Raw genomic sequence first — 57671 nt, 5'->3', positions numbered from 1 at the left:
CCACGGCGAAGGGGCGGGCGGCCGCCGGGCCGACGAGGTCCACATGCATCCGGTGACCGTCGGTGGCGGCCTTCACCGCTTCGGCGAGCGCCGGGTCACGTACGACGACATCCAGCAGACCGTGCAGGCTCATGAAGGGCTTCCGTCCGGGTAACGAGGGAGGTTCCGGCAGCCGGCTGCTGCCAGGGGGCAACGCGAAGGGCCCGACACGTATCACGGGCCGGGGGTTCCAGCGTACGACTCCCCTCCGACAGCCGCGCCCGCAATCCCGCTCAGCGGGCCGGATCCGGCCGCCGGCCACCGGTGGCCGCCAGCACGTCGTACCCGACGAAGGTGAACATGCATTCCCCGGGCGACAGCGGCTCGGGGCTCCGCGTGAAGCGGTGCGCCCCGGCCCCGAAACCGGCGTCCGGCGCGGACAGCCATCGCCGTTCGAACCCGCGGGCCTCCAGCCAGTCGCAGATCTGAGGCACCAGGTCCGGCGCCTTGCGGTGCCGGGTCCCGAGGAGAGTCCCGCCGTCGCGGCACAGCTGGGCGCAGTAGCCGATGGTGCGTTCGACGTCCTCGTCCGAGATGTTGCCGAAGACTCCGCAGACCAGGACGAGGTCCGCCGGGGCCAGGCCCACGTACGCGTCGGTGACCGCCGCGTCGCCCTGCACCACCTCGATCCGGTGCAGGCCCGCAGCCTCGGCGGCCGCCCGGGCTGCGGCCACGTTGGCGGCGTCCAGCTCCACCAGGCGTCCGATGACGTCGTCGCGGCGCGGGTGGTCCCGGAGCACTCCCAGCAGATCCCGGCCCTGCCCGGCGCAGACGCTGATCACCCGGACCGGTCCCGACGGACAGACGTCCAAGGCTGTACGGACCTGCTCCTGCACGGCCGACAGCCGCCGCCCGACGCTGGAGCCCGCCAGGTCGTACATGTCGTGCCGGCTGTTCCAGTCCGTGCGGCGGACCTTGGAGAAGCGGTTCACCGCTGCGCACCCGGTATTCGGGCAGCGCACGGGCAGTTGCACCGGGCGGGAACCGGTATGCGTCCGGCCCCGGGGTGTTTGGAGGAACACCCCGGGGCCGGATCAGTCATCCTACGTCGGCCTCCGCCATCGTCCTGCGACACACAGATCGGACAGGTCCGGCGCCGAAGCCCGTGGACCCTTTCGGTCCACGGGCTTCGTCACGCTGCCGGCACTACTCCGTCGCGATCGCGTTCAGCACGTTCATCCGACCCGCCCGGAATGCCGGAACCAGGGCGGCGAACAGACCGACGAAGGCCGAGCCGACGAAGACCGTGAGGATCGTCGGCCACGGGATCTCCAGAACGCCGAGGCCCTCCAGAGCCAGCAGCTTCTGGGCCGCCGTGCCCCAGCCCATGCCCAGGCCGAGGCCGAGCAGGGCGCCGAAGAGGGCGATGACCACCGACTCCAGGCGGATCATGCGGCGCAGCTGGCGGCGGGAGAGGCCGATGGCGCGCATCAGGCCGATCTCACGGGTCCGCTCGACCACCGACAGGGCCAGAGTGTTCACCACACCGAGCACCGCGACGATGATCGCGAGCGCCAGCAGACCGTAGACGATGTTCAGCAGCTGGCCGATCTGGTCCTTCAGGTCCTGCTTGAAATCGGCCTGGTTCTGCACGGTGTACTGCGGGTAGGCGACGAGGGCGTCCTTGAGGGCGGCGTACGCCTCCTTCTCCTTGCCGTCCTGCGCCTTGGCGAACATGATCATGTTCTTCGGCATCTTGTCGGCGGGGACGTACTTCTCGGCGGTCGTGATGTTGGTGTACATCGCGCCCTTGTCGACGTTCGTGTCGTCCGAGGTGATCGCGGCGACCTTCAGCTTCGCCGTCTCGCCGTCCTTGAACGCGACGGTGATCCGATCGCCGACCTTGACCTTGTGCCGGGTGGCGTACGCGTCGCCGACCGACATGGCGTCCTCGCCGTAGGCGTCGGCCAGGTTGCCGGAGACCGTCTCGCGGCGCAGGTCGTCCCTGTACGTCGGGTCCGCGGCGACGACGCCCTCGTCCTCGACCGCGCCGTCGGGGGCGGTGAGCTTGGCGCTGACGGCCTTGTAGTCGGTGAAGTGCTCGATGCCCGGGACGGCCTTCAGCGCCTTCGCGGCCTGCGGCACGATCGGCTGCGGGTTGCCGCTCGGCTGGACGATGAAGTCCGCGCCGACCGACCTGTCGAGCTCCTCGGTCGCCGAGGCGACCATCGACGAGCCGACGACGGAGAGGCAGGCAACCAGCGCGAGGCCGATCATCAGGGCCGCCCCGGTCGCTCCGGTACGCCGCGGGTTGCGCAGCGCGTTGCGCTCCGCCATCCGTCCGACCGGGCCGAACATCCGAAGCACCACAGTGCTGAGCACCCGGACCACGAAGCCGGCCAGCAGCGGGCCGATCACGATGAAGCCGATCAGGGTGAGGACCACGCCCACACCCAGGAAGAGCGATCCGTCGCTCGCCTCGCCGGCCTGCGTCGAGGTGTACAGGGCGGCGCCACCGGCGAGCGTGAGGACCAGGTCGATCAGGGCCCGTACCCGGCCGGCGCGGCCGTCCGCCGGGGTTCCGGCATCCCGCAGGGCGGCCATCGGGGAGATCTTTCCGGCCCGGCGTGCCGGGATGTACGCGGCGAAGACGGTGACGACGATGCCGAGCGTCAGCCCGAGCGCCGGGGTCGTCCACGCGACGGTCAGATCCTCGGTGGACAGGTTCATGCCCATGGCGTTCATGAGCTTCATCAGTCCGACCGCGACACCGATTCCGGCGCCGACGCCGAGGAGGGAACCGACGACGCCGAGGAACAGCGCCTCGATCAGGACCGACCGGTTGACCTGCTTGCGGCTGGAGCCGATGGCCCGCATCAGGCCGATCTCGCGGGTGCGCTGGGCCACCAGCATGGAGAAGGTGTTGACGATGAGGAAGATGCCGACGAGGAAGGCGATCCCGGCGAAGCCGAGCATCGCGTACTTCATCACGTCGAGGAATGAGCCCATGGAGTCCTTGTTGGCGTCCGCGGCCTCCTGCTGGGTCCGGAGCTTGTACGCGGCGCTGTCACCGAGGGCGGTGGCGACGTTCTTCTTCAACTGCGTATCACTGACACCGGGCTTGGCGGTGACGGAGATGTGGGTGAAGACATCGGGCTTGCCGAGCAGCTTGACCTGCGCGGTGGCGGTGTCGAGGTAGACGACGGCCGCGCCCGGATTGGTGACCTTGAAGGAGGCGATACCGCTGATCCTCGCCCTGATGTCGCCGGTGACGGCGATGGTGCGCAGCTCGTCACCGATCTTCAGGTGGTGCTTGTCCGCGGTGTCGGCGTCGACCATGACCTCGGTCGGACCGCGCGGTGCGTGGCCGGAGGTGATCTCCATCGAACGCAGATCGTTCTGCGTCCAGTTGCCCGCGATGGTCGGAGCGCCGGTCGAGGAGCCCATGTTCTTGTTGTGGCTGTCGACGACGGTGACGGACATGCTGGTGACCGCGCCCTCGGCGGTCTTCACCCCGTCCGCCTTCCCGGCCTGCTCGACGGCGGCGGCGGGTAGCGAAACGGGCTCGCCGTTCTCCGGCAGTTCGTCGGCGCCCTGCGCGGACCTGGGGCTGACGGTGACGTCGGCGGAGGTGGCGGCGAAGAGCTTGTCGAACGTCGTGTTCATCGTGTCGGTGAAGACGAGCGTGCCGCACACGAACGCCACCGACAGCAGGACCGCGACGGCGGAGAGCGCCATCCGCCCCTTGTGCGCAAGGAAGTTGCGCACCGAGGTCTTCCAGATGGTCATGACGTCCGCCCGCGCGCGTCGAAGTCCTTCATGCGGTCGAGGACCTGGTCGGCCGTCGGGTTGTGCATCTCGTCGACGATGCGTCCGTCCGCGAGATACAGCACCCGGTCCGCGTAGGAGGCGGCCACCGGGTCATGGGTGACCATGACGATGGTCTGTCCCAGCTCGTCGACGGACTTGCGCAGGAAGGTCAGCACCTCGGCGCCGGCCCGCGAGTCCAGGTTCCCGGTGGGCTCGTCACCGAAGATGATCTCCGGCCGGGCGGCGAGTGCCCGGGCGACCGCGACCCGCTGCTGCTGGCCGCCGGAGAGCTCGGTGGGCCGGTGCTTCAGCCGTTCGGCGAGACCGACCGTCTCCACGACCTGGCGCAGCCAGCCGGCATCGGGCTTGCGGCCCGCGATGTCCATCGGCAGCGTGATGTTCTCCAGGGCGTTGAGCGTCGGGAGCAGGTTGAACGCCTGGAAGATGAAGCCGATCCGGTCCCGGCGGAGCTGAGTGAGCTTCTTGTCCTTGAGCTGGGTGATCTCGGTTTCGTCGAGGTAGATCTCGCCCGAGCTCACGGTGTCCAGTCCGGCCAGGCAGTGCATCAGGGTCGACTTGCCGGAACCGGAGGGGCCCATGATCGCGGTGAACTGCCCACGGGCGATGTCCACATCGACATGGTCGAGCGCGACGACCCGGGTCTCCCCGGCGCCGTACGCCTTGACGACCTGCCGCGCCCGCGCAGCGACGGCCGTACGCCCTCCAGTGCCCCCGTGCCTGGGAATGGTTACAGCCGTTGTCACGGTGATTCTCCTAAGTCGGTGAAGACGTCATCGGCGACGACGTCATCGGTGAGGACGTCGGGTCGAGACGGGCGCCGCCCGCTGAACGGACGGCGCTGTGTACGTACTCAAGTCTCGTGTCCGGACGTGGTCCGGCGCGCTGGTGCCCAGCGCAGTCTTGCGGTGGGGTTTTCCCCACCTCACCCCCTGCGGTCACCCGCATTCGCGCTGTAGGAACACGTTAAGGAACGGGCCACCGGCCCGACGTCCTCCGCCGGGAGGAACCGCCCCTGGACCGAAGTAAGGAGCTACCCCTAGGGGTCTCAGCCCCCGGGTGGAGCCGGATCTCAGGGGCTCCATCCCCGGGTGGCGGCCGACCGGTCCCGGGGCCCTGCCCGGCAGCGGGTGAGACAGTGTCACCGGAAGATACGTGCATGGGGAAGGGATCTTTATGAGCGGCTCGGGCGGCGACACCGAAGCGAAATCGGGGTCCGGAGTGGACCCCGTCCTCTCCCCGCCCGCGCCCCGGGGCCGCGGCCCCGTCGTGGCCGCGCTGATGCTCGGCATGGCGCTGGCGGCCATCGACGGCACCATCGTCTCCACCGCCGTCCCGCAGATCGTCGGCGATCTCGGCGGCTTCGCCGTCTTCTCCTGGCTCTTCTCCGGCTATCTGCTGGCCGTCACCGTCACTCTGCCGGTCTACGGGAAGCTCTCCGACACGTTCGGCCGCAAACCGGTCCTGATCGCCGGCATCGTCCTCTTCCTGGTCGGCTCGGTCCTCTGCGCCGCCGCCTGGAACATGGCCGCGCTCATCGCCTTCCGGGTCGTCCAGGGACTCGGCGGCGGGGCTCTGCAGGGCACGGTGCAGACGATCGCCGCCGACCTCTACCCGCTGAAGGAACGCCCTCGGATCCAGGCCAAGTTGTCCACCGTCTGGGCCACGTCCGCCGTCGCCGGACCGGTGATCGGCGGGCTGCTCGCCGCGTACGCCGACTGGCGGTGGATCTTCCTGATCAATCTGCCGGTCGGGGCGCTCGCGCTCTGGCTGGTCGTGCGCCACCTCCACGAGCCGTCCCGCCCCCGCGGAGCCGGTGCGCCACGGCCACGGATCGACTGGGCGGGCGCCCTCGCCGTCTTCGCGACCGGCGCCCTGCTGCTGACCGCGCTCGTCCAGGGCGGGGTCGCCTGGCCCTGGCTCTCCGCGCCGTCGCTCGGCCTGCTGGCCGCGAGCGCGGTCCTCGCCGTGCTGACCGTCGTCATCGAGCGGCGCGCCGCCGACCCGATCATCCCGGGCTGGGTGTGGCGCAGGCGGACCATCGCCTCGGTCAATCTGGCCCTGGGTGCGATGGGGCTGCTAATGGTCGCCCCGACGGTCTTCCTGCCGACGTACGCCCAGTCGGTGCTCGGCCTCGGCCCGATCGCCGCCGGTTTCGTGCTCTCCGTGATGACGCTGAGCTGGCCGGTGTCGGCGGCCCTCTCCAACCGGGTCTACAACCGCATCGGCTTCCGCCGCACCGCGATCATCGGCATGGGCTGCGCCCTGTTGATCCTGCTCTCGTTCCCGCTGCTGCCGTACCCCGGTGAGCCCTGGCAGCCGGCCCTGATCATGCTGCTGCTGGGCGCGGCGCTGGGGCTGTTCCAACTGCCGCTGATCGTCGGGGTCCAGTCGACGGTCGGCTGGTCCGAACGCGGTACGACGACGGCTTCCGTACTGTTCTGCCGCCAGGTGGGCCAGAGTCTGGGCGCCGCGCTCTTCGGCGCCGTCGCCAACGGGGTCCTCGCCTCCCGGCTCGCCGGCGCGCCCGGCCCTGAGCTGCCGGGCGGCCTGGACGCGATCTCCCACGCACTGGACGACCCGGGCGCGCTCTCCGCCGCAGCGGCGGACCATCTGCGGCGGGCCGTCGACGCCGCTGTCGACCAGGTGTACGTCGGGGCCGCGGTGGCCGCGGCGGTGGCGCTGCTGGTGCTGGTCTTCGTGGCGCCGCGCCGCTTCCCGATCCTCACCGAGGACGCCGCAACCGGCTCCGCATCCATCGCCGGCAGCAACACCGAAGCACCACAGAATTAGCCAACTTCTTTTTCATGGAGGGCAGTTCCGGCCAACCACTCCCCCGTTGCCCTACCCGCGAGTAGTGTCGCGCTCCCAGCAGCGCTCACGCGCTCTCCCTTGCAGTCCGCCCCGGGACCCGAGCCGTGCAAGGAGCAGCATCCAGATGTCGTACGAGCCCTCGCACGTCGAACCGTCGCGCCGCCCACCGTACGACCCCGATCTCCTTCTCCCCTGGCAGAGTTCGCCGTCCGCGCCACCGCCCCGCCCTCCGACGCCGATACGCACGGCCCTGCCTGCTCCCGGACGGCACAGCGATCTGCGCCGGCTGCGCACCGCATACCGGGTGCTGCGGCGGGTCGCGACCCTGACCGCGCTCGGCTACTTCACGCTCTTCCTGGTGCTGTCCGGCTTCGCCCCCGAGCTGATGTCCCGCCCGGTCGGCGGCGGACTCAACGTCGGCCTGGCGCTCGGCCTTTGCCAGCTTCCGGTGACCCTGCTCGCGATCGCCCTGTACGAGCGGACCGCACGACGCACGGTCGACCCGCTCGCCGCCGCACTCCGGAGAACAGGAGCGGCCCGATGAACGGGATCGACGAGTCGGCGCAGGCGATGTCCCTCGTGGCGTTCATCGCGGTCGCCTCCATCACTCTGCTGCTCTGCGTGATGACCGGCCCCGACCACGACGACCTCGCCGAGTTCTACACCGGCTACCACTCGCTCTCCCCCGTCCGCAACGGCCTCGCCGTCGCGGGTGACTACCTCTCCGCGGCGACCGTCTTCGGCGCCAGCGGACTCGTCGCGCTCACCGGCTACGACGGGCTGGTGGTCGGTCTGAGCACCTCGCTCTCACTCGTCCTTCTGATGTTCCTGCTCGCCGAACCGCTGCGCAACGCCGGCCGGTTCACCATGGGCGACGTGTTCGCCCGCCGCGCCCCCGGCCGCGCGATCCGGATCACCACCTGCGGCGTCACCCTCGCCGCCCTGCTGCCACTGATGGTCGTTCAGCTCGCCAGCAGCGGCGATCTGATGGCCTTCATCCTGGGGTTCGACAGTTCCGGCTTCCGTACCGGTTCGATCATCGCCCTCGGGATCATGATGATCAGTTACGCGGCGATCGGCGGGATGAAGGGGACCGCCCTGATCCAGATCATCAAGACGGTCTTTCTCGTCGTCGCCTGTCTCACCATCTCCGCACTGGTCATGAACCACTTCGACTGGTCCGTCGCCACGCTGCTCGCGGCCGCCCAGCGGGGCAGCGGTGCCGGGGCCGCCTACCTGCAGTCGGGGCTCCAGTTCGGCGGCAGCGGCCTCGACATGGTCAGCTCCGAACTGACCCTGGTGCTCGGCGTCGCGGCACTGCCGCACGTCACCATGCGGATGACGGGCGCCCGCAGCGCGCAGGCCGTCCGCCGCTCGATGTCCTGGGCGGTCTCCGTGGTCGTCGGGATCTCTCTGCTGCTCACCGTGATCGGTTTCGGTGCGGCCGCGTTGGTCGGCCACGACCTCATCGTCGCCGCCGGGGCACAGGGCAACAGCTCGGTGCTCCAGGTCAGCGGTGTGGTCGCGGGCAGCGGGAAGATCGGTGCACTGGTGCTCACGGCGATGACGACGGCGATCTTCCTGACCTTGCTCGCCTCGGTCGCCGGAATGATCCTGGCCTGTGCGAACTCGCTGGCCCACGACCTGTTCGTCCACGGGATGCGTGACGGGAGCAGGCAGCAGGTCGCGGACCGGACCGAGATGGGCGCCGCGCAGGCCGCGGCGGTCGGCGTCGGGCTGCTCGCCATCGTCCTCGCCGTGGCGGCCCGGCACTGGAATCTCCAGGCGCTGGTGACGCTCTCCTTCTGTGTCGGGGCGTCGGCGCTCGCCCCGGCGCTCGTCTACAGCATGTTCTGGCGTCGCTTCACCCGAACCGGACTGCTCTGCACCCTCATCGGCGGCACCGTCGCCGTGCTGGTGCTGATCACCGGCACCAATCTGGTCTCGGGATCACCCGGGTCGGTCTTCCCCGGGCACGACTTCAACTGGTTCCCGTTCACCACGACCGGCCTCGTCTCGATCCCGGCCGGATTCCTGGCGGGCTGGCTGGGCACGGTGCTGCCCCGGCGGACCTCCGCCGAGGCGCGCCGGCGGTACGAGGTGGAGGAGCCTTGGATCCTCGCGGGCGCGCCGCCGGCCTCCCGCCGCTAAACATCGCCACCATCGGCCATGTCCGTCCCGGCGCCGACGTCATGCACGAGCCACAGCGGCGCCGGTGCCGTCGGCGACTGCTTCATCCGTCTGCGCCACGTCGCCCCTGGTGTCATCGGCCGGAGCCCAGCGCTGTGCCCCCGTCCTCGCGCCCCAGCCCTGCACAGTCCGCCGCAGCCCGCCGCAGAAGACGTCGGTGCGCACGAGGCCGGGCACATCCACGGACCGGGACACGTCGGTTCGGGACACGAGAACCTCGGCCAGGAAGACCGGCCCACCCCGCCGCCACGTCCCCGAAAGCCTTCGATGGCGCAGGACATGCCCGGGCCGGACACGGAGGGCGCCCCCGGCCCGGACGTCGAAACCGGATCCGTGTCCACGCGCGACGCCCAAGCCGCCCCGGCACCTGGCCTGGGCCTGGGGATGAGCCTGCCCGCTGAGTCCGGTGCAGGCGCCACCCAGGCAGGCCGCCCGAACTGCCGCCGCAGGTAACCGGATCAGTTCTCCGCGGGCGCCACACGCCCGGTGAGCGCCGCGAGCGAGTTGCGTACGTGCGTCATGTGCGCCTGCACCTCCTCGCGGCCCTCCTCGTGCTCCCGCAGGATCCGCTCGGTCTCCCGGATCACCCGCTCCTCGCGCACCCTGGCCGCCGCGATCAGCTCGGCGGCCTGCGCCTCGGCGTCCTCCTGGCCGTGCCGCGCCGCCTCCTCGGCCTCCGACAGGGCCCGGCGCGCCTCGGCCAGCCGGGCCTCCGCCCGGTCGGTCAGCTCGTCGTGCCGCGCGGCCTGGGCCGCTGCGGCAGCCGCCAGTTCGCGTTCGGCGGTCTTCCACCGCTCGATGTGCTCGTGCTTCTGGTTGGCCAGCACGCTCGCGGTACGGCGGCGGGTCTCCGCCATCGCGGCCTCGGCCTGGTCGCGTGCCTCACCGGCTTCCTTGCGGGCAGCGGCGAGCGTGGAGTCGGCGCTCTGCTGCGCCGCGGCCACCGTCTCGTCGGCGTGGGACCCGGCGGCCGTCCGGAGGGCGTCGGAGTCCGCCCGGGCGTGGCCGCGGAGTTTACGGGCCGCCGCGTCCGCCGCGTCCCGCAGCGCCTGCGCCTCCTCCTGCGCAGTGCTGCGTACGGCCTGCGCCTCCGCATAGGCGAGCGCCAGGATCTCCTGGGCCCGCTCGCCGAGCGAGGCGTACGTCGGCGGGGCGAGCGTGGCGACGACCTCGGCCAGCCGTGCCGACTCGGCCTCCAGCTCCTCCGCCAGCACGGTCAGCCGGGACACCCTCTCCCGCGCCCCGTCCCGCTCCGCCGACAGATCGGCCACTCTTCCGTCCACCTGCTCCGGGCGGTAGCCACGTCCTCGCACCACGACGAAGCCGTACGCGGACACCGGTGCAGCACTCATCCTTGAAGCCTCTCTCCGACTCTCCGACCACCAAGCAATACGTCAAGGATGCGGCAATTGGCAGAGAAGTCCGAATCCATTCGGTGGTTTCCCGAGGGAAGCGACAGGTGTCACATACAACAGAGCGCCCGGATCCCCTGATGGGGTCCGGGCGCCTCGTGCTCGGCAGATCGGGTCGGATCAGATCAGGCCGTCCCACATCTGCTCCAGCAGCACCGACCACCAGCTCTCCGGCGACGCGAGCGCCGCCGGGTCCAGTGCCACCAACTGCGCCTGGAAGTCGACCGTCCAGCGGCCGGCCTGCTCCGGGTTGAGACCGAAGCGGAGCCGCCACATCCGGCCGAGGAGCGCCATCGAGCGCGTGAACTCCGGCAGGCCGGTGTTCACGAACTGCGGCGGCACCGGCTGCCCGCCGGGACCGCCCTCCACCGGCACGGCCACGATGTTCGCCGTGCCGTACTGGACACAGATCGCCCGCCCGAAGTCGGACCCCATGACGAGATACGACCCCGCGTCGGTGGCCGGCTGGACCTGCCGTTGCGCGGCCAGTTCGGCCAGTGTCGGCACCACCGGCTGACCCGGCTGCGCCCAGAAGAACGGCCCGAAGTCTGCGGGCAGACCCGCCCACACGAGCGTCCGCGCCACGATCTCGGGAACGCCCTGGCGGGACACCGCACGCTGGTCGAAACGGAGCACGCCCTGCGGCCCGAAGGCCTGCAACAGCTCCTCCGCGATGGCCTCCGGCGGGATCGGCATCGCGGGCGGCATCTGCGGCAGCGGGGCCCGCACCGGCGCCGGGCGCGCCGGACCGTCCGCGACCTGGTGCAGCTCACCCTGATGGGTGAGCAGATGCTGCATGCCCTGCTGACGGCTGGCGTGGTCGGTGCCGTACGGGGCGACGCTGGTGATCCGTACCTGCGGCCAGGTCTCCCGGATCATCCGCGCACAGTAGCCACCGGGCAGCTCGCAGGACTCCAGCTCGGTGTGGAGCTCGATGACCTGCTGCGGTGGCACGTTCATGGCCCGCAGCTCGTGCAGCATCTGCCACTCGGGGTGCGGGGTGCCGGGCGCCGAGCGGCGGATCAGCTGCTGCTCGCTGCCGTCGGGCGCACGGAAGCGCAGCACGGCCTGGTAGCCGGGGCCGACGGTCGGCTGACCGGCCGGCGCCTGCGGATAGCCGTACGCCGGGGGCGGCGGGTTGTGCGGATTCGGCGGTACGGAACCGGGGACGCCACCCGGCGGCATGCCGGGGGCCCCGGGCGGACCGACCTGGGCAGGGCCCGCGAGCATCGTGGCGGCATGGTGCGCGCCACCACCGGGCGGGGGCGGAGTCGACCCGGGAGGTCCGGGCGGGGCGGGAGGCTGCGGGGCACCGGGGCCGGGGGGCCTGGGCGCGCTCGGGCCACCCATGCCCGGGTCGGCGAACATCGTCGCTGCCTGATGCACTCCGCCACCCGGCGGGGGCGGGGTGGATCCGGGAGGTCCGGGCGGGGCGGGAGGCTGCGGGGCACCGGGCGGGCCGGGGGGCCTGGGCGCGCTCGGGCCACCCATGCTCGGGTCGGCGAACATCGTCGCGGCGTGGTCGAAGCCGCCACCGGGTGGCGGCGTCGACCCAGGAGGTCCGGGAGGTGCGGGCTGTCCGGGAGGCCCGGGGGGCTGAGGTGCACCGGGCGGGCCGACCTGCGAGACGAGCTGCGTCGGCAGATAGCCGCCCGCGGGGGCGCCGGGCGCGCCCGGACCCGAGGGCGGCGGCACGGGCGCCCCCGGCCTGGCGCCCGGCGTACCGGGGGCTCCGGGCGGTGGCGGAGTGGTCGACCCGCCACCACGCGCACCGCGCGGCGGCACCGTGGCCTTACTGGTGGTGGCGTCGGCGATGTCACCGCTCCCGGGAACCCCGGGCGCACTCGGTCCGGGTGCGCCCGGACCCTGCGGGTCCAGGCCAGGGACGATCGCCGTCCGGGGCAGCCGGCTGCCGCCCGACATCAGCGCGGTCGGCGCATCCGCGGAGACCACCGGCGGCGGGGTGCCGTCGTCATCGGCGCCCGAGAGCGGCGGCGCGAACACGGTGGCCGGCAGCGCGACCGCCCCGTCGTCGGAGTCCGCGTTGGTGTCGGTCCCGGCCCACGGGGTGGCCCCGGTGGGCACGTTCGGCGAGGAGGCCGGAACGCCGTCGGGGGCGGTGGGCTCGTGCTCGTCCTGCGCACCGGCGCCCTGCCACGGCGGCCCGGAAGGGGCCGCCTGCGCGGGAACAGAAGGAGCGGAAGAAGCGGAAGGTGCAGGAGGAGAGGAAGGCGCAGGGGGAGGGTTCCCGTCGCGCTCCGCCCGCCGGTCCGGGATCCCGAGCTTGTCCGCCGCTTCCTGGAGCCACTCCGGCGGGCTCAGCAGGAATGACGTCTGATTCAGGTCGACGCGCGCCGACGGCGGCGCCGGGGCAGGGGCGGCGGCGACCGTGCCGTACTCCTCCTCGTACCGCCGGATCACCTCGCCCACCGGCAGTCCGGGCCAGAGCGTCGCCTCACCGCTGTCGCGGGCGATCACCAGCCGCTGCCGGCCACCGTCGGAGACGGGGCCCTCCGAACGGTCCTCGGCCCACACCACGAAGCCCAGCTCGAACTCGCGGACCCGCACCTCGCGGTGCTGGTACGCGGGCACGTCTCCGTTGACCCACTCGTCCGCGCGCTCCTGCGCCTGCGCAAAGGTCACCATTGCGCTCACCCCTCCACCGGGACGGCCCGCGCGAAGCCGCCGTCCACCATCAGGTTCGCCACGGTCTCCAGCTCCGGCGGGTTGCCCGCCAGCCGCTGCAGGAAGGCGTCGAAGTCTGCACCGCAGGGCAGCAGCAGCCGGTCCACGCGCTCCTGCACGCTCCAGCCGTCCTGGTCCCGGGCATCGTCGTACGCGCAGAACCAGACCGAGCCGACACCGTTGCCCCGGGCCTTCACCGCGAGGATGCCGCCCTGGACGAAGCCGACACCCAGGTAGTCCTTGGTGAGGTGGTCACGCAGGCACTTGTTGACGTACACCAGGTCGTTCACCGCGGCCTCTTCACGCACCGTGAAGAACGGCTGATCGACCAGGAGACCGAGCTCCGCGTCGAGCGCCGCACCGGCCGGGGCCGAGCCGCCGGCCGCCTTCAGGAAGGATCGGTACGCGCCCGGCAACCGGTAGCCGAGATCCTCCTCGACGCCCTGGATCTGCTGCTCGCTGACCGAGACCGCGCCCTTCGGGAGCCGGAAGTGCGCGGGCCGGGTCTCCTGCAGCGGACGCGTGCCCCGCTTGTTCTGGTCGACCGCGGTGGTCGCAAGACCACCGTGGTGCCGGAGCAGTGCCTTGACCTCGACCGGGACGAGCTCCATCCGCCGGCCGCCCGGCACGTGGTGCCAGGTCCAGCCGTGGGGGGTGGCGACCGCCGGGATCGTGTCCCACAGCTCGTGGCCGCTCGCCGCCAGCGCCGCATTGGCCGAGACGTAGTCGGTGAGCCGCAGCTCATCGACGCCGAAGCCCTGCGGAGGCTCGGCGATCTCGGCGGCGGCGCGTGCGTACGGCGCGAATACCGGGCAGCCGTTCTCGTCCACGCGCACACCTCTGGAGTGGCGGGACGCCCGGACCGGGTCCGGGAAGTGCACGACCTGCCCGGCATAGGCCGCGTTCGGTGGCGCGGCTTGCTGCCCGAGCCGACCTGTCGTCATGGCGGTTGCCCCCTGCTGCGTCTGTCTGGTGAGGACCGACCTGCCCATGGGGACGGTCCAGGCACAGCCTATGCGGTGGCGCAACAGGGGGTCCCGCCCCTCCGCTTCCCTTCCGGTTCTCTTCCGCCATCCCCTCCCCTTCGGTCACGAACCGTCACAACTGGGTGACGGACAAGCGTCGGTCAGGCCACTGTCCGCGACACGCAGACACGTTTCACCGACCCAGCTTCCCCACCGACTGGCACATTTGGCAGGCTGTCACCGCAACTCGGGGGGATTGCACGGGAGGGACATCCGCACCATGCACACAGCACAATCAGTCACATCCGGCGATCCGCGCCTCAACTGGAGCAGCACCGGGACGAGCAGCACGCCTCGTCTCCACCAACGCCGCGACGGCATCCTGCCGGCCGTGGCCGCAGCGCTGGCCGTCCGCGGTGAAACGTTGACCTGCACGGCGGGCAAGGGCGACCAGCCTCCCGTACTGCACCCGTTGGTCCAGGACTTCCTCGACACGCTCACCAGCGGGCAGCGCGAACGCTTCACCGGCCGCTGCCCCGAGGCGATCCTGCTCTCCCGGCAGCTCGCCGCCGCGGAGACCGACCGGTCCAAGCGGGCCCAGCGCAAGCCGCTGACCAGCGGGGAGGCGCGGCGCGCACTGAAGCACTCGCGGCTGACCGCGCGTCGGATCCGCGAGGACGGCGACCCGATGCACGGCAGCTACGCGCCACCGTGCCGCTCCTGTACGGCGATGCTCGCCCATTTCGGCGTCCGTCCCGTCGACCTCACCACCACCAGCGCGGCGACCACCGCCGAGAAGGGCTGATCGCGCGCCGATGCACGACCGAACCGACCTTCCCCAGCAGAGCGGGCGCGCGACCCATGCGGACCGCGCCGCCGCCACCCGCTTTCCCGTCGCCGTCGACGCCGCCCTGCGGACCGCGGGCTGGCAGCCGGGCCGTTGGGACATCCGGCAGGCGGAGGAGTGGGCGGACGCGCTGCGCGCCCACACGTCACCGGCCGGGCATCAGCACGCGGTGTTCCCGGCGGCGGTGGAGGCGTGGGCGGAGTTCGGCGGCCTGCACATCACGGCGTCCGCGCCGGGCCGGCAGATCGCACCGGCGTCGGTGCGGATCGATCCGCTGAGCGGACTGCACCTGGCCCGCACCCTCGGTGACCTCGGGCGGGCGCTGAAGACCGAGGTCAGCCCGCTGGGCGAGGAGGGGGACGGGCAGGCGGTCCTCGCGATCGACGCCGAGGGGCGCGTGTACAGCATCGACCACACCGGCGACTGGTTCCTGGGCGCGGACATCGACCAGGCCCTGGCGACGCTGGTCGGCGGGATCCAGCCGGAGCGTCTGACGTCGGGCTGAGAGCCTGTCGGGCCCGAGATGGGGGGCCGAGGCAGGCCGAGGGTGTCCAGGGACCGCTCTGTCCCCGATCGCCCGGACGGGCTTCACCTGCCGGCCCCCTCGGCCCGCACCCGTGACGAAGTGAACGCGCCGTCCGCGATCGCCGGACGGGCTCGAAAGGCCGGCCTGCACAGCCCGCAACCCTCTCGGGGTGAACCCCGCGTCCTCGTCGCCGGACGAGGCGAGACCGCAGGGGGTTACGCGGCCCCGTGGGCCGGGAGTACCGCCGATACCCGGAAGCCCCCCGCGTCCGTCGGGCCGGAGACGAATACCCCGCCCAGGCCCAGTACCCGCTCCCGCATCCCCACCAGGCCGTTGCCGCCGCTCGGCAGCCCCGCGTCCGTCGCGGCGCCGTCCGACGGGCCGTTCTCCACCTGCATCGCGACCTCCGAGCCCCGGTGCGCCAGCCGCACCCACGCCTTCGCGCCCGCCGCGTGCTTGTGGACGTTCGTCAGGGCCTCCTGCACCACCCGGTACGCCGTCTGCTCCACCTCGGGGGCGTACGCGCGCACCTCGCCGTCCACCGACAGCTCCACCGTCATCCCGGCCGCCCGCGACTGCCCGATCAGCGTCTCCACCTCGTGCAGCCGCGGCCCGTCCTCCGTGGCGGCGGCGGCCGCAGCGGCTGCCGCCTCACCCACCGCGGCCAGCGGAACCTTCGCGCCCCGGGTCGCCGCCGGATCCCCCGTCCGCAGCACGCCGAGCATCTCCCGCAGTTCGGTCAGGGCCTGTCTGCCCATGTCGCCGACCAGCGCCGCGTTCCGTACCGCCTTCGCCGGGTCCTTCGGAGCGACGGCCTGCAGGGCGGCCGCATGCACCACCATCAGACTGACCCGGTGCGCGACCACGTCGTGCATCTCGCGCGCGATCCGGGTCCGCTCCTCCGTGCGCGCCCACTCCGCCCGCTCCTCAGCCCGGTCGGCGAGCAGCGACAGCTCCCGTTCCAGGGAGTCCGCCCGCTCCCGCAGGCTCTCCATCAGCCGGCGCCGCGCCCCTATGTAGAGGCCGAACAGCACGGGCGGAGCCGTGAGGCCCAGCGACATGAAGAGGGACGTCAGCGGTACGTACCAGTCGCCCGGCCCGAAGTCCCCGGACTGCACGGAGACGCTCTGCCGCAGCCGTACGTAGGTGACGATGAACGTCCCGACCAGCGACATCCCCATCAGCACCGCGGTGATCCGGCGCGGTACGTCGGACGCGGCCAGCGTGTAGAGGCCGACCAGGCCCATCAGGAAGCCCATCTCGGCGGGCGTCGTCGCGATCGCGACCAGCACCACGGCGATCGGCCAGCGGCGACGCACCACCAGAACGGCCCCGGCGAGCAGACCGAACACCACCCCGACGGGCACCGGCAGCCCGGTGTCCCCCGCGAACGCCACACCTTCCAGTGCGCATTCCAGCGCCGACAGGAGCGCCAGCCCCACGTCCAGGGCGACACTGCGCCGCCGTTCCCACCACCAATAGCCGCGAGTGGTCGTTCCCACGCCTTCCCGGTATGCCCCCGTTACGGTCATGGCATCCAGCCTACGGGCGGGCGCACCTCATTTTCGGGCTACGCGGATCACAGCGCGCCTCGCCGGAGCTCGGCGACCCGTCGCGTCGAAGGCCGGTGGTACGGCATAGTGTTGTCTGCCCGGTCGACGGCCTGACGGTCTGTCCAGTCGATCGGCTTTGCTGTCCCCTGTGGTGTAACGGCAGCACAGTGGCTTTTGGTGCCATTTGTCCGGGTTCGAATCCTGGCAGGGGAGCATGCACGGGCGGGCCCCGACCATGACGGTCGGGGCCCGCGCCCGTTTCGGCCAGTAGCACCCCCGGTATCCTGCGGATGTCCACCATCCGAAGCCGAAGGGCACATCCGTGTGCGCCGGTCCTCCTCAGGTCCCCGGCGCCGCTCGATCAGGGGAGGCCCCATTGGCAGCCGTCATCGTCCTCGCAGCGGGTGAGGGCACCCGCATGAAGTCGAAGACCCCGAAGGTTCTGCACGAGATCTCCGGGCGCTCACTCGTCGGGCATGTCGTCACCGCCGCACGCGAGCTGGACCCCGAGCACCTCGTCGTGGTCGTGGGCCATGCGAGCGAACAGGTCACCGCACACCTCGCCACCGTCGACAGCCAGGTGCGGACCGCCTACCAGGCCGTCCAGGGCGGCACCGGCCACGCCGTGCGCACCGCGCTCGAAGAGCTCGGCGGCACCGTCGAGGGCACGGTGATCGTCGTCTGCGGCGACACTCCGCTGCTCTCCGGCGAGACGCTCACCGCGCTCGCCGCCGTCCACACCGCCGACGCGAACGCCGTCACCGTGCTGACCGCCGAGGTCCCGGACGCCACCGGCTACGGCAGGATCGTCCGCGACACCGCAAGCGGCGCGGTCACCGAGATCGTCGAGCACAAGGACGCCACCGACGCGCAGCGCGCCATCCGCGAGATCAATTCCGGGGTCTTCGCCTTCGACGGACGGCTGCTCACGGACGCCCTCGGCAAGGTCCGCGCCGACAACAGCCAGGGCGAGGAGTACCTCACCGACGTGCTGTCCATCCTGCGCGAGGCGGGGCACCGCGTCGGCGCCTCCGTCGCTGCCGACCACCGCGAGATCCTCGGGATCAACAACCGCGTCCAGCTCGCCCAGGCCCGCACCCTGCTGAACGAGCGGCTGCTGGAGCGGGCGATGCTCGCCGGCGTGACCGTCGTGGACCCGGCGACGACGCTGATCGACGCCACGGTGACGTACGAGCAGGACGCGATCGTGCACCCCGGCACCCAGTTGCTCGGAACCACTCATCTCGCCGAGGACGCCGAGGTCGGCCCGAACAGCCGGCTGACGGACACCACCGTCCACGCGGGCGCCCGCGTCGACAACACGGTCGCGGTCGGGGCGGAGATCGGCCCGGGCGCGACGGTCGGCCCGTACGCGTATCTGCGCCCCGGCACCACGCTCGGCCCGAAGGCCAAGGCCGGTACGTACGTGGAGATGAAGAACGCCACGATCGGTGAGGGCACGAAGGTGCCGCACCTGAGCTACGTCGGCGACGCGACCATCGGCGACCACACCAACATCGGCGCCGCCAGCGTCTTCGTGAACTACGACGGGGTGTCGAAGCACCACACGACGATCGGGTCACACTGCCGCACCGGGTCGGACAATATGTTTGTGGCGCCTGTCACGGTCGGGGACGGCGTGTACACCGCCGCCGGCTCGGTCATCACCAAGGACGTGCCGCCCGGTTCACTGGCCGTCGCCCGCGGCCAGCAAAGGAATATCGCGGGTTGGGTGGCCCGCAAGCGTCCGGGGAGCGCCGCCGCGCAGGCGGCTCAGGCCGCCGCGGAGGAGGCCGACAGCGAAAGCTGACCGGAAACGGGTGCGCCGCGCACGGCGTACCGTGATAGATGCTCACCCCATTTCGGCTGGCTCGTTGCACATCGGGACACATGCTGCAGCGCCAGGAACACGTCTGAGGAGACTGTGCTGTGACCGGGATCAAGACGACCGGCGAGAAGAAGCTGATGCTCTTCTCCGGCCGCGCCCACCCCGAGCTGGCCGAGGAGGTTGCGCACCAACTGGGTGTCGGCCTCGTGCCGACGAAGGCCTTCGATTTCGCCAACGGTGAGATCTACGTCCGCTTCCAGGAGTCCGCACGCGGCGCCGACTGCTTCCTGATCCAGAGCCACACGGCTCCGATCAACAAGTGGATCATGGAGCAGCTGATCATGCTGGACGCGCTGAAGCGCGCGTCGGCCCGCTCCATCACAGTGATCGTGCCGTTCTACGGCTACGCCCGCCAGGACAAGAAGCACCGTGGCCGCGAGCCGATCTCGGCCCGCCTGGTCGCCGACCTGATGAAGACCGCGGGTGCCGACCGCATCCTCACGGTCGACCTGCACACCGACCAGATCCAGGGCTTCTTCGACGGCCCGGTCGACCACCTCTTCGCACTGCCGATCCTCGCCGACTACGTCGGCGCCAAGGTCGACCGCTCGAAGCTGACGATCGTCTCCCCGGACGCCGGCCGCGTGCGCGTCGCCGACCGCTGGTGCGACCGCCTGGACGCGCCGCTGGCGATCGTCCACAAGCGCCGCGACAAGGACGTCGCCAACCAGGTGACCGTCCACGAGGTCGTCGGCAACGTCAAGGGCCGCGTCTGCGTCCTGGTCGACGACATGATCGACACCGGTGGCACCATCTGCGCCGCCGCCGACGCCCTGTTCGCGCACGGCGCCGAGGACGTCATAGTGACGGCGACGCACGGCGTGCTCTCCGGCCCGGCCGCGGACCGGCTGAAGAACTCCAAGGTCAGCGAGTTCGTCTTCACGGACACCCTGCCGACCCCGGGTGAGCTGGAGCTCGACAAGATCACGGTGCTCTCGATCGCGCCGACGATCGCGCGCGCGGTGCGCGAGGTCTTCGAGGACGGCTCGGTCACGAGCCTCTTCGAGGAGCAGTAGGACCACCTGACCCAGAAGATCCACTTTGGGTGCGGCCTCCCCGCCGGGTAGACTCAGCGAGTTGCTCGGCGAGGGAGGCCGTACTCATGGGTACGGCGGTCCGTTATCGACGCGCTCTTCGTAGCAGGCCTGTCGTGGGCCGGGTGACCATCCAGTTTTCGTCACCCCACGAGGAGTGCAGTCATGGCCGAGATCAAGCTCGCCGCCCAGCCCCGTACCGAGTTCGGCAAGGGTGCCGCCCGCCGCGCCCGTCGTGACAACCAGGTCCCCGCGGTCGTCTACGGCCACGGCGCCGAGCCGGTCCACGTCACCCTTCCGGCCCACGAGCTGCTCCTCGCGCTCCGCACCGCCAACGTCCTGATCGGCCTGGAGATCGAGGGCAAGGACGCGCTGGTCATCCCGAAGGCCGTGCAGCGCAACCCGCTCAAGGGTGACATCGAGCACGTCGACCTGCTGACCGTCAAGCGCGGCGAGAAGGTCAACGTCGAGATCGCCGTGCACGTCGAGGGCGAGCTCGCCCCGGGTGGCAACCTCCTCGAGTACGTGCAGAACACCCTGCTCGTCGAGGCCGAGGCCACCCACATCCCCGAGTCCGTCACGGTCTCCATCGCGGGCCTCGACGCCGGTGACTCCATCCTCGCCAAGGACGTCCCGCTGCCCGCCGGCTCCGTGCTGGCCGGCGACGAGGACGCCGTCGTGCTGCAGGTCGTCGCCGCGCAGGCCGAGGAGCCGGCCGCCGAGGCCGAGGGCGCCGAGGGCGCCGAGGGCTGAGCCTCGTCCTCCCCGCTTCACCTGCTTGACTGACGGGGCGGCGGTTCCTTCCCCAGGGACCCGCCGCCCCGTCCGCCTGTATCCGGGCCATCCGGAACCATCCGTACGCGAAGGAGACCGAGCGCAGATGTCCGACGCCACCGACCCCTGGCTCATCGTGGGCCTCGGCAATCCCGGTCCCGAGTACGCGGCGAACCGGCACAATGTCGGCTTCATGGTCGCCGACCTTCTCGCGGAGCGGATCGGCGGGAAGTTCAAGCGGGCCCAGAAGGCCCAGGCGCAGGTCGTCGAGGGCCGCATGGGCCCGCCCGGACCGGCCAACCGCCGCGTGATCCTCGCGAAGCCGATGTCGTACATGAACCTCTCCGGCGGCCCCGTCACCGCGCTCCGCGACTTCTACAAGGTGCCGACCGATCACATCGTGGCGATCCACGACGAGCTGGACATCGACTACGGGACGCTCCGGCTGAAGCTGGGCGGCGGCGACAACGGACACAACGGGCTCAAGTCGATGACCAAGTCGATGGGGTCCGACTACCACCGGATCCGGTTCGGGATCGGCCGCCCGCCGGGCCGTATGCAGGTCGCCGACTTCGTACTGAAGGACTTCTCGTCCACCGAGCGCAAGGAGCTCGGCTATCTCGTGGACCGGGCTGCGGACTCGGTGGAGTGCCTGCTCGCGGAGGGGCTTGAGCGCGCACAGAGCGCGTACAACTCATGAGATAGCAGGGCGATCCCGGACCATTTCCGACCAGGGTCCGTCGTGAAGTTGACCGAAAGCGTTCGCCTGGCCAAGGATCGCTCCCCATGAAGCGGAGCACCTCCCACCGCGCACTGCTCTACGGCCGCAGCGCCGCCCTGGGCTGCGCCGTCCTGCTGTTGCTCGTCGCGGGCGTCCTGTCGTCCTGGTCCTCGGCGCAGCACATCGTCCTCGCCAAGGGCCGCGAGCACGGCACGATGGCCGTCACCGGCTGCGGCGCCGACGTCTGCACGGGACCGTTCGCCCCCGCCGAGCACGCCACCGCGCGCTCGCGTGTGACAATCGAGCGGTCCGTCGCGGTGAAGAAGGGCGACAGGTTCCCGGTCGTCGTGAAGCCCGGCACCGACGAGGTCGTACGCACCGGGATGCCGGGCTTCCTGCACTCGTGGGTGCCGCTCGGCGGCGCACTGCTGCTCGCCGCCCTGATCATCGGCGGCGGTCTGCGGCTCACCCGGACCGCATGGGGAACCGGGATCGCGGGCGCGGTCCTGCTGGTGGCGACGTTCATCGCCCTCTGAGCGACTCCCGGGCCGCGCTCCGAGCCCTTCCCCGGGACGCCCCGAGGCACGGACTCCCGTACCGGGGCCGTGTGTTCGCCCGATCGTTATCCGGAACGATTGGGGCAGAAGCCTGCACATGGGGCGGATGCGCACACATCAAATTTGACGGGTGCAAGCAACCACAAGAAGCTTGGCCGACCCCCCCACGGGCATCCCTCATCTCCTACGTTGGACTGCCCATGCGCATACTCATTCCCGCCGGCGCTCTGGTCACCGCGGTGACCGCCTCACTGCTGCTGGCACCTTCCGCCTCCGCGACGCCCAAGGGCGACAACGGCACGGTGAAGATCCACGACGCCAAGACCGGCGAGGAGCTTCGCAGGAACGAGCCGAAGGTCTGCTCCTTCTACCTCGACGCGTTCGGCTTCGACGCCGCCCAGAAGGTCCAGTGGCACATCGAGGCCTGGGCCAACAATGACCTGGACAAGGGCGAGACGGTCAAGACGGGCGCCTTCGCGCTCGATGGCTCCGGCCACGGCCGTACCACCGACATGACCCTGCCCGACGGCCAGTACAAGCTGTTCTGGAACTTCGAGGGCGAGAACGGCAAGGCCAAGCACAAGGTCTTCAAGACCGACTGCGAGCCGGGCAAGCCCGGCGAGGAGCCCACGAAGCCCGGCGAAGAACCCACAAAGCCCGGCGAAGAACCCACGAAGCCCGGCGAAGAACCCACGAAGCCCGGCGAAGAGCCCACGAAGCCCGGCGAGGAGTCCTCGGCCACGCCGTCCACCGGCCCGTCCGCTCCCGGCGGCGAGCAGCCGGCCGGCACCCCGTCCCCCTCGGAAAGCACCCCGGCCGGCGCCCCGGCCACCCAGGGCGGCGATTCCGGCAACCTCGCCGAGACCGGAAGCAGTGCCCCGGTAGGCACGATGGCGGCGGTCGCCGTCGCGCTCGCCGCGGCCGGCGGCTTCCTGGTGATGCGCCGCCGCAAGGCCCAGCAGCACTGACGTCCGCGCAGCGGAGTGCCCCCACCGGATGCGTCCGGTGGGGGCACTGTCGTGCTGCGGGCGAGAAGGTCAGCCAGTGTTGCGCAGACCCGCGGCGACACCGTTCACCGTGAGCAGCAGGGCCCGGGCGAGCAGCGGGTCGGCTTCCTCGCCGCGCTCGGCGGACCGGCGCTGGCGGGCCAGCAGCGAGACCTGGAGGTACGAGATCGGATCCAGGTAGGCGTCCCGGATGGCGAACGTCTGCTGGAGCACCGGGCTGGTGCCGAGCAGTTCGGTCCCGCCGGTGACCTTCAGGACTTCCTTCACCGTGAGCGCGTGCTCGGCCTCGATGTCGGCGAAGACGTGCTTCAGCTCGTCGGGGACGAGCGTGTCGACATAGTGGCGGGCGATCCGCAGGTCGGTCTTGGCGAGCGTCATCTCCACGTTCGAGATGAAGTTCCGGAAGAAGTGCCAGTGCTCGTGCATCTCGTCCAGAACGGTGTCCAGACCGGCCTCGCGCAGCGCCTTGAGCCCCGAGCCGACGCCGTACCAGCCGGGCACGATCTGCCGCGACTGGGTCCAGCCGAAGACCCACGGGATGGCCCGCAGGCCGTCGAGACCGGCGCCGGAGTCCGGGCGCCGCGACGGGCGGGATCCCAGGTGCAGCTCGGCGAGCTGATCGACCGGGGTGGACGCGAAGAAGTACGCGGGCAGGTCCGGGTCCTCGACCAGCTTGCGGTAGGCGCCGTGCGCGGCGTCGGAGACGGTGTCCATCGCCGCGTCCCAGCGGGCCAGGGCCTCGTCGGACTGGCGGGGCGCGGTGTGCAGCGCGGAGGCCTGGAGGGTGGCCGCGACGGTCAGCTCCAGGTTCTCCCGGGCGAGCGCCGGGATGAGGTACTTGTCGGAGATGACCTCGCCCTGCTCGGTCACCTTGATCTCGCCCTCCAGCGTGCCCCACGGCTGCGCGAGGATCGCGTCGTGCGAGGGGCCGCCACCGCGGCCGACGGTGCCGCCGCGGCCGTGGAAGAGCCGCAGCCGTACGCCGTAGCGGTGCGCGACGTCACGCAGTCGGCGCTGCGCCCGGTGGATCTCCCACTGCGAGGTGGTGATGCCGCCGAACTTGGAGGAGTCGGAGTACCCGAGCATGACCTCCTGCACGTCGCCGCGGAGCGAGACGAGCCGCCGGTACGACGGGTCGGCGAGCATCTCGTCGAGGATCACGTCGGCGGCGCGCAGCTCGTCGGTGGTCTCCAGGAGCGGCACGATGCCGATCTTGGCCCAGCCGCCGTGCAGGTCGATCAGACCGGCCTCGCGGGCGAGTACGGCGGCGGCGAAGACGTCGTCGGCGCCCTGGCACATCGAGATGATGTACGACTCGATGACCTCGGGGCCGAATCGTTCGAAGGCTTCCTTGATGGTGTGGAAGACGCCGAGGGTCTTCTCGCCCGCGGCGTCCAGCGGGGCCGGGGTCGGGGCCAGCGGGCGGCGTGAGCGGAGCTCCTTGGCGAGCAGCTTCTGCCGGTAGTCGCGTGGCATGTCGGCGTAGCGCCAGGATTCCTCGCCGAGCCGGTCGAAGAGCTGGCCGAGGGCGTGGTGGTGGGCGTCGGCGTGCTCACGTACGTCCATGGTGGCGAGCTGCAGACCGAACGCGGAGAGCGTGCGGATGGTGCGGTTCATCCGGCCGTCGGCGAAAAGACCGCCGCGGTGCTCGCGCAGCGAGGTCTGGATGAGCACCAGGTCCTCGATGAGCTCGGCAGTGCCGAGGTAGTCGCAGCCGGGACGGTGCGGGGTGCCGTTGGCCAGCCGCTCGCGGGTGTTGACGAGCTTCTGCCGGATGCAGGTGGCCTTGAGGCGGTACGGCTCCTCGGAGTTCAGCCGCTTGTAGCGCGGGCTGATCTCGGGGAGCCGCTCCAGGTCGGCCTGGAGCGAGGTGAGCAGCTCGTCGGTGGCGCCCGTGTAGCGGATGGAGTTGGAGAGCAGTCCGCGCAGATAGTCGATGAGCTCCAGCGCGTCGGTGATGCCGTGCTCGTGCTGCAGGATCAGCACCTCCCAGGTGACGGCGGGCGTCACGTTGGGGTTGCCGTCGCGGTCGCCGCCGATCCAGGTGCCGAAGGTCAGCGGGCGGGTGCCCGCGGGCAGCTCGACGCCGACCCGCTCCAGCTCGGCAGCGAGGTCCTCGAGTACGTCCCCGACGGCGTTGGCGTGCAGCTCGTCGAGGTAGTAGATGGCGTTACGGGCCTCGTCGGCCGGCTCCGGGCGGACGACGCGCAGCTCGTCGGTCTGCCAGATGAGGTCGATGTTCTCGGCGAGCCTGAGGTCGTGGCGGCGCCGGTCGGCCTCGATGACGGGCGTTTCCAGCAGCTCGGCGATGCGGCGGAGCTTGTTCAGCACGGAGCGCCGCGCGGCCTCGGTCGGGTGCGCGGTGAAGACGGGCCGTACGTTGAGGTTCTTGACGGTCGCGCGCAGGTGGTCGGGGTCGGCGTCCTTCAGCCGGTCGGCGGTGCGGGCCAGCAGACCGCCCTCGGCGGCGCGCCGGTCGCGCATCTCGTGGGCGCGGTGGACCTGCTCGGTGACGTTGGCGAGGTGGAAGTAGGTGGAGAAGGCGCGCACCAGCTGCGCGGCGGTCTCCAGGTCCGTGTCGCCGAGAAGTTCGGCGGCGGCCTCGCCGTCGGTACGGGTCAGGGCGCGGACACGCTCGACGAGGTCGAGGAGTTCCTGGCCCTCCTGACGTACGAGGGTCTCGCCCAGCAGATCGCCGAGGCGTCGGATGTCGGCGCGCAGCTCGGGGCTGGCGGCGGGGGTCTGGTCGGCACTGCTCACAGTGTGCGGCTCCTTGCAGTGATTGAGGAGGTGCGTCGCGAAGCGTCTCCCCACAAGGGTGACGGCGGGAGACGGGTGGGCACGTCTGTCAGGGGGTCCGGGGTCCGCGGCCGCAGCGGTGCTGCCGCTGCCCCGGGAAAGCAGAGTGCGGACCGCGCTGTCCGACGCTTCCAGGATAGGTGTCCGTGCCGTCGGCGTTGCCCGCAGCCCTCGTCGGCCCGGTGGGGCGATAGCTCCGACGGCTCAGCTCTCGTGCAGCGGGCCTCCGCGCTGCCATACTTACGAAACCGTAGGTTACGGATGCGTAGCCAGAGTTGTCCCTCGTACTCCTCATCACCCTCCAGGGGACTCCCCATGAACACCAGCCCCGATGTGATCGACGACGCCCCGACACCGGCGGCCGGCGGTCCGACCCTTCCTACCGCAACGCTGGGCGGCGACAACAAGCGGTCGATCGAGCAGATCGCCCTGCTGCTGTTCATCGTGGTGCCGTTCGTGGCCCTGGCCGCGGCGGTGCCGCTGGCCTGGGGCCACGGTGTGAGCTGGCTCGATCTGGGTCTGCTGGTCGCCATGTACTTCATCGGCTGCCACGGCATCACGATCGGCTTCCACCGCTACTTCACCCATGGCTCCTTCAAGGCGAAGCGCCCGCTCCGCATCGCCCTGGCCATTGCCGGATCGCTGGCCGTGGAAGGCCCGGTGGTGCGCTGGGTGGCCGACCACCGCAAGCACCACCGCTTCTCCGATGCCGAGGGCGACCCGCACTCGCCGTGGCGGTTCGGCGAGACGCTCCCCGCCCTGATGAAGGGGCTGTGGTGGGCGCACATCGGCTGGATGTTCGACGAGGAGCAGACCCCGCAGCAGAAGTACGCCCCGGACCTGATCAAGGACCCGGCGATCCGCGGGATCTCCCGCCACTTCCTCACCTTCACGATCGCGTCGCTGGCGATCCCGCCGCTGGTCGGCGGTCTGGTGACGATGTCGTGGTGGGGAGCGGCTACGGCGTTCTTCTGGGGCTCTCTCGTACGGGTGGCGCTTCTGCACCACGTCACCTGGTCGATCAACTCCATCTGCCACGCGGTCGGCAAGCGCCCGTTCAAGTCCCGTGACCGGTCCGGCAATGTGTGGTGGCTGGCGGTCCTCTCCTGCGGCGAGTCGTGGCACAACCTGCACCACGCGGATCCGACGAGCGCCCGGCACGGGGTGATGAAGGGCCAGGTCGACTCCAGTGCCCGGCTGATCCGCTGGTTCGAGAGGCTCGGCTGGGCGTACGACGTGCGCTGGCCGGACTCCGCCCGGATCGAGTCCCGCCGGATCGACTCCCGGCGCGAGTCCACGCACGCCGACGCGGCATGATTGACGACGTGGCGACCGACGGCAGCACGAGCAGCGAGAAGAACCGTCCCTCCTCCACCCGGCGTACCCGCCGGGTGAGGATGACCGGCAAGGAGCGCCGCGAACAGCTGCTGGACATCGGCCGCACCCTCTTCGCCGACAAGGGCTTCGAAGGCACCTCGGTGGAGGAGATCGCGGCCCGCGCCGGCGTCTCCAAGCCGGTCGTCTACGAACACTTCGGCGGCAAGGAGGGCCTGTACGCCGTCGTGGTCGACCGCGAGATGCGCCAGCTCCTCGACATGGTCACCAGCGCCCTGACCGCCGGCCACCCGCGCGAACTCCTGGAACAGGCCGCGTTCGCACTGCTCGACTACATCGAGACGTACACGGACGGCTTCCGCATCCTGGTCCGCGACTCCCCGGTCGCCCAGTCGACGGGCACGTTCGCATCCCTGATCAGCGACATCGCCACGCAGGTCGAGGACATCCTGGGGTTGGAGTTCAAGGCCCGCGGCTTCGACCCGAAGCTCGCCCCGCTGTACGCGCAGGCGCTGGTCGGCATGGTGGCGCTGACGGGCCAGTGGTGGCTGAACGTCCGCAAGCCGAAGAAGGCGGAGGTGGCGGCGCATCTGGTGAACCTGGCCTGGCACGGCCTGGAGAACCTGGAGTCGAAGCCGCGCCTGATAGGCCACCGGAAGAGCTGACCCGACCGGGGCCGGCACCGCACGCTGTTACGGCGGTGCCGGACGGGCGGGCGGCGGGCCGGGGCGGCCCGCGCTCGTCCCCTCGGCGTCCCCCACCTGTTTCAATACAGGTGTGATCGAAATCGTGATCGATTGTGTGGTGCTCAGCGTCGTCGGTTCTCTCGTCGGCATGCTGATCCGCCGCAGACACCGGCAGCGGTCGGCGCGGCCGGCCGACGGAGCGCCGACCGGGATCCCGTGCATGATCAAGCGGGCGTCCCACGGCAACCGCTGGCGCCCCGGGCAGCTGCTGACCCACGCGAAGCCCCTGACCTGGCGCCCCGCCTACGGCAGGTCGATGGTCGTCCTCCCCGACGATCTGCACCGGACCGCGGTCCGCGCCGTGTCGACGCGTGAGGGTCTGGTCATCAATCCGGGTTCCCGGATCGTGGAGTGCGCGTCGTCGGACGGGGCTGTCCTGATCGCGGTCATGCCGGTGGATCTGGAGCAGGTGACCGGGGCCCTGAGCGCCGCGTAGCCCACCGTGACTCCGTACCGATCGGGATCGGACCCCGCCCGCGCTCGACCGGCTCCGCGGCTCACCTGTCCACCGGCTCCAGGAACTCCAGCCGGTTTCCCGCCGGGTCGTAGGAGTAGAAGCGCCGGTGCCCCGGCAGGCCGGCGTCCCAGTGCACCTGCGCGCCGTGTGCCCCCAGTCGTTCCGCGAACGTCTCGATGTCCGTGACGCGCAGCCCCGGGTGGGCCTTCTTCGCCGGACGGAAGTCGGCCTCGATGCCCAGGTGCAGCTGGACCGGTCCCGCCTGGAACCAGCAGCCGCCGCGGGCCGCCAGGACCGGGGGTTTGGGGAGTTCGGTCATTCCCAGGACGTCCACGTAGTACGTGCGCAGGGCGGGCTCCGAGCCTGCCGGGGCGGCCAGTTGGACGTGGTCCACCGCGGCGATCATCACTTCTCCTTGTGGGCCACGGCGAAGATGCGGCGGAACGGGAAGACCGTGCCGTGCGGACCCTTCGGGTACGCGGTGCGCAGCAGGTCCCGGTATTCGGCGAGGAAGGCCTCGTGCGCCTCCGGGTCGTCCGCGAGCGCCGTCATGACGGGGCGCAGGCCCGTGCCCTTCACCCAGTCGAGGGCGGCGTCCTCGCCCTGGAGGAGGTGGAGGTACGTGGTCTCCCAGACGTCCGCCGTGATGCCGGGGGCCGTCAGGGCGTCCAGATAGGCGGCGGGGCTGAGGACCGCGTCGGCGTGGCGCAGGATGCCGGTCAGGCGGGAACGCCAGCGCGGCGACTCCGCCAGTTCGCGCATCAGGGTGTGGGTGGGCTGGTCGAAGTTGCCGGGGACCTGGAAGGCGAACGTGCCGCCCGGGGTGATGCCGTCCAGCCAGTCGGGGAAGCGGCCGGCGTGGCCGGGAACCCACTGGAGCAGGGCATTGGAGACGATCAGGTCGTACGGTTCCGCCGGCGTCCAGGTCGTCGCGTCGGCCTCGGCGAAGTCCAGGAGGGGTGTGGCGTGGGCACGGGCCCGCTCCAGCATCTGGGGGGAGTTGTCGTACCCGGTGATCCGGGCCGTCGGCCAGCGGGTCGCGAGGAGTGCCGTGACGTTGCCCGCGCCGCAGCCCAGGTCCGCGATGCGGGGCGTGGGGGCGGCCGGGGGCTCCGGGATGCGGGACAGGAGATCCTGGAACGGGCGGGTGCGGTGGTCCGCGTGGCGCAGGTACTGCTGCGGATCCCAGGTCGGTGTCGTCATGGCAGCCAGGATCACCGGAGAAGTATCTTGATGTCAAGACACTCGAATTCAAGAGACTTCATGTCGACAGACCCTTTACACTGATCCACATGGAGGACGAGGTTGACCGACTGGTCGCTGCATGGCGTCGCGAGCGCCCCGACCTCGACGTGGAACCACTTGAGGTGCTCAGCCGCGTCTCACGCCTTGCCCGTCACCTCGACCGGGCCCGCCGGATCGCCTTCTCCGAGCACAATCTCGAGCCGTGGGAGTTCGACGTACTGACGTCGCTGCGCCGCGCCGGGGCCCCGTACCAGCTCTCCCCGGGTCAGCTGCTCACCCAGACCCTGGTCACCTCGGGCACGATGACCAACCGCATCGACCGGCTGACCAAGAAGAACCTCGTCGAACGGCTCCCCGACCCCAGCGACCGGCGCGGCGTGCTGGTCCGGCTCACCGCGGAGGGACGCGACAAGGCCGACCAGTCGCTGGCCGGACTGCTCGCCCAGGAGCGCGCCATCCTCGGCGAGCTCTCCCGCCACCAGCGCGGCGAACTGGCCGGGCTGCTACGCCAGTTGACCGCCCCGTTCGACAACATTCCCGGATAGATCGGCCGGTCCGACACCGGCGCGCCGGGCCAACGCCACCGCGGCCAGCGTCGAGTGCACGCCCAGCTTCCCCAGCACGTTCTGCATATGCGTACGCACCGTGTGCGGGGAGAGGTACAGCCGCTCCGCCACCGCCTTGCGGCCCAGCCCCGCCACCATGCAGCGCAGCACCTCGCGCTCGCGCGGGGTCAGCGACTCGACCAGCTGCTCGCTCTCGGTGCGGTGCTTGCGGGCTGCCGTCAGCTCGCGCAGGACACCGGTGAGCAGCGCCGGAGGCAGATGCGTCTCGTCGCGGAGCACCCCCCGGATGACCGCGAGCAGCCGCTGCAGCGAGCAGTCCTTGGCGACCCAGCCGGAGGCCCCGGCCTGCAGCGCCAGCGCGGCCCGGCGCGGGTCGTCCTTCTCGGCGAGCACCACCGTACGGACGGACGGCTGACCCGAACGGACCCCGGCGACCAGCGAGATCCCGTCGACCGGGACGTGTTCCCCACTTCTCGGGGCGGGGACCGGCACCGGGCCGGGAACGGTACGTCCCGTGGCCGTCGGCAGGATGCCCAGTTCGGCGTCGACGAGAATCACGTCGTACCTACGGCCTTCGGCGGCCGCGCGCTCCAGACACCGAAGCGCGGCCGGGCCGCTGCCCGCCGCCGCCACCTCGACGTCCGGTTCCGCCGCGAGTGCCGCCGCGAGCGACTCGGCGAAAATGCGGTGGTCATCCACCACGAGAACCCGGATACGAACCACAGGTACCCCCACACAACATCTGCTCCGGGGCCACCCCAGGACCCCCCGAATGGGACGGACCAGTGCGGGCACGACGCCCGGAGCGATGAGGGTGAACCGCAGTTCCACGGCCGCCGCCGTGTGCCGACTGCCACCCCGCCCCGGGCGTCGTGCCCGACTGTCTCGTACCCCTGAATCAGCACCGGCCCCCACCGGTGCTGTGCATCAGCGTACGGCCGGGGGCCCGGAGTGGAAGGCAATTCACAGAACTGATGGACCTCGGTGCTTAGGGTGTGGTTCATGTTTCGTCTTGAGACAGAAGTAGACAAAGAGCGTCGCCTTCTGCTGGGTGAGCGGCTGCATCAGAGCAATACTGAATGTTCCCCGGAGCTCCGCGCACTCCTCGCCACGCCCGCCGAGCGCGAACTCCCGCTGGAGGTCTGGGCGATGGACGGCGACGGTGCGCTGGCGGGTGGACTGACCGGGCGCACCTGGGCCTACTGGCTCCATGTGGATCTGCTCTGGGTCGACCCGCTCCACCGCGGTTCCGGCCTCGGCTCGCAACTGCTCGCCGAGGCGGAACGAGTGGCCGTGGCGGACCGCGGCTGCGCCCGCTCCCGGCTGGAGACCTGGGGTTTCCAGGCTCCGGACTTCTACCGGAAGCGGGGCTACGAGGTGATCGGGCAGGTCGACAACTACCCGCCCGGAGTCACCGAGTTCATCCTGACGAAGACCTTCACCCGATGCGACGGGCGCCTGCCGACGGGACCGCCGGAAAGACGCCGGGCGTCGCGTACCCGTGCGAGGTGAACGCCTCCAGCACCGACTTGGTGACCGCGTCCGCGTCCGCCTCGTCCACCAGCACGATCGCCGAACCACCGAACCCGCCGCCGGTCATCCGCGCACCGAGCGCACCGGACGCGTTCGCCGTCGAGACCACCAGGTCCAGTTCCGGGCAGGAGACCCGCAGATCGTCGCGGAGCGAGACATGACCCGCGGTGAGGACCGGTCCCGCCGCCCGCACCTCGCCCGCGTCGAGCAGTGCGATGACCTGCTCCACCCGCGCGTTGTCGCTGACCACATGGCGTACGTACCGCACGACCGACTCGTCCGCGCCGGACTCGGCGAGCGTGTCGAGCGCGGCGCCCAGACCCTCGTACGGAAGATCGCGCAGCGTCCCCATGCCCAGCGCCCGGGCGCCCGCCTCGCAGCCGGCCCGCCGCTCCGCGTACGCACCGTCGCCCAGCGCGTGCTTGACCCGGGTGTCGACCACCAGCAGCTGGAGGCCGTGCGCGGCCAGGTCGAACGGGACCTGGCGCTGAGTGAGGTCGCGGGTATCTAGGTGCAGGGCGTGGCCCTCGACGCAGCACGCCGACGCCATCTGGTCCATGACCCCGCACGGCACGCCGACGAACGCGTTCTCGGCGCGCTGCGCCAGCACCGCCAGCTCGGCTGCGGACAGGCCGAGTCCGAAGAGATCGTTCAGCGCGAGTGCGGTGACCACTTCGAGGGCGGCCGACGAGGAGAGCCCGGCGCCGGTCGGGACGGTCGAGGTCAGCTGGATGTCCGCGCCGGTGATCCGGTGGCCCGCCTCGCGCAGGGCCCAGACGACACCGGCCGGGTACGCCGCCCAGCCGTGGCCCTCGTGCGGTGCCAGCTCGTCGACCCGCAACTGGACGACGCCGCCCGGCACGTCGGTGGAGTGCAGCCGCAGCTCGCCGTCGGTGCGGCGGGCGACGGCCGCGCGCGCCGTGTGCGGCAGCGCGAGCGGCATCACGAAACCGTCGTTGAAGTCGGTGTACTCGCCGATCAGGTTGACCCGGCCGGGGGCCGCCCAGACTCCTTCGGGGGCGGTGCCGTACAGCTCGGTGAAAGCGGTGACCAGCTCAACGTTGTCGGTCATGGGGTGGTGGGCTCCTCTCGGCGGGCGAACGTCCAGGCGTCGGAGACGATTCCGGCCAGGTCGGCGCGGGACGGCTGCCACCCGAGCCGCTCCCTGGCGGTGGCGGCGGAGGCGACCAGCACCGCGGGGTCACCGGCGCGGCGCGGGGCCGCGGTCTCGGGGACCGGGTGACCGGTGACCTTGCGGACGGTCTCGATGACCTCGCGCACGGAGAAGCCGTTGCCGTTGCCGAGGTTGCAGATCAGGTGCTCGCCCGCGGTGGCCGCGTCCAGGGCGAGGAGGTGGGCCTCGGCAAGATCGGCGACGTGGATGTAGTCGCGTACGCAGGTCCCGTCGGGGGTCGGGTAGTCGTCGCCGTACACGGAGATCGACTCGCGCTGCCCGAGCGCGACCTGGAGCACGAGCGGGATGAGGTGCGACTCCGGGCTGTGGCGTTCGCCGCAACTGCCGTACGCACCCGCCACGTTGAAGTACCGCAGCGAGACCGCGGCCAGTCCGTGCGCGGCCGCCTCACCGGTGATCATGTGGTCGACGGCCAGCTTGGTGGCGCCGTACGGGTTGGTGGGCGCGGTCGGGTCGGACTCCGTGATGGGGCTGGAGACCGGTTCGCCGTAGGTCGCGGCGGTGGAGGAGAAGACCAGGGTGCGGACTCCCGCGTCGCGCATGGCGGCGAGCAGCGCGGTGGATCCGCCGACGTTGTTCACCCAGTACTTCTCCGGGTCGGTGACGGACTCGCCGACCTGGGAGTACGCGGCGAAGTGCAGCACCCCGTCGTAGGAGGAGTCCAGCCAGCGGGCCGCGTCCTGGATGCGGCCCTCGATGAACTCGGCCCCGGCCGGGACACCCTCCCGGAACCCGGTCGACAGGTCGTCGAGGACGGTCACCGCGTGACCGGCCTCCAGAAGATGCGCGGCAACCACGCTGCCGACATATCCCGCGCCACCCGTGACCAGGTACTTCTTCTGGGGCTTGCTCACGCGCTCGCTACCTCTCGCAGTCGCTGGGCCGCGGCCTCCGGCGGCACATCGTTGATGAACACGTTCATGCCGGATTCGGAACCCGCGAGGAACTTCAGCTTGCCGGAGGTGCGTCGGATGGTGAAAAGCTCGAGGTGGAGCCCGAACTCCTCACGTCCGGGCTCCCCGAACGGCGCCTGGTGCCAGGCCGAGATGTACGGCGTCGGCGGCTCACCGGGGCCGAAGATCCGGTCGAATCGCCTCAAGAGTTCCAGATAGATCTGTGCGAACTCTGTGCGCGCGGCGTCGTCGAGCTCCCGCAGGTCGGGGACGCGCCGGCGCGGGTGTAGGTGGATCTCGTACGGCCAGTGCGCCGCGTACGGCACGAACGCCACCCAGTGCTCGCCGGTCAGCACGATCCGCTCGCCGTCGGCCAGCTCGCGGGCCACGATGTCGTCGAAGAGGTTACGGCCGGTCCGCTCGCGGTGCGCCTCCATCGAGCGGAGCATCAGCTCGGTGCGCGGGGTGACGAACGGGTACGCGTAGATCTGTCCGTGCGGATGGCCGAGCGTCACACCGATCTCGGCACCCCGGTTCTCGAAGCAGAACACCTGCTTGACCTGCGGAAGCTCGGCGAGTTCGGCCGTGCGGTCGGCCCATGCCTCCAGGACCAGGCCGGCCTGTTCCTCGGTGAGGTCGGCGAAGGACGCCTCGTGGTCGGAGGTGAAGCAGACGACCTCGCAGCGGCCGGAGTCCCCGGCGAGTGAGGGAAAGCGGTTCTCGAAGACGGCCACGTCGTAACTGTCGTCGGGGATCTCGCTGAGCCGGCCGTCCCGGGACGGACACAGCGGGCACTCGTCGGCCGGCGGGTGGTACGTACGGCCCTGGCGGTGCGAGGCGATGGCGACGCTGTCCCCGAGAAGGGGGTCGCGACGGACTTCCGAGGAGGTCGAGACGGCGTCGAGCGGCCGCCGGTCGACGGCGTCCCGGACCACGTCGTCGCGGCTGTCGTAGTAGAGCAGCTCCCGGCCGTCGGCGAGCGTCGTAACCGTCTTCTTCACCAGGTTCCTCCAAACATAACCGAACACAACAAACCACAAGTCAACACACGCGTCAATGAGTGGGCACACGCGGCTGCGCATATCGACACGTACACACGTTCCAGACCCGAACGCTTAGGAGTGAACTGGACCCGATCCACTAGCAATCGCCGAGCAGCCAGCCTTACGTTCCCTGGCGTGAAGGCAGACATGGGGCGCCGATACCGGCTGTATCCCAACCGCGCGCAGGAACAGGTCCTGACCCGGTGGGGGCATGCGGCACGCACCCTGTGGAACATTGCGCTCGAGCAGCGCACATACGTGTTTGAGCAGCGAGGTAGCACCCTGCGCTCACAGGAGCAGAGCCGATATCTGACCGCTGCACGCGGAGAGTCGGAACTGGCCTGGTTGGCGGAACTGCCGGCTCAGGCGGGGCAGCAGGTCCTCCGCCACTTGGACCAGGCGTACGACAACTTCTTCAATCCGGCACTCCCATCCCGGTTCCCGGCGTTCAAGAAGCGCGGGACACGGCTCTCGGTCCCACTACCGGGTCAGGCAGTAAAGGTCCGTAAGACCAGCGGTCACTGGGGGCAGATACGACTACCGAATCTCGGATGGGTCAGTTTCCGACTCTCTCGCACGCTGGGAGGAACCATCCGAAACGCCACCGTCTCGCGAGACGGGACCGGTTGGCACATTGCCTTCGGTATCCACACCGGAAGAACACCGGGAGCGCCGAATAGCAAACCCGGCTGCGGAGTGGACTTCGGCGTCGCCACGTCCGCATACGTCTCGACCGAGACCGAGCCTCGGGTCATGGCACCGACCCTTACCAAGGTCGAGCTCACACGTCTGAAGTATCTGGAACAACAGAAGGGACGCCAGGTTGCCTATGCGAAAAAGCACAACGGAGGGATGTACAGCACACGACTGCGTGCCACGATCGCTCAGATCGCCCGAATCAAGGCCCGGCAATCAAACCGGCGCGCTGACTTCACGCACAAACTGACCACCGGCCTGGCCAAGAACCACGGCTTCGTCGGCATCGAAGACCTACGCGTGACCAGCATGACCTCCAGCGCCAGGGGGACCGCCGACCGGCCTGGCCGTAACATCAGGCAGAAGGCCGGACTCAACCGCGGCATCCTCGACAACTGCCCCGGTGAGCGACGCCGACAACTGAGCTACAAGTGCGAAATCTACGGATCCGATCTGCGCCCCGTTCCGCCGTTCCATACCTCTCAGACATGTGCGAAATGTGGTCGGGCGGATCCGGAATCCCGCCCTGGATGTGGGCGAAGCTTCACGTGCGTCAACTGTGGGCATGAGGACGATGCCGATCACAACGCCTCGGTCGAGATCGAGGCCCGAGCCCGCGGGACGGGCGGCTCGGTCACCAATAGCACGCGCAGGCGCCCCACCGCGCCAAGTCCCGTCTCATGACGGAGGCGGACGCGTGAAACCACATTTGCAGCCTCCGGGCAGCAAAGGGAGCCTCACCGCCCCAGCGGTGGGGGATCGTCAATTCTGGATCTACGAGCAGGGTGTCATCGACATCCCGACCAACCAGGGCGCCAACCCCGGATCAATCCGTCCGACGCCGACCTGAAGAAGGCCGAGGGCGTCCACATCAACCTCTGGACAGGGCTGGCCATGCTGGTCCTCGGGCTGTTCTTCCTGTGGCTGAAGCTGGGCCCGGCCGAGGCTCCGGGCGGCTCCGACACGGGCACCGATGCCTGAGTAGTCGGCACACTGCCCCACCGGGGCCGGACGTCACACGGCGTCCGGCCCCTTCTGCCCGGTGTCCACCGCCGCCCGTTCCAGCAGCCCGGTGCGGGCCGCCAGCGCCGCGGCCTCCAGCCGGGAGCCGACGCCCAGCTTCATCAGGACCCGCTGCACATGTGTACGGGCAGTGCTCGGCGCGATCCGCATCCCGTCCGCGATCAGCCGGGTGTCCTCGCCCTCCGCGACCCGTACCAGGACCTCGATCTCCCGCGGCGTGAGCATCTGCAGGAGCCGCTGTCCTTCGTCGTCCGGCTGGGCGGCCGGGTTGAGCAGCTCGGCGAAGGCGCCCTGGAGCAGTTGCGGCGCCACCGCCGTCTCCCCGGCGCGCGCCTTGACCATCGCCCGCTCGACGCCCTCTATCCGCTCGTCGTGCCTGACGTATCCGGCGGCGCCGGCGGCGAAAGCGGCCGCGATCCCGCGCGGGCTGGTCACCGGCCCGAGCACCACGACCGCCACTTGCGGTCGCTCCCGTTTGATCCGGGCGATCGGGTCGAACGCGCCCGGATCTGCGGGCGTCGCGGTACCGAACAAGCAGACCTCCGGGGCGCGGCTCACCACGATGTCCGCCGCGCCGGCGGTCGGCGCGGCTGCCGCCAGCACCCGGTGGCCCCGCAATTTCAGCGCCGAGGCGAGCGCCTCGGCGAGCAGTCGGTGGTCATCGACCACCATGAGCCGCACGCCCATCGAGAACCCCCCTATCAGGACCCAGGCCCCCGGCCCTCTTGACCCGGCAAGCTACACGCTTGTTCGACGTCGTGTGCCCCGTACCAGGCAGAAGACCCCCGGAATGCCGAATCATGTGCCATTCAGGGGCACTTGGCCGATGACAAGCGGGCAGAAGGGGGCAGGAATCGGGCGGCGAACGAACAGCCCTGCCGGTCGGACGATCGACCGGCAGGGCTGTGGTGCGTGGTGCTCCCGTGAAGGCGTCAGCCGGCGCCGAACGAGACCGCGAGGCGCCGATCGGCGTCGAGCGAGCTGTCGCCCCGCTTGCTCACCATCGTCTCGGAGATGAACAGCCGGCCGCCCGAGTAGAGGAACTCGGCGTAGTCCGCGGAGAAGCTGGTCTCCGCGTTCCGGACGGCTTCGTCGGCCGGGTTCTCCAGCAGAACGGTCTGCTTGAAGGTGGAGCCGTCGATGGAGACGATCTGGCCGCCCTTGTCGTACGGGGGCTCCTTGTACGCGATGATGTTGGACCCGTCCATACGGATCGGGAACATCGTGTACCGGTCACCCGCGTCGGCCCTGTCGCTGGTCGGCTTGCCGGTTGTGAGGTCGAACGAGACGATCTCGTTGGTGTCGCCGTATTCGCCCGTGCTCCCCTCGTGCTCCTCGGTCGGCAGATAGATGCGGTTGTTGCCGACTGCGAGCTGCTGGCAGGTCTCGACCTCCGTGGAGCCGCAGCGGGCGGCGTACTTGTCGCCGTCCGCGGCGATCTTGGTGAGCAGCTTGCCGGTCGACGCGTCGATCGAGAAGAAGTCCGAGATCCCGCTGCCGTCACCGGCGGTGTCGCCGACGTCGGCGGCGACGACCAGCGGCTTGGTGGAGACGATGCTCGCGTACTCGACGCCGGGCGGCATCTTGTACGAGGAGAGCGGGGCTCCGGTGGTCGGGTTCAGCGCCTGGATGACGAGCTGCGGGTCGTCGTACGTACCGCACTTGCGGACCACGGCGAGCGCCTCGCCGCCGCCGTACCCCTTGTCGTAGCAGCCGTCGGGGCTGACCTTCGGCTTCCAGCGTTCGGCGCCGGTCGCCAGGTCGAATGCGGCGCCGCCCTCGGTGCCACCCGCGGCGACCGTGGTGCCGCTGAGCGTGATCTCGTCGAACCGGATCGCGTCGTCACCGCCGCTTGCGGCGGTCACCGACTTGCTCCATATCAGCTTGCCGGTGGTCAGGTCGAGCGCACCGACCTGGGTGCACGGCGGGTACTTGTTCGCCTTCGTCGCCTTGCCCGCCTCGAAGGCGATGGCGGTCTTGAAGTCCTTGGACATGTGCCGGGAGGCGGCGCAGAGCTGGCCGTCCAGCGCAATGGACCAGAGCTTGGTGCCCTTGGCCTTGTCGTACGCGACGATCTCGTTCACGCCGGTCTTCACGAAGGCCTTGTCGGTCAGCCAGGAACCGTTGACCGCCGTGACGTCGGTGACCTTCGGTTCCGGGAGCTGGAAGGCGACCGTGGCCCTGGTGTTCGCCGGTGCCTTCTCCTTGCCGCCGCCGAGACCGCTGCCGGAGCCGCCCTTGCCATCACCGGTGGCGCCGGTGGAGTTGGACGCCTCCTCCTTCTTGCCGCCGTCGCCCCCGCTGGAGGCGAACCAGACGCCACCACCGACGATCAGCGCCACGGCCACCACTGCGGCGACGATGATCTGCGTCTGGGTGCCGAACTTCTCGCCGCCGTTCCCGCCCTGCTGCGGCGGCAGGTACTGCGGCTGCATCGGAGCGGTCGGGTAGCCGTACCCCTGCTGCGGCGGCTGACCGGGCGGCATGCCGTACCCCCCGCCCGGGGGTGTCTGCGGGTAGCCGTAGCCGGGCTGCTGCGGCGGTGTCTGCGGAAAGCCGTAGCCGGGCTGCTGCTGCTGCAGCGGACCTGCGGGCGGCGTCTGCGGAGCGCCGAACCCACCGGCGGGCGGCGTCTGCGGAGCACCGAACCCACCGGCGGGCGGCGTCTGCGGAGCACCGAACCCACCGGCGGGCGGCGTCTGCGGCGACGGGGGCTGCGGAGCCGACTGCTTGCCGAACGCGTCGGCGGGCGGCGGGGTCGGTGCCCCGAACCCTCCGGGCGGCGAGTCCTGGGGGGCGCCGAACCCGCCCTGGGGCGGCTCGTTGGGGGGCTGGGGCGGCTGTGTCATGGCGTACGTACCTCGGGGGAAAGGGAGCCGGTCGGTCGGGACCTGGCGTGGTCGGTCATGGTCCGTCGGGTGCCTGCGTGAGCCGTCACTTGCCGAAGGCCATCATGGTCTTCGTCTCCAGCTCTTCCTTGTCGTTGGTCGCGCTGACCCGCCCGCTCGCGATGAAGGAACGGCCGCCCGCGTAGACAATCTTCGGGTTGTAGAACGAGCTCTCGATCTGGGACGTCGACGCCGGGTGCTGCAGCAGCACCTGCGGGGTACCACCGGTCGGTGCCAGGGTGGCGATCCCGCCGCCCTTGTTGTACGAGGCCTCCAGGTAGAGCAGCACATTGCCGCCCTCCATCCGCAGCGGCGTCATGGTCCGCTCGGCCGGGGCCGCCGCCTTCCACTTGGGCTTGCCGGTGTTCAGGTCGAACGCCACGACCTTGTTCGTGCGAGCGGTGCCGCTGGAGTCGGCCGTGGTCGCCATGTAGAAGGAGTTGGCGTCGGCGGCGACGCCGACACAGCCTTGCAGCGACTTGCCGAAGATGGCGAACGCGCTGCCGCAGTCCGGCGCGAACTTGTCGCCCTTGTCGCCGACCAGCTGGGAACGGAGCGTGCCGTTCTCCTTGATGGCGAGGATGCTCCACTTCTTCTTCTCGCTCTGGGTCAGCGAGACGACGAGCGGGCTCACCGAGTAGACCCGGTCGACCTCCCAGCCCACGGCGGGACGGTACGTCCACTTGGGCTTGCCGGTGACCGGGTCGAGCTCCTGGATCTGGTTCTGGGGCTTGTCGACGTCGGCGGTGCGACAGCTGGAGGCGGCGATCAGCTTCGTACCGCCGGCGAAGGCGTACGGCTGGCAGTTGCCCGACTGCTTGCCGAACAGCTCCTTGCCGTCACTGACGCGGTAGGCGTTGGAGTTGCCGGTGCGTCCGACGGTCACGGTGTCCCCGCTGATGGCGAGGGAGATGTCCGACATCATGTCCCAGATGCCGTTCTGCTTGATCGACTTCTTCCAGCCGGCCTTGCCGGTGTTGAGGTCGATCATCTGCAGGTCCGCGCAGTCGGCCTTGTCGGTCGTACCGTTCTCGACCCCGATGACGATCTTGCCGTCCGTGGTGGTCTGGGCGGGTGCGGAGCACAGGTCCGCGGGCAGCTTCAGCGTCCACTTCTGCTTGCCGTCGGCCGCGGAGTAGCCGGAGATCGCCCGGTACATGCCCTTGACGACGGTGTCGCCGACGACCCAGGGGCCGTACACGTCGGAGCCGTTGCGCGGCAGGTCGACGTCGTTCTTCTGCAGCCAGAGGACCTTCGCCTCGCCGGCCTTGCGACCGGCGTTGAGGTCGTCGTCGCCGGCGCGGCCGTCGCCGTTGCCGTCGCCCTCGTCGACGGAGGGCGAGGCGCTCGCCTTCTGGTCGTCGGCGCTCCCGTGCGCGACGGGCTTCTTCTCGTCGTCACCGCCGCTGGTGGCGAGGAACACGCCACCGCCGATGACCAGCAGCGCCGCGACCGCGGCACCGATGATCACTGCGGGCTTGCCCTTGAAGGCGCTGCCGCCGCCGGGGCCCGCCGGTCCGCCGGGGACCGGGGCGCCGGGGTACTGCTGCTGCGGGTAGCCGTAACCGGGCTGCGGCGGCTGACCGTACGGTCCGGGCTGCTGGCCGTAGGGGCCCGGCTGCTGGCCGTACGGACCCGGCTGACTGTAAGGGCCGGGCTGCTGCGGGTAGCCGTAGCCGGGCTCCTGACCCGGTGCCTGCGGGTAGCCGTAACCCGGCTGGGCAGCAGGCGGCGCGGCCGGCATCTGCGGCGGCTGCGCGGGCGGCTGAGGACCCCCCTGCGGCGGTTCCTGCGGAGCGCCGAAGCCTCCCTTAGGCGGTTGCTGGCTGGGCGGCTGGGTCATCAGCACGTCCCCCTTCGTGCGGTCCGGTGCCCGTTCCGGTCTCCCCCGCGATTCCGCAGGGCTGAATTCCCTTTGGAAAGGAGCGAATCGGGCATGGCTCCCGCGGCGTCACGACAGTCGAGCGGGGCTTCTTTTTACCATCCGTGCGCGTTCGAACACCGGGTCGGTCCATCCCCTGTTCCCAAGGGAGAACCGCCTCGTGATGCCGCCGTTACGCAGCCGGAGCGCGCCTCGCACGACCGCAGCCGGTGCGCCGCATCGGGCGCCGCTCGATGTGCGGGTGCCAACTCTCCGCAAACTGCCATGACTTCGGACAGCGGGGGTCCGGCACGCCAAGGACCGTCGCATATCACCGACTATCGCCCGACCCGGATGAACCGTCAGAAAAGCCAGACTCCATGACGGCTCGTCAGATACTTCGCGGACCTCGCGGACCGTCAAGGACCGAAGACCATGACGGTCTTCACCTTCCTCTCCTCCTTGTCGTCGATCGCGCTGACGCGTGCGCTCACCAGAATGGAGCGACCGTCCGCATACACCAGCCTCGCCATGTCGAAGGAGCTCTCGGCCTTGGTCGCCGACGCCGGATGCCGCAGCAGCATCGTCGGGGCGCCGCCCGTCGGTGCGAGGGTGGCGACGGCTCCGCTCTTCCGGTACGTGCCCTCCACCCGGACGATCACGTTCCGGCCGTCCATCCGCAGCGGCTGCATGATCTGCCCGGCCGGGGCGGCGGCCCTCCACTTGGCCTTGCCGGTGTTCAGGTCGAAGGCGACGACCTTGTTGGTGAGAGCGGAGCCCACGGTCACCGGCTTGGTCGCCAGGTAGAACGTGTCGTCGTCGGCCGCGACCCCGGCGCAGCCGTCGAGGTTCCTGCCGCTCACCACGAGGTCCGCGTCGCAGGTGGCGGCGTAGTTCTCGTTCTTGCCGCCGATCATCTGGGAGCGGTACGTGCCGTTGTCCCGCAGCGTCACGATGGCCCACGCCCCGCCCTCGCCATCGCCCTTCTTCAGCGAAATCACCGGCGGGCTCGTCGAGTAGACCTGTTGGACCCGCCAGCCGGTCTTGATCCGGTACGTCCATTTCGGTGTACTGGTGGCCGGGTCGATCTCCTCGACCTGCTGCTTGTCCTGCTCGTCGGCGTCGGTACGGCAGCTGGTGGCGGCGATCAGCCGGGGACCGCTGGTGAACGCGAACGGCTGGCAGACACCCTGCCTCTTGCCGAACACTTCCTTTCCGTCGCTGACCCGGTAGCCCACGGAAGCACTCGCGCGTCCGAACGTGACGAGATCTCCTCCGGCACTCATGGCCACGTCCGACAGCAGGTCCTGGACGCCCTTGCGTTCGACGGTCTTCTTCCAGCCCGCCGCTCCGGTCCTGAGGTCGATCATCTGCAGGACGGAGCAGACCGAGTCCGACGAGGCGCTCTCCTTGAGACCGACGACGATCTTGCCATCGGTGGTGGGGAGGGTCGGTGCCGCGCACAGGTCGGCGGGCAGCTTCAGCGTCCACTTCCGGGTGCCGTCGGCCACGGAGTAGCCGGAGACGGTGCGGTACATGCCCTTGGCGACGACGTCCCCGGTCAGCCAGGGGCCGTACGCGTCGGCGCCGTTGCGCGGCACGTCGATACCGTTGTCCCGCATCCAGAGGACCTTGGCCTCGCCCGGCTTGCGTGCGGCGTTGAGCCCGTCGACCGGTACGGCCGTGTCGACGACCTCGGCCTCGGCAGGGGGAGAGACGGGCTGCGCGGCGGTGGGCTGCTTGGCGTCGGCGCTGCCGTGCGCCACGGGCTTCCTGCCGTCGTCACCGCCACTCATGGCGAACCAGACGCCACCGCCGACCACCAGGACCCCGGCGACCACGGCGGCGACGAGGGCGGCGCGTCTGCGGCCCGAGGGGTGACGACCGCCCGGGCCGCCCGTCGCCGGGCCGACGGGGTACGGCTGCTGCGGTTGGCCGTACCCGTATCCGTACGGACCGGGCTGGGGCAGGGGCGGCGGCGGGGGCGGGGGCGGGGGCTGCTGACCGTACCCCTGCACCGGCTGGGTGGGCCCCATCGGCTCCACAGGCTCGAACGGAGCCCCGAATTCCCCTTGTGGCGGCTGCGGCTGGTGCGGGCCGGGCGGCCAGGTCATCGGAACGTCCCCCTTGGTGCGGTCGAACGGGAATCCTTTGTATCACCCGTATCGAACACACCATCAGCACCACCGGCCGCCGAGCGGCTGTCAGGCGTCCTCGGCAAGCTCCAGCCAGCGCATCTCCAACTCGTCGCGCTCCGACACCAGTTCCCGCAGCTCCGCGTCCAGTTTCGCCACCTTCTCGAAGTCCGTGGCGTTGTCGGCGATCTGTGCGTGCAGGGTCGTCTCCCTGCTCGACATCTTGTCGAGCTGCCGCTCGATCTTCTGCAGTTCCTTCTTCGCCGCCCGCGCCGCCTGTGCGGACACCGCCGGAGCCACCGCCCCGCCGGACTCCTTCACCGCCGGGGCAGCCGGGGCGGGCGAGGACGCCTCTGCCATCCGCTCCCTGCGCTCGATGTACTCGTCGATGCCGCGCGGCAGCATCCGGAGCGCGGCGTCGCCGAGCAGCGCCATCACCCGGTCCGTGGTCCGCTCGATGAAGAACCGGTCGTGGGAGATCACGATCATCGACCCGGGCCAGCCGTCGAGCAGGTCCTCCAGCTGGGTCAGGGTCTCGATGTCGAGATCGTTGGTGGGCTCGTCGAGGAAGAGGACGTTCGGCTCGTCCATCAGCAGGCGCAGGATCTGCAGCCGGCGCCGCTCACCGCCGGACAGGTCGGCGACCGGGGTCCACTGCTTCTCCTTCGAGAAGCCGAACTGCTCGCAGAGCTGACCCGCGGTCATCTCCCGGCCCTTGCCGAGGTCGACCCGGTCCCGTACCTGCTGCACGGCTTCCAGTACCCGCAGGTTCGGGTTGAGCTCGGCGACCTCCTGGGAGAGGTAGGCGAGCTTGACGGTCCTGCCGACGACGATCTTCCCGGCTGCGGGCTGTGCGTCGCCCTGAGTACGTGCCGCCTCGGCCAGCGCCCGCAGCAGCGAGGTCTTGCCCGCGCCGTTGACGCCGACCAGACCGATCCGGTCGCCCGGACCGAGCTGCCAGGTGAGGTGGGTGAGCAGCGTCTTCGGGCCGGCCTGGACGGTCACGTCCTCCAGGTCGAAGACGGTCTTGCCGAGCCGGGCGTTGGCGAACTTCATCAGCTCGCTGGTGTCACGCGGCGGCGGCACATCGGCGATCAGCTCGTTGGCCGCCTCGATGCGGTAGCGCGGCTTCGAGGTACGGGCGGGGGCGCCGCGCCGCAGCCAGGCCAGCTCCTTGCGCATCAGGTTCTGCCGCTTGGACTCCTCGGTCGCGGCGATCCGCTCCCGCTCGGCGCGGGCGAAGACGTAGTCGCTGTAGCCGCCCTCGTACTCGTGGACGGCGCCGCGCTGGACGTCCCACATGCGCGTACAGACCTGGTCGAGGAACCACCGGTCGTGGGTGACGCAGACGAGCGCCGAGCGCCGGCTCTGGAGGTGTCGGGCCAACCAGGAGATGCCCTCGACGTCGAGGTGGTTGGTCGGCTCGTCGAGGACGATCAGGTCCTGTTCGGCGATGAGGAGCTTAGCGAGCGCGATCCGGCGCCGCTCGCCGCCGGAGAGCGGGGCGATGACGGTGTCCAGGCCGTGCTCGAAGCCGGGCAGGTCGAGCCCGCCGAAAAGACCCGTCAGTACGTCACGGATCTTGGCGCTGCCCGCCCACTCGTGGTCGGCGAGATCGCGGATGATCTCGTGGCGGACGGTCGCCTTCGGGTCGAGCGAATCGTGCTGGGTGAGGACACCGAGGCGCAGGCCGCCGCTGTGGGTGACGCGGCCGGTGTCCGCGTCCTCCAGCTTGGCGAGCATCCGGATGAGGGTCGTCTTGCCGTCGCCGTTGCGGCCGACGACACCGATCCGGTCCCCCTCGGACACACCGAGGGACACACCGTCGAGCAGGGCACGGGTGCCGTACACCTTGCTGACCTGCTCGACATTGACCAGATTGACGGCCATTTCACTCCTGACTGGGGGATCGATCGACCTCCCAGGGTAATCGCCACGCGGGTGGGTTAGCGTGCGGCGATCGATCAAGGGCGGGGACAGGGGACTTCCATGGTGATCAATTCGGTACGGGGGACGGCCACGGCCGTGCTGGCGGCGGTGTCGGTGGCGATGACCGGCTGCACGTCGTCCGCCCCGGAGGACGGCGGCAACGGCAAGGAGGCGGCGCCGAAGCCGAGGACCGCGGCAAGGAGTGCGGTGAAGGGAGGCAGCATCGGGGGCTCCGGTTCTGCCTGTGCCCTGCCCGTCACCTTCGACCTCGCGGCCTCCTGGAAGCCGGCGGCCGTCCAGGTCGTCGAGGACGACGAACTGAGCGAACTGGGCAAGCAGGGCCCGTTCACGCTCGTCTGCGAGATCGACGCGAAGCCCGCCGGGAACATCGGCTTCCTGCGGGTGTGGACCGGGGACCGAACCGACGGCACCCCGCGCCAGGTCCTGAAGGCGTTCCTGGCCGCCGACCCGAACGCCTCCGAAGCCATGTACACCGAGGTGAGGGCCGGTGCCCTGACCGCGGCCGAGGTCCGCTACACCTTCAGCAGCGACCTGCTGGACGAGCCCATGAAGCAGCGGGCCTTCGCCATGTCCACCCCGAGCGGACCGGTCGTGGTGCACCTCGGCGGGCTGGACCCGCAGGAGCACCAGGAGATGCTCCCGGCGTACGAGCTGGCGAAGAAGACCGTGCGGCTCGGCTGAGAGTGCCCGGCAGTAGGCAGCGCGGGTGAAGGAGCGGGGCTCGGGTGCGTGCATCGCAAGGCTGAGGATCGAGCCGACGCGAAGGGGGTCCCCCATGCCCCTTCAGGGCCATGGGGAAGTTGGTGATCGACGACAACGCCGCGAGGCGCGTGCACCGGCCCCACGGCGCCGCGAAGCCTACTGCCGGGCACTCCGAAACGGACGCGGGTCTCCGCCGGGACGAACACGGGTCTCCGCGGCGCCCGTGGTCAGCCCGACCGGCGCCGCCCCGCCCGCTCCACCAGCAGCCAGCCGCCCAGCGCCATCGCGACGGCGGCCGGGGCGCTGACCCGTACCGCGATCAGCATCGCCGTATGCCCCTCCAGCAGCCCGCCGAACCCGACCATCGACACCCCGAGCACCCCGAACAGGCAGAGCGTCACACCGAGCGCGGACACCGGCCCCGAGCCCCTCCCCGGTACCGCGGACACCGGCCGCTCGAAGGTACGGAAGACGGCGACCAGCCCCGCGGTGACGACCGCCGCCACCGCGATCCGCACCGGCGCCTGCGCCCACCAGGCGCCGCTCGCCAGCTCGGGCAGAGGCACGTCGAGGGCGAGCATCGCCCCGTACACCCCGAGCATCGCGGTGAGGTGCCAGAGGAACGCCGTCATCGCGACCCCGTTGGCGGCGACGACCCCGCGCCACACGCGCGGGCGGGCGACCAGCCGGGCGCCGGGGCCGCGCAGCAGCTCGACCGCGCCGACCAGCCAGAGGCCGTGGCAGAGCAGGGCCAGCGTGGGCGGCGCCATGTTGCTGATCTTCTCCCCGGGCATCCCGACCATGGAGAGCGGATACGGGCCGAGCGCGACCAGGGCGACGGCGGCGGCCAGGCCGATGCCGGCCAGGAGCGCGGGGCGTGGGATGCGGCCGTCGGCGCGCAGGAAGCCGAGCTGGTGCACGGCCAGCCAGACGAACGCGAAGTTGAGGAACTCGATGTACGGGACACCGGCGGCGAACCGGAGCACGTCGACCGCGACCGCAGCCCCGGCGAGCCCGGCGAAGGCTCCCCAGCCGTACCGGTCGTGCAGCGTCAGCAGCGGCGGGGTGAACGCGACCATCGCGAGGTAGATCCCGATGAACCAGAGCGGCTGGGCGACCAGCCGCAGCGTGACCCCGGTCAGCCCGCCGCCCCCGCCGAGCAGCTGGACGATCAGCGCCGCGGCCCCCCAGACCAGGATGAAGACCATGGTGGGGCGCAGCAGCCGCTGCAGCCTGGCCCGGAGGAAGGCCGAGTAGACGGAGTCCGTGGACCCCTCCGGTTGCTTGCGGCGCAGGGAGCGGTAGGACAGGGCGTGCGAGAACCCGCCGACGAAGAAGAACACCGGCATGATCTGGAGCGCCCAGGTCATCACCTGGAGCCCGGGGACGACGGCGAGCAGGTTGCCCGCGCCGTCGGTGGTGACGGCGGCCATCAGCCAGTGCCCTAGGACGACCGTCCCGAGCGAGGCGACACGCAGCAGATCGATGTAGCGGTCCCGGGTGGCGGGGGTGGCCCCGGCCAGTTCACGAACACTTGATCCCATACGGGTACGGTCGCGCCCGACGCCCCGGGGCGGCAGCGCGACCGTACTCAATTCCCGTCTGAGTACCCGCGGTCAGAGCACCGTGGCACCCGGCGCCGGGGACACCGCGACCCGCGCGGTCCGGCAGGTCCCCGACGTCAGCAGCGCGTCCGCGACCTTCCGCGCCGACTCGGCGTCCGCCACCAGGAACGCGGTGGTCGGCCCCGAGCCCGAGACCAGGGCGGCCAGGGCGCCCGCCCCGGTGCCCGCGGCGAGGGTGTCGGCGAGCGAGGGCCGCAGGGACAGCGCGGCGGGCTGCAGGTCGTTGGAGAGCGCACCGGCGAGCGCGTGGGTGTCGCCTCTGCGCAGAGCGTCGAGGAGCGCCGGGGAGGCCGCCGGGGCGGGGACGTCGGTGTCCGCGGTGAGCCGGTCGAACTCGCCGTAGACAGCCGGGGTGGAGAGCCCGTCGTCGGCGACCGCGAAGACCCAGTGGAAGGTGCCGCCGACGTCGATCGTGGTCAGTTGTTCGCCGCGGCCGATCCCGAGGGCAGCGCCGCCGACCAGGGAGAACGGCACGTCGCTGCCGAGTTCCGCGCAGATGGCGAGCAGCTCGTCCCGGGTGGCGCCGGTGGACCAGAGGGCGTCGCAGGCGAGCAGCGCTGCCGCGCCGTCGGCGCTGCCGCCCGCCATCCCGCCCGCGACGGGGATGTCCTTGGCGATGTGGATGTGCACGTGGGGCGCGATGCCGTGGCGTTCGGCGAGCGCGATCGCGGCGCGGGCGGCGAGGTTGGAGGCGTCCAGCGGGACCTGGGCGGCATCCGGGCCCGAGCAGGTGACCGTCAGCTCGTCGGCGGGGGTGACGGTGACCTCGTCGTACAGGCCGACGGCGAGGAAGACGTTGGCCAGGTCGTGGAAGCCGTCGTGGCGCGCGGCACCTACCGCGAGCTGGACGTTGACCTTGGCGGGGACGCGGACGGTGACGCTCACTCACTGCTCCCGGAGGGCTGGTCCTCATCGGTCTTCGGGGCGGGCTTGTTCTCGGCGATGGCCGCGAACTCCTCGATCGTCAGTGCTTCGCCCCGGGCCTGCGGTGAGATCCCGGCCGCGACCAGGGCCGCCTCGGCGGCGGGCGCGGAACCCGCCCAGCCGGCCAGGGCGGCCCGCAGCGTCTTGCGGCGCTGGGCGAACGCCGCGTCGACGACGGCGAAGACCTCGACCCGGCTCGCGGTCGTCGTGATCGGCTCGGTGCGCCGGACCAGCGACACCAGACCGGAGTCGACGTTCGGGGCCGGCCAGAAGACGGTGCGGCCGATGGACCCGGCCCGCTTGACGTCCGCGTACCAGTTGGCCTTCACCGAGGGCACGCCGTAGACCTTGTTGCCCGGCCGGGCGGCCAGCCGGTCGGCGACCTCGGCCTGCACCATGACCAGGGTCCGCTCGATGGTCGGGAACCGCTCCAGCATCGTCAGCAGGACCGGCACGGCGACGTTGTACGGCAGGTTGGCGACGAGGGCGGTGGGCGCCGGGCCCGGCAGCTCCGTGACCAGCATCGCGTCGGAGTGGACGAGCGAGAACCGGTCGGCGCGGCCCGGCATCCGGGCCGCGACCGTGGCGGGCAGCGCCGCCGCGAGCACGTCGTCGATCTCGACGGCGACGACCCGGTCCGCCGCCTCCAGCAGCGCCAGGGTCAGCGAACCCAGCCCCGGCCCGACTTCCACCACCACGTCGTCCGGGCGGACCTCCGCGGTCCGTACGATCCTGCGGACCGTATTGGCGTCGATGACGAAGTTCTGACCGCGCTGCTTCGTGGGGCGTACGCCCAGCTTCGCGGCCAGGTCGCGGATGTCTGCGGGCCCCAGGAGGGCGTCGGGCTCTGTGCTGCTCACCCGGTAAGCCTACGGCCGCAGTGCGGCCACGGGCTCGCCCCCCGTTGCAGGTAGAGCTTCTTCGCCCGGAACGTCTGCTCGGACGCCGGGGCGTCCTGCGGGCGTCCTCTGCCACCGAGGGCATGCCAGGTGTGCGTGTCGAACTGGTACAGCCCGCCGTACGTGCCGCTGGCGTCGACCGCCCCGGTCCGGCCGCCGGACTCGCAGGCCGCGAGCCCGGCCCAGTTCAGCCCGTCCGCGTCCGCCACCGACTGCGGACGCCGCCCGGTGCCCACCTTCACGATCCGGTCGACCGGCGTGCGGACGGTCTCCGCGTCCAGCTCCCGGGGCCGCTGCCGGACGCCGTTGACGGTCCGCACGGCGTACGTGATCCGGCGGGCGCCCGGCCTGCCCTCGCGCTCGACGACTTCCGTACCGGCGAGGAGCGAGGGGTCCTCGGAGCGTTGCTCGGCGTACGGGATGAGCTCCTCACGCACCTCGCGGGAGCCGGTGATCCGCATCACGGAGACCGTCTGGCCGTCGCGCGGGAAGCTCTGCGGGTCCACGGAGGTGGTGTCCTCGCCGCGCAGCGTGATGCCCGCCTCGTCGATGGCCTCGCGGACGGTCGCGGCGTTGGTGCGGACGGTGCGTTCCCGGCCGTCGGCCATGAAGGTCACGGTGCGTTCGGTACGGACGTCCAGGGCGAGCCCGGTCCGGCCGATCGCGGAGGAGCGGGTCGCGGAGAGGTACGCCCCCTCGGCGCGCACCCCGAGCCGGCGCAGGGCGCCGTCGACCGTGCCGGCGGTGGTCCATACCCGGCGCCGGACCCCGTCGAGGGTGAGGGTCACCGGGCGGCTGTGCCGGACGGTGATCTCGTCGCCGTTTTCGAGCTCACTGCCGCGCGCGGGGGTGATGACGTCATGGGCGCCGACGGTGACGCCCTGCTCGTCGAGGAGTTCGTCGATGTCGTCGGCGAACGTGTGCAGGGTGCGCGGCTCCCCGTCGACAGTCAGTTCCACCGCTTTGTCGTCGGCGAGGAAGGCGGTGGTGCCGCCTGCCAGGAAGGCGACGACCAGGGCCTGCGGAACGAGCCGGCGCAGGTTCTCCGGGCGGACGGGGGCCCTGTGCCGCCGCGCGGCCCGCCGGGCCTCGGCCCGGCCGCCGGTGCGGATGCCTGCGGGGGCGGGAGGTGGCGCCTGGGCATCGACGACGGTCGGTTCGTGGACCGGCCACGGGGCGACGAGCGTCTCCTCCTCGTGGAACGACTCATGGACCGGCCCATGGAACGACAGCGGCGCGGGGACGCTCGGCGGCGTCTCCACCGCCGTACCGCCCCTGCCCGTTGCCGCGCGGTGACTGCCCTGCAGATTGCTCACGACGCTCCAGAAGATCCGTCCGTCCGGTCGCCCGAGGGGCGTCCGGGACGATAGTGGACCTTTCGTCACTCTCCAAAGCGGCGCGACCGCACACCGTCATGGGCGACGCGTCAGTAGTCGAACGCGCGCGCCGTGTTCTCGTTGATCGCCGACGCCAGGGTGTCCTCGTCGACGCCCTTCACCTCCGCCATGGCACGGAGCGTCACGGGGATGAGATACGGCGCGTTGGGGCGTCCGCGGTACGGGGCGGGGGTGAGGAACGGCGCGTCCGTCTCCACCAGGACCAGTTCGATCGGCGCCACGGACAGCGCGTCCCGCAGCGGCTGGGCGTTCTTGAACGTCACGTTGCCCGCGAACGACATGAAGTACCCGGCGTCCGCGCAGATCCGGGCCATCTCGGCGTCACCGGAGTAGCAGTGGAACACGGTCCGCTCGGGGGCGCCCGCGTCGGCGAGGACACGCAGCACATCGGCGTGCGCCTCACGGTCGTGGATGACGAGCGCCTTGCCGTGCCGTTTGGCGATCTCGATGTGGGCCCGGAAGGACTCCTCCTGGGCGGCCATGCCCTCGGGGCCGGTACGGAAGTAGTCGAGCCCGGTCTCGCCGACGCCGCGCACCCGGTCGAGGGCGGCCAGCCGGTCGATCTCGGCGAGCGCCTCGTCGAGCGCGGCCTTCCCGCCGGGTTCGCGGCCACCCTGCCGCGACCTGCCTCTCCCAGCCCCAGAGGGCTGGGAGGTGCCCCCCTGGTCCCCGTGCACGATGCGCGGCGCCTCGTTGGGGTGGAGCGCCACCGCCGCGTACACGCTCGGGTGCGCGGCGGCGGTCTCGGCGGCCCAGCGCGAGCCCTTCACGTCGCAGCCCACCTGGATCACGGTGGTGACGTTCACCGCCGCGGCCCTGGCCAGGCCCTCCTCGACGGTGGCGTCCTGCATGTCCAGATGGGTGTGCGAATCGGCGACCGGTACCCGAAGGGGTTCGGGCAGCGGCGGCGCGTCCTTGGAGCTCATAGGGCGATCCTATGAGAGCCCGGTGTCACCGGGCCCGGACCTCACTTACGGCGCTGCCGCGTGCGAAACACATGCACGAAACGCCACTGGCGCGGGGGGCGCTCCGACGTGCTCTCCGAGGACGGTATGGGCCCGGCGGTGGCGCCGGTCGGGGTGGCGAAGTTCAGGCGTCGCAGGGTCTCCGCGATGGAGGAGACCTGCCCGGCGCGCATGATGCGGACCTTGTGCCCGTCGCAGTTGAGGCAGGTGAGTCGGTTCAGCGGTGAGGGAACGAGCTGCCCCTGTACGCGGTACACGACGAAGGGCTGGCCGCGGCCGTCCGTGTGGTGCTCGATGTCGTAGACCTGTTCCCAACCGTGTCCGCAACCCATACAGGCGAAGGCATACGCCTCATGCACGGTGGTTGCTGCGATCTCGCTCATGCCTGCTCCTCTTGTCCGCCGGACAAGCACTCCGGAGAATGCGTCCCTGATTCAGTGGACGCCTTTACCGGCGGGAGCGCACCAGGTCCTGTCGAGTGTTGGAGCGGTCTTGGCCTTCTCGTGGCAAAAGTGGCCGGTGCGCGGCTCGCGCTTTGCTTTTCACGATAGCCCTTTGCCTTCTGCTGAGCCGGTCCGAGCCGCATTCTTTGCCGCGACGACCGCATCGAAAACGTCGCGTTTGGGCAGCCCGGCGGCCGCGGCGACGGCGGCGATCGCCTCCTTGCGCCGCTCCCCCGCCTCCTCGCGCACCTGCACCCTGCGCACCAGCTCGGCGGCGTCCAGTTCCTCCGCCGATTCCGCAGCGCCCTCGACGACGACGGTGATCTCGCCGCGTACGCCTTCGGCCGCCCAGACCGCGAGATCGCCCAGCGGGCCGCGCTTCACTTCCTCGTACGTCTTGGTCAGCTCCCGGCACACGGCGGCCCGGCGGTCGCTGCCGAACACCTCGGCCATCGCGGCCAGGGTGTCGTCGAGCCGGTGCGGGGCCTCGAAGAAGACCATGGTGCGGCGCTCGTCGGCGACCTCGCGGAGCCTGCCGAGCCGCTCGCCGGCCTTGCGCGGGAGGAAGCCCTCGAAGCAGAACCGGTCGACGGGCAGCCCGGACAGGGCGAGCGCGGTGAGCACGGCGGACGGGCCGGGGACCGCGGTGACCTTGATGTCCCTCTCCACGGCGGCGGCGACGAGCCGGTAGCCGGGGTCGGAGACCGACGGCATCCCGGCGTCCGTGACCAGCAGCACCCGGGCGCCGCCCATCAGCGCCTCGACGAGTTCGGGCGTACGGGCCGACTCGTTGCCCTCGAAGTAGGAGACGACACGCCCCGTGGTGTGGATGCCGAGCGCCTGCGTCAGGCGGCGCAGCCGACGGGTGTCCTCCGCGGCGACGACATCGGCCGTCTCCAGCTCGGCGGCAAGCCGTGGCGGGGCGTCCGCCACATCGCCGATGGGGGTCCCTGCGAGTACCAGCGTTCCAGTCGTTCCAGTCACATCAGCCATCCTCCCAGCACGGGCGACAGCAGTCGCACAGATGCGTTCCCTACGATGGCGCGGTGACGAGTACTGCGCCCGAAGCCCAGCAGGGTCAAGACGCCGGGAACCAGCACGGTGAAGAACTCCCGTCCTGGCAGCAGCGGCTGCGCCGCTTCGGCCATGCGCCCCGGTCCGTAATCGGGCTGCGTGAACGGCTGGTCCCGCCGTACACCCGGCCGGGACAGCAGCTCTGGGCTGTGCTGGGGGTGTCCCCGCCGACGGCCGACCGGCTGGTGCGGTGGTCGGCCTGGGGCGGGCCACTGCTGGTGGCACTGGTAGCCGGGGTGCTGCGGTTCTGGCATCTGGGCAGCCCGAAGGCGGTGATATTCGATGAGACGTACTACGCCAAGGACTCCTGGGCCCTGATCAAGCAGGGGTACGAGGGGTCCTGGCCGAAGGACGTCGACAAGTCGATCCTGGCCGACCCGTCGCTGGTGCCGGTGCCGACGGAGCCCGGTTATGTGGTGCATCCGCCGGTCGGCAAGTGGATCATCGGGTTCGGTGAGCAGCTCTTCGGGTTCACGCCTTTCGGCTGGCGGTTCATGGTGGCGGTGCTCGGCACGCTGTCGGTGCTGATGCTGTGCAGGATCGGGCGGCGGCTGTTCCGTTCGACGTTCCTGGGATGTCTGGCGGGCGCGCTGCTCGCCGTCGACGGGCTGCACTTCGTGATGAGCCGCACGGCGCTGCTGGACCTGGTGCTGATGTTCTTCGTGCTGGGGGCGTTCGGCTGCCTGCTGATCGACCGGGACTGGGCGCGGCGCAGGCTGGCTGCGGCGCTGCCGGTCGACGCCGAGGGCGTGCTGCGCCCGGACACACAGGTCGCGGAGACACTGCGGCTGGGGTGGCGGCCGTGGCGGATCGCTGCGGGGCTCTCGCTGGGCCTCGCGTTCGGCACGAAGTGGAACGGGCTGTACATCCTGGTCGCGTTCGGCCTGATGACGGTGTTGTGGGATGTCGGCGCCCGCCGGACGGCCGGCGCGGTCCGCCCGTACCAGGCGGTGATCAAGCGCGACCTGCTGCCGGCGTTCGTCTCGACGGTGCCGGTCGCGATCCTGACGTACCTCGCGTCCTGGACCGGCTGGATCATCAGGAACGACCCCGAGCGCCACGGCTACTACCGGAACTGGGCGACGACCGACGGATCGGGCGGCAACTGGACCTGGCTGCCGGACTGGCTGCGCAGCCTGTGGCACTACGAGTACCAGGTCTACGAGTTCCACGTGAACCTGACCTCGGGGCACACGTACCAGTCGAACCCCTGGAGCTGGATCGTCCTGGGCCGTCCCGTCTCGTACTTCTACGAGGAGCAGAACGGCTGCACGAGCTCGGCGACCGGCAAGTGCGCCCGCGAGGTCCTGGCGATCGGCACACCGCTGCTGTGGTGGGCGGCGTGCTTCGCGCTGCTGTACGTGCTGTGGCGCTGGTTCTTCCGCCGCGACTGGCGGGCGGGTGCGATCGCGTGCGGTGTGGCGGCGGGCTGGCTGCCCTGGTTCTTCTACCAGGAGCGGACGATCTTCCTGTTCTACGCGGTCGTCTTCGTGCCCTTCCTCTGTCTCGCGGTGGCGATGATGATCGGCGCGATGCTCGGCCCTGCTGCGGGCACCGGGCCCAAGTGGGAACTGGGTCTGGTGTCCGGCGATCCGTCCGGTGAGCGGCGGAGGACATGGGGGGCCATCGCGGCCGGCGTACTCGTTCTGCTGATTGTCTGGAATTTCATCTATTTCTGGCCGCTGTATACGGGAACGCCCATTCCGGAGAACTCCTGGCGCAACCGCATGTGGCTGGATACCTGGATTTGACCGAACTGTTCGCGCCGTTGCGGATCGCGTTCCGATAACAACAGCCCCCGCTGTCACTACCGTCCCGTAAAGTGCCCACAAGCGCTCTCTTGAACGTGTTCAAGAGAGCCTCCTGGGGAGGGGGACTGCACAGATGCGCAGCGGAGCGAAGGTCGCCGTCATCGGCGGAGTGTTCGTGCTGGTCGTCGGCGGAGTGGGGTACGGGGCGTACAACGTCCTCGACGGGTTCGGCGGCAGCGGGGGCGGCGGCACGGACGGACGCTCCACCTCCGCCGAGGTGAAGACCGGCCCGCCGAGCAAGGCGGAGATCAGCGAGACGTCGGAGAAGTTCCTCAAGGCCTGGGCGGCCGGCCAGGCTTCCGACGCGTCCCAGCTCACCAACAACGCGGTCGACGCCGAACCGGCCCTCAGCGGATACAGCGACCAGGCCCACGTCACCAAGGCCGTGATCACCCCGGGCCCGGCAACCGGCTCGACGGTCCCGTTCACCGTGAAGGCGACGGTGAGCTTCGACGGGAAGTCCAAGCCCTGGTCGTACTCCTCGGAACTGACCGTCGTACGCGGCCTGACCACCGGCCGGCCGCTGATCGACTGGAAACCGTCCGTGATCCATCCGGACCTGGCGGACGGCGAAACGCTGAAGACCGGCGAGGCGTCCACCCCGTCCATCGAGGCGCTCGACCACAACGGCAGGGTACTGACGAAGGAGAAGTACCCGTCGCTGGGGCCGATCCTGGACGCGCTGCGCGAGAAGTACGGGGAGAAGGCCGGCGGCACCGCGGGTATCGAGACCTGGATCGAGCCGGCGGACGAGAACACCCCGGACAAGACGCTGCTGACGCTGTCCAAGGGGAAGCCCGGCACGCTGCAGACCACGCTGGACGCCCATGTCCAGGCGGCGGCCGAGAAGGCGGTCAAGCAGTACAGCCAGGCCTCGGTGGTCGCCGTCCGGCCGTCCACCGGCTCGATCCGCGCGGTCGCCAACAACCCGGCGACCGGGTTCAACGCGGCCATGCTCGGCAAGCAGGCGCCCGGTTCGACGATGAAGATCGTGACCGCGTCGATGCTGATCGAGAAGGGACTCGCCGGCGCGAACCAGAAGATCGAGTGCCCGAAGACCGCGATGTACCAGGGCCGCACGTTCCAGAACCTGGAAGGGTTCTCCATCCCGGACGGCACCCTCACCACCAGCTTCGCCCGGTCGTGCAACACCGCCTTCATCAAGCTGATCGACGACACCAAGGACGACGCCGCACTGGCCAAGGAGGCCCGGGACGTCTTCGGGATCGGTCTGGACTGGAAGACCGGCGTCGCGTCCTTCGACGGCAGCGTGCCCGAGGCCGTCGGCGGTGAGGCCGCCGCGCAGTACATCGGCCAGGGCACCATTCAGATGAACGCACTCAACATGGCGTCGATCACCGCCACCGCGAAGAACGGCACCTTCCGCCAGCCGGTCCTCGTACCGCAGGACCTGGACGGCCGTCAGCTGGCCACCGCGTCCCGCTCGCTGCCCGGGTCCGTCGCACAGCAGGTGTCCAACATGATGCGGCAGACCGCGAGCTGGGGCACCGGCAAGGCGGCGATGGCCTCGGTCGGCGGCGACAAGGGCGCGAAGACCGGTTCGGCGGAGGTCGACGGACAGGCCACGTCCAACAGCTGGTTCACCGGCTTCAGCAACGACCTCGCGGCCGCGGCGGTCGTCCAGTCCGGTGGCCACGGCGGCGACGCGGCGGGGCCGGTGGTGGCCCAGGTGCTGCGCGCGGGGCCGTGACGCCCGAGCCGACCGGACGGAGGGGGTCCGGTTGCTGAAACCGGATCGCGTGCCCCGCTGGGCGGCCGCTAGCGTGCGGGGCATGAGTACTCCCGACGCGACCGCTCCCGTGACCGAAGCGACCGATTCGGCCGCGCACCCCCGATTCGCCGAGGCCCTGCGCGAGCTGGGTCTCGAAGTCGAGGTCCGCCGCTTTCCGGACGCCACCCGTACCGCTGCCGAGGCCGCCGCCGCCATCGGCTGCGAGCTCAGCGCCATCGTCAAGTCTCTGATCTTCGAGGCCGACGGGGCTCCCGTGCTGGTCCTGATGGACGGCTCCTCACGGGTCGACGTGGAACTGGTACGGCGGGAGCTGGGCGTCGGGAAGGTCAAGCGCGCCGGGGCCGATCTGGTCCGGGAGACCACCGGGTACGCGATCGGCGGTGTGCCGCCCTTCGGCCACCGTACGAGGACCCGGGTACTGGCCGACCGCGGGCTGCTCGACCACGACGTGGTGTGGGCTGCGGCGGGCACCCCGCACACCGTCTTCCCGCTCGGTCCCAAGACGGTCATCAGGCATGCCGGCGGCACCGTGGTGGACGTGCGCGAGCAGTCGGCGTGACGCCGCTGGTCGCATGCGCGGTCCTGATCGCGGCGATCACGCACGCCAGCTGGAACGCCATCGCGCACGCCATCAAGGACCAGCTGCTCTCCTTCACCCTGATCTCGGGGGGCGGGGCACTGCTCGGCGCGGTCGCCGCCTGCTTCGTGCCGCTGCCGGCCGCGGCGGCATGGCCGTATCTGATCGTCTCCGCGATCCTGCACGTCGCCTATATGGCGCTGCTGATGAGGTCGTTCACGCTCGGCGACTTCGGCCAGATGTATCCGATCGCACGCGGCACCGCGCCCCTGGTGGTGACTGTCCTCGCGGCGGTCTTCGTCGGGGAGCGGCCCGACGGATGGGCGACGGCCGGTGTCGCGGTCGCCTGCGCCGGG

At 70.7% G+C, this 57671-nt stretch carries 49 protein-coding genes, 1 tRNA gene and 1 pseudogene (2 of these 51 cut by a window edge); 23 read left to right on the top strand and 28 right to left on the bottom strand.

Translation table 11 applies throughout. From position 1 onward, the window contains the following. The 4 genes from mfd to OG395_RS31590 form a co-directional block, all read right to left on the bottom strand. Positions 1–133 carry the 5' portion of a transcription-repair coupling factor gene (gene mfd / locus OG395_RS31605; protein ID WP_327245966.1) on the bottom strand. Its footprint begins 3398 nt before the window's first position, so only the first 133 of its 3531 coding nucleotides appear in the window; it begins with the start codon at positions 131–133; the stop codon falls past the left edge of the window. 139 nt (positions 134–272) lie between these two features. After that, positions 273–971 carry a class I SAM-dependent methyltransferase gene (locus OG395_RS31600; protein ID WP_327245965.1) on the bottom strand — a complete coding sequence of 233 codons (699 nt, stop codon included), beginning with the start codon at positions 969–971 and terminating at the stop codon, positions 273–275. 214 nt (positions 972–1185) lie between these two features. Then, entirely contained in the window at positions 1186–3768 is a 2583-nt protein-coding gene (locus tag OG395_RS31595) for an ABC transporter permease (RefSeq protein WP_327245964.1), read from the bottom strand. After that, the gene (locus OG395_RS31590; protein WP_266984807.1) at positions 3765–4553 is read right to left on the bottom strand and encodes an ABC transporter ATP-binding protein; all 789 of its coding nucleotides are present in this window, start codon (positions 4551–4553) and stop codon (positions 3765–3767) included. The genes OG395_RS31595 and OG395_RS31590 overlap by 4 nt, the downstream gene beginning before the upstream one ends. A 430-nt stretch (positions 4554–4983) precedes the next feature. Between OG395_RS31590 and OG395_RS31585 the strand changes: the two genes are divergently transcribed. From OG395_RS31585 to OG395_RS31575, 3 genes are all read left to right on the top strand, one after another. After that, the gene (locus OG395_RS31585; RefSeq protein ID WP_327245963.1) at positions 4984–6600 is read left to right on the top strand and encodes an MFS transporter; all 1617 of its coding nucleotides are present in this window, start codon (positions 4984–4986) and stop codon (positions 6598–6600) included. Positions 6601–6745: 145 nt separating this feature from the next. After that, entirely contained in the window at positions 6746–7165 is a 420-nt protein-coding gene (locus OG395_RS31580; RefSeq protein WP_327245962.1) for a DUF485 domain-containing protein, read from the top strand. Next, entirely contained in the window at positions 7162–8772 is a 1611-nt protein-coding gene (locus tag OG395_RS31575) for a sodium/solute symporter (RefSeq protein ID WP_327245961.1), read from the top strand. The genes OG395_RS31580 and OG395_RS31575 overlap by 4 nt, the downstream gene beginning before the upstream one ends. Positions 8773–8811: 39 nt before the next feature. Here the strand turns inward: OG395_RS31575 and OG395_RS31570 are convergent, their stop codons facing one another. From OG395_RS31570 to OG395_RS31555, 4 genes are all read right to left on the bottom strand, one after another. Continuing rightward, the gene (locus OG395_RS31570) at positions 8812–9021 is read right to left on the bottom strand and encodes a hypothetical protein (protein ID WP_327245960.1); all 210 of its coding nucleotides are present in this window, start codon (positions 9019–9021) and stop codon (positions 8812–8814) included. A gap of 248 nt (positions 9022–9269) precedes the next feature. Further along, complete coding sequence (locus OG395_RS31565; protein WP_327245959.1) at positions 9270–10163, bottom strand: cellulose-binding protein; 894 nt, start codon at positions 10161–10163, stop codon at positions 9270–9272. Between the two features lie 180 nt (positions 10164–10343). Next, positions 10344–12869 (bottom strand): SUKH-4 family immunity protein, encoded by a 2526-nt coding sequence (locus OG395_RS31560; RefSeq protein ID WP_327249512.1) that lies wholly within the window; start codon positions 12867–12869, stop codon positions 10344–10346. Positions 12870–12874: 5 nt separating this feature from the next. Continuing rightward, positions 12875–13852: an SMI1/KNR4 family protein gene (locus OG395_RS31555; protein ID WP_327245958.1), complete on the bottom strand. Its 978-nt coding sequence runs from the start codon at positions 13850–13852 to the stop codon at positions 12875–12877. Between the two features lie 301 nt (positions 13853–14153). On the opposite strand from OG395_RS31555, the gene OG395_RS31550 reads away from it, so the two are divergent. Further along, positions 14154–14678, top strand: a complete 525-nt coding sequence (locus tag OG395_RS31550) for a YwqJ-related putative deaminase (RefSeq protein ID WP_327245957.1) — start codon at positions 14154–14156, stop codon at positions 14676–14678. 10 nt (positions 14679–14688) lie between these two features. Continuing rightward, complete coding sequence (locus OG395_RS31545) at positions 14689–15225, top strand: SUKH-3 domain-containing protein (protein ID WP_327245956.1); 537 nt, start codon at positions 14689–14691, stop codon at positions 15223–15225. 236 nt (positions 15226–15461) lie between these two features. On the opposite strand, the gene OG395_RS31540 is transcribed toward OG395_RS31545, so the two are convergent. After that, on the bottom strand, positions 15462–16778 hold the full coding sequence (locus OG395_RS31540) for a sensor histidine kinase (protein WP_327245955.1): 1317 nt from the start codon (positions 16776–16778) through the stop codon (positions 15462–15464). Positions 16779–16941: 163 nt separating this feature from the next. Here OG395_RS31540 and OG395_RS31535 point away from each other — a divergent pair. The 7 genes from OG395_RS31535 to OG395_RS31505 all read left to right on the top strand — a co-directional run bounded on the left by OG395_RS31535 (position 16942) and on the right by OG395_RS31505 (position 22741). Further along, positions 16942–17012: transfer RNA gene (locus OG395_RS31535), tRNA-Gln, on the top strand. 163 nt (positions 17013–17175) lie between these two features. Next, positions 17176–18609 carry a bifunctional UDP-N-acetylglucosamine diphosphorylase/glucosamine-1-phosphate N-acetyltransferase GlmU gene (gene glmU, locus OG395_RS31530; protein WP_327245954.1) on the top strand — a complete coding sequence of 478 codons (1434 nt, stop codon included), beginning with the start codon at positions 17176–17178 and terminating at the stop codon, positions 18607–18609. Between the two features lie 119 nt (positions 18610–18728). Next, positions 18729–19703, top strand: a complete 975-nt coding sequence (locus OG395_RS31525) for a ribose-phosphate diphosphokinase (protein ID WP_030976866.1) — start codon at positions 18729–18731, stop codon at positions 19701–19703. 183 nt (positions 19704–19886) lie between these two features. Further along, positions 19887–20474 carry a 50S ribosomal protein L25/general stress protein Ctc gene (locus OG395_RS31520; RefSeq protein ID WP_327245953.1) on the top strand — a complete coding sequence of 196 codons (588 nt, stop codon included), beginning with the start codon at positions 19887–19889 and terminating at the stop codon, positions 20472–20474. Positions 20475–20601: 127 nt separating this feature from the next. Further along, entirely contained in the window at positions 20602–21195 is a 594-nt protein-coding gene (gene pth / locus OG395_RS31515; protein WP_327245952.1) for an aminoacyl-tRNA hydrolase, read from the top strand. Between the two features lie 86 nt (positions 21196–21281). Further along, complete coding sequence (locus OG395_RS31510) at positions 21282–21752, top strand: hypothetical protein (RefSeq protein ID WP_327245951.1); 471 nt, start codon at positions 21282–21284, stop codon at positions 21750–21752. 221 nt (positions 21753–21973) lie between these two features. After that, a complete protein-coding gene (locus OG395_RS31505; protein ID WP_327245950.1) occupies positions 21974–22741 on the top strand; it encodes an LPXTG cell wall anchor domain-containing protein in 768 nt (255 codons plus the stop codon). Positions 22742–22810: 69 nt separating this feature from the next. On the opposite strand, the gene ppc is transcribed toward OG395_RS31505, so the two are convergent. Beyond that, positions 22811–25540, bottom strand: a complete 2730-nt coding sequence (gene ppc, locus OG395_RS31500) for a phosphoenolpyruvate carboxylase (RefSeq protein ID WP_327245949.1) — start codon at positions 25538–25540, stop codon at positions 22811–22813. 354 nt (positions 25541–25894) lie between these two features. Here ppc and OG395_RS31495 point away from each other — a divergent pair, with 354 nt between their 5' ends. The 3 genes from OG395_RS31495 (at position 25895) to OG395_RS31485 (ending at position 28096) form a co-directional block, all read left to right on the top strand. After that, positions 25895–26896 carry an acyl-CoA desaturase gene (locus OG395_RS31495; protein ID WP_327245948.1) on the top strand — a complete coding sequence of 334 codons (1002 nt, stop codon included), beginning with the start codon at positions 25895–25897 and terminating at the stop codon, positions 26894–26896. Further along, positions 26893–27579: a TetR/AcrR family transcriptional regulator gene (locus OG395_RS31490; RefSeq protein ID WP_327245947.1), complete on the top strand. Its 687-nt coding sequence runs from the start codon at positions 26893–26895 to the stop codon at positions 27577–27579. The genes OG395_RS31495 and OG395_RS31490 overlap by 4 nt, the downstream gene beginning before the upstream one ends. A gap of 112 nt (positions 27580–27691) precedes the next feature. Beyond that, the gene (locus OG395_RS31485) at positions 27692–28096 is read left to right on the top strand and encodes a hypothetical protein (protein WP_327245946.1); all 405 of its coding nucleotides are present in this window, start codon (positions 27692–27694) and stop codon (positions 28094–28096) included. A 61-nt stretch (positions 28097–28157) separates the two neighbouring features. Here OG395_RS31485 and OG395_RS31480 read toward each other — a convergent pair whose 3' ends face one another. Together OG395_RS31480 and OG395_RS31475 are read right to left on the bottom strand one after the other, a co-directional pair. Beyond that, a complete protein-coding gene (locus tag OG395_RS31480; protein ID WP_327245945.1) occupies positions 28158–28523 on the bottom strand; it encodes a VOC family protein in 366 nt (121 codons plus the stop codon). Further along, the gene (locus OG395_RS31475) at positions 28523–29320 is read right to left on the bottom strand and encodes a trans-aconitate 2-methyltransferase (RefSeq protein WP_327245944.1); all 798 of its coding nucleotides are present in this window, start codon (positions 29318–29320) and stop codon (positions 28523–28525) included. The genes OG395_RS31480 and OG395_RS31475 overlap by 1 nt, the downstream gene beginning before the upstream one ends. Before the next feature lie 89 nt (positions 29321–29409). Between OG395_RS31475 and OG395_RS31470 the strand changes: the two genes are divergently transcribed. Next, entirely contained in the window at positions 29410–29907 is a 498-nt protein-coding gene (locus OG395_RS31470; protein ID WP_266984776.1) for a MarR family winged helix-turn-helix transcriptional regulator, read from the top strand. Here the strand turns inward: OG395_RS31470 and OG395_RS31465 are convergent. After that, positions 29866–30651 (bottom strand): response regulator transcription factor, encoded by a 786-nt coding sequence (locus tag OG395_RS31465; RefSeq protein ID WP_327245943.1) that lies wholly within the window; start codon positions 30649–30651, stop codon positions 29866–29868. The two genes, OG395_RS31470 and OG395_RS31465, sit on opposite strands and share 42 nt — an antisense overlap. Positions 30652–30930: 279 nt before the next feature. On the opposite strand from OG395_RS31465, the pseudogene OG395_RS31460 reads away from it, so the two are divergent. Then, a pseudogene (locus tag OG395_RS31460) lies at positions 30931–31362 on the top strand (GNAT family N-acetyltransferase); the annotation flags it as partial. A gap of 4 nt (positions 31363–31366) precedes the next feature. On the opposite strand, the gene galK reads toward OG395_RS31460, so the two are convergent. The 3 genes from galK to galT are packed head-to-tail and all read right to left on the bottom strand — an operon-like array spanning position 31367 to position 34550. Continuing rightward, positions 31367–32533, bottom strand: coding sequence for a galactokinase (gene galK, locus OG395_RS31455; protein ID WP_327245941.1), 1167 nt, complete (start codon positions 32531–32533; stop codon positions 31367–31369). Next, the gene (gene galE, locus OG395_RS31450; RefSeq protein WP_326792423.1) at positions 32530–33510 is read right to left on the bottom strand and encodes a UDP-glucose 4-epimerase GalE; all 981 of its coding nucleotides are present in this window, start codon (positions 33508–33510) and stop codon (positions 32530–32532) included. Before galE ends, galK begins: the two co-directional genes overlap by 4 nt. Next, entirely contained in the window at positions 33507–34550 is a 1044-nt protein-coding gene (galT, locus tag OG395_RS31445) for a galactose-1-phosphate uridylyltransferase (protein WP_327245940.1), read from the bottom strand. The genes galE and galT overlap by 4 nt, the downstream gene beginning before the upstream one ends. 177 nt (positions 34551–34727) lie before the next feature. Here galT and OG395_RS31440 point away from each other — a divergent pair, with 177 nt between their 5' ends. Further along, positions 34728–35972 carry an RNA-guided endonuclease InsQ/TnpB family protein gene (locus OG395_RS31440; protein WP_327245939.1) on the top strand — a complete coding sequence of 415 codons (1245 nt, stop codon included), beginning with the start codon at positions 34728–34730 and terminating at the stop codon, positions 35970–35972. A gap of 330 nt (positions 35973–36302) precedes the next feature. Here OG395_RS31440 and OG395_RS31435 read toward each other — a convergent pair whose 3' ends face one another. From OG395_RS31435 to OG395_RS31415, 5 genes are all read right to left on the bottom strand, one after another. Continuing rightward, a complete protein-coding gene (locus OG395_RS31435; protein WP_266984770.1) occupies positions 36303–36998 on the bottom strand; it encodes a helix-turn-helix transcriptional regulator in 696 nt (231 codons plus the stop codon). 245 nt (positions 36999–37243) lie between these two features. Beyond that, a complete protein-coding gene (locus OG395_RS31430) occupies positions 37244–39160 on the bottom strand; it encodes an outer membrane protein assembly factor BamB family protein (protein WP_327245938.1) in 1917 nt (638 codons plus the stop codon). A gap of 85 nt (positions 39161–39245) precedes the next feature. Then, on the bottom strand, positions 39246–41042 hold the full coding sequence (locus OG395_RS31425; RefSeq protein WP_327245937.1) for an outer membrane protein assembly factor BamB family protein: 1797 nt from the start codon (positions 41040–41042) through the stop codon (positions 39246–39248). Positions 41043–41479: 437 nt separating this feature from the next. After that, positions 41480–43096, bottom strand: coding sequence for an outer membrane protein assembly factor BamB family protein (locus tag OG395_RS31420; RefSeq protein WP_327245936.1), 1617 nt, complete (start codon positions 43094–43096; stop codon positions 41480–41482). Positions 43097–43264: 168 nt separating this feature from the next. Beyond that, entirely contained in the window at positions 43265–45085 is a 1821-nt protein-coding gene (locus OG395_RS31415; protein WP_327245935.1) for an ABC-F family ATP-binding cassette domain-containing protein, read from the bottom strand. 99 nt (positions 45086–45184) lie between these two features. On the opposite strand from OG395_RS31415, the gene OG395_RS31410 reads away from it, so the two are divergent. Beyond that, positions 45185–45826: a lipoprotein gene (locus OG395_RS31410; protein ID WP_327245934.1), complete on the top strand. Its 642-nt coding sequence runs from the start codon at positions 45185–45187 to the stop codon at positions 45824–45826. Between the two features lie 248 nt (positions 45827–46074). Here OG395_RS31410 and OG395_RS31405 read toward each other — a convergent pair whose 3' ends face one another. The 7 genes from OG395_RS31405 to rsmI form a co-directional block, all read right to left on the bottom strand. Further along, positions 46075–47391 carry an acyltransferase family protein gene (locus OG395_RS31405; protein WP_327245933.1) on the bottom strand — a complete coding sequence of 439 codons (1317 nt, stop codon included), beginning with the start codon at positions 47389–47391 and terminating at the stop codon, positions 46075–46077. A gap of 72 nt (positions 47392–47463) precedes the next feature. Next, positions 47464–48357 (bottom strand): 4-(cytidine 5'-diphospho)-2-C-methyl-D-erythritol kinase, encoded by an 894-nt coding sequence (locus tag OG395_RS31400; protein WP_327245932.1) that lies wholly within the window; start codon positions 48355–48357, stop codon positions 47464–47466. Further along, the gene (rsmA, locus tag OG395_RS31395; RefSeq protein WP_327245931.1) at positions 48354–49256 is read right to left on the bottom strand and encodes a 16S rRNA (adenine(1518)-N(6)/adenine(1519)-N(6))-dimethyltransferase RsmA; all 903 of its coding nucleotides are present in this window, start codon (positions 49254–49256) and stop codon (positions 48354–48356) included. Before rsmA ends, OG395_RS31400 begins: the two co-directional genes overlap by 4 nt. After that, positions 49253–50557 (bottom strand): ubiquitin-like domain-containing protein, encoded by a 1305-nt coding sequence (locus tag OG395_RS31390; protein WP_442818776.1) that lies wholly within the window; start codon positions 50555–50557, stop codon positions 49253–49255. Before OG395_RS31390 ends, rsmA begins: the two co-directional genes overlap by 4 nt. 164 nt (positions 50558–50721) lie before the next feature. Beyond that, the gene (locus OG395_RS31385; protein WP_327245930.1) at positions 50722–51618 is read right to left on the bottom strand and encodes a TatD family hydrolase; all 897 of its coding nucleotides are present in this window, start codon (positions 51616–51618) and stop codon (positions 50722–50724) included. 41 nt (positions 51619–51659) lie between these two features. Further along, entirely contained in the window at positions 51660–52040 is a 381-nt protein-coding gene (locus OG395_RS31380) for a hypothetical protein (RefSeq protein WP_327245929.1), read from the bottom strand. Positions 52041–52199: 159 nt separating this feature from the next. Next, the gene (gene rsmI / locus OG395_RS31375; RefSeq protein ID WP_327245928.1) at positions 52200–53093 is read right to left on the bottom strand and encodes a 16S rRNA (cytidine(1402)-2'-O)-methyltransferase; all 894 of its coding nucleotides are present in this window, start codon (positions 53091–53093) and stop codon (positions 52200–52202) included. Positions 53094–53146: 53 nt separating this feature from the next. On the opposite strand from rsmI, the gene OG395_RS31370 reads away from it, so the two are divergent. From OG395_RS31370 to OG395_RS31355, 4 genes are all read left to right on the top strand, one after another. Next, positions 53147–54925 carry a dolichyl-phosphate-mannose--protein mannosyltransferase gene (locus OG395_RS31370; protein ID WP_327245927.1) on the top strand — a complete coding sequence of 593 codons (1779 nt, stop codon included), beginning with the start codon at positions 53147–53149 and terminating at the stop codon, positions 54923–54925. 133 nt (positions 54926–55058) lie between these two features. After that, positions 55059–56696 (top strand): penicillin-binding transpeptidase domain-containing protein, encoded by a 1638-nt coding sequence (locus OG395_RS31365; protein ID WP_327245926.1) that lies wholly within the window; start codon positions 55059–55061, stop codon positions 56694–56696. Between the two features lie 82 nt (positions 56697–56778). Beyond that, complete coding sequence (locus OG395_RS31360) at positions 56779–57297, top strand: YbaK/EbsC family protein (protein ID WP_327245925.1); 519 nt, start codon at positions 56779–56781, stop codon at positions 57295–57297. Further along, positions 57294–57671, top strand: the beginning of a protein-coding gene (locus OG395_RS31355; RefSeq protein WP_327245924.1) for a DMT family transporter. It continues 474 nt past the right edge of the window; only the first 378 of its 852 coding nucleotides appear in the window; its start codon is at positions 57294–57296; the stop codon falls past the right edge of the window. Before OG395_RS31360 ends, OG395_RS31355 begins: the two co-directional genes overlap by 4 nt.

This window comes from Streptomyces sp. NBC_01320 (assembly GCF_035974375.1).
GTDB lineage: Bacteria > Actinomycetota > Actinomycetes > Streptomycetales > Streptomycetaceae > Streptomyces > Streptomyces yanii.
Note: the sequence above shows the minus strand (reverse complement) of the source record. Positions and strands in the feature narration are given on the sequence as shown.

Excerpts from the sequence above, each read along its gene's own strand:
- OG395_RS31435 (WP_266984770.1), bottom strand. The coding sequence starts at position 36,998 with ATGGGCGTGCGGCTCATGGTGGTCGATGACCACCGACTGCTCGCCGAG.
- OG395_RS31580 (WP_327245962.1), top strand. The coding sequence starts at position 6,746 with ATGTCGTACGAGCCCTCGCACGTCGAACCGTCGCGCCGCCCACCGTAC.
- OG395_RS31470 (WP_266984776.1), top strand. The coding sequence starts at position 29,410 with ATGGAGGACGAGGTTGACCGACTGGTCGCTGCATGGCGTCGCGAGCGC.
- OG395_RS31555 (WP_327245958.1), bottom strand. The coding sequence starts at position 13,852 with ATGACGACAGGTCGGCTCGGGCAGCAAGCCGCGCCACCGAACGCGGCC.
- OG395_RS31585 (WP_327245963.1), top strand. The coding sequence starts at position 4,984 with ATGAGCGGCTCGGGCGGCGACACCGAAGCGAAATCGGGGTCCGGAGTG.
- OG395_RS31475 (WP_327245944.1), bottom strand. The coding sequence starts at position 29,320 with ATGACGACACCGACCTGGGATCCGCAGCAGTACCTGCGCCACGCGGAC.
- OG395_RS31560 (WP_327249512.1), bottom strand. The coding sequence starts at position 12,869 with ATGGTGACCTTTGCGCAGGCGCAGGAGCGCGCGGACGAGTGGGTCAAC.
- OG395_RS31425 (WP_327245937.1), bottom strand. The coding sequence starts at position 41,042 with ATGACCCAGCCGCCCAGCCAGCAACCGCCTAAGGGAGGCTTCGGCGCT.
- OG395_RS31565 (WP_327245959.1), bottom strand. The coding sequence starts at position 10,163 with ATGAGTGCTGCACCGGTGTCCGCGTACGGCTTCGTCGTGGTGCGAGGA.
- OG395_RS31410 (WP_327245934.1), top strand. The coding sequence starts at position 45,185 with ATGGTGATCAATTCGGTACGGGGGACGGCCACGGCCGTGCTGGCGGCG.
- OG395_RS31480 (WP_327245945.1), bottom strand. The coding sequence starts at position 28,523 with ATGATCGCCGCGGTGGACCACGTCCAACTGGCCGCCCCGGCAGGCTCG.
- OG395_RS31510 (WP_327245951.1), top strand. The coding sequence starts at position 21,282 with ATGAAGCGGAGCACCTCCCACCGCGCACTGCTCTACGGCCGCAGCGCC.
- OG395_RS31365 (WP_327245926.1), top strand. The coding sequence starts at position 55,059 with ATGCGCAGCGGAGCGAAGGTCGCCGTCATCGGCGGAGTGTTCGTGCTG.
- OG395_RS31385 (WP_327245930.1), bottom strand. The coding sequence starts at position 51,618 with ATGAGCTCCAAGGACGCGCCGCCGCTGCCCGAACCCCTTCGGGTACCG.
- galK (WP_327245941.1), bottom strand. The coding sequence starts at position 32,533 with ATGACCGACAACGTTGAGCTGGTCACCGCTTTCACCGAGCTGTACGGC.
- OG395_RS31575 (WP_327245961.1), top strand. The coding sequence starts at position 7,162 with ATGAACGGGATCGACGAGTCGGCGCAGGCGATGTCCCTCGTGGCGTTC.
- OG395_RS31405 (WP_327245933.1), bottom strand. The coding sequence starts at position 47,391 with ATGGGATCAAGTGTTCGTGAACTGGCCGGGGCCACCCCCGCCACCCGG.
- rsmI (WP_327245928.1), bottom strand. The coding sequence starts at position 53,093 with ATGGCTGATGTGACTGGAACGACTGGAACGCTGGTACTCGCAGGGACC.
- OG395_RS31550 (WP_327245957.1), top strand. The coding sequence starts at position 14,154 with ATGCACACAGCACAATCAGTCACATCCGGCGATCCGCGCCTCAACTGG.
- OG395_RS31415 (WP_327245935.1), bottom strand. The coding sequence starts at position 45,085 with ATGGCCGTCAATCTGGTCAATGTCGAGCAGGTCAGCAAGGTGTACGGC.
- OG395_RS31540 (WP_327245955.1), bottom strand. The coding sequence starts at position 16,778 with ATGACCGTAACGGGGGCATACCGGGAAGGCGTGGGAACGACCACTCGC.
- OG395_RS31595 (WP_327245964.1), bottom strand. The coding sequence starts at position 3,768 with ATGACCATCTGGAAGACCTCGGTGCGCAACTTCCTTGCGCACAAGGGG.
- OG395_RS31360 (WP_327245925.1), top strand. The coding sequence starts at position 56,779 with ATGAGTACTCCCGACGCGACCGCTCCCGTGACCGAAGCGACCGATTCG.
- OG395_RS31490 (WP_327245947.1), top strand. The coding sequence starts at position 26,893 with ATGATTGACGACGTGGCGACCGACGGCAGCACGAGCAGCGAGAAGAAC.
- OG395_RS31545 (WP_327245956.1), top strand. The coding sequence starts at position 14,689 with ATGCACGACCGAACCGACCTTCCCCAGCAGAGCGGGCGCGCGACCCAT.
- pth (WP_327245952.1), top strand. The coding sequence starts at position 20,602 with ATGTCCGACGCCACCGACCCCTGGCTCATCGTGGGCCTCGGCAATCCC.
- OG395_RS31420 (WP_327245936.1), bottom strand. The coding sequence starts at position 43,096 with ATGGGGCCCACCCAGCCGGTGCAGGGGTACGGTCAGCAGCCCCCGCCC.
- OG395_RS31380 (WP_327245929.1), bottom strand. The coding sequence starts at position 52,040 with ATGAGCGAGATCGCAGCAACCACCGTGCATGAGGCGTATGCCTTCGCC.
- OG395_RS31520 (WP_327245953.1), top strand. The coding sequence starts at position 19,887 with ATGGCCGAGATCAAGCTCGCCGCCCAGCCCCGTACCGAGTTCGGCAAG.
- OG395_RS31495 (WP_327245948.1), top strand. The coding sequence starts at position 25,895 with ATGAACACCAGCCCCGATGTGATCGACGACGCCCCGACACCGGCGGCC.
- OG395_RS31430 (WP_327245938.1), bottom strand. The coding sequence starts at position 39,160 with ATGACACAGCCGCCCCAGCCCCCCAACGAGCCGCCCCAGGGCGGGTTC.
- OG395_RS31505 (WP_327245950.1), top strand. The coding sequence starts at position 21,974 with ATGCGCATACTCATTCCCGCCGGCGCTCTGGTCACCGCGGTGACCGCC.